Origin of the sequence: Coleofasciculus sp. B1-GNL1-01 (assembly GCF_040220235.1) — a bacterium.
Taxonomy (GTDB): Bacteria; Cyanobacteriota; Cyanobacteriia; order Cyanobacteriales; family Coleofasciculaceae; genus Coleofasciculus.
This window is the reverse complement of sequence record NZ_JAVJTO010000108.1, coordinates 1-57671: the sequence shown is the minus strand read 5'-3', so window position 1 is coordinate 57671 and position 57671 is coordinate 1. Positions and strand designations below refer to the sequence as shown.

45 protein-coding genes and 1 pseudogene (1 of these 46 running past the window's edge) are annotated in these 57671 nt (G+C 45.3%); 29 read left to right on the top strand and 17 right to left on the bottom strand.

Features of this window, described 5'->3' with window-relative positions; translation table 11 throughout:
- Positions 1–1235, top strand: the 3' portion of a protein-coding gene (locus tag RID53_RS26830; RefSeq protein ID WP_446391002.1) for a CHASE2 domain-containing protein. Its footprint begins 1471 nt before the window's first position; only the last 1235 of its 2706 coding nucleotides appear in the window; the start codon falls outside the window, past its left edge; the stop codon is at positions 1233–1235.
- A gap of 122 nt (positions 1236–1357) precedes the next feature.
- Here RID53_RS26830 and RID53_RS26825 read toward each other — a convergent pair whose 3' ends face one another.
- The 5 genes from RID53_RS26825 to RID53_RS26805 all read right to left on the bottom strand — a co-directional run bounded on the left by RID53_RS26825 (position 1358) and on the right by RID53_RS26805 (position 10952).
- The gene (locus tag RID53_RS26825; protein WP_446391001.1) at positions 1358–1936 is read right to left on the bottom strand and encodes a DUF928 domain-containing protein; all 579 of its coding nucleotides are present in this window, start codon (positions 1934–1936) and stop codon (positions 1358–1360) included.
- Between the two features lie 351 nt (positions 1937–2287).
- Positions 2288–4897: a CHAT domain-containing protein gene (locus RID53_RS26820; RefSeq protein WP_446391000.1), complete on the bottom strand. Its 2610-nt coding sequence runs from the start codon at positions 4895–4897 to the stop codon at positions 2288–2290.
- Positions 4898–5123: 226 nt separating this feature from the next.
- Positions 5124–5516: a DUF5615 family PIN-like protein gene (locus tag RID53_RS26815; protein WP_446390999.1), complete on the bottom strand. Its 393-nt coding sequence runs from the start codon at positions 5514–5516 to the stop codon at positions 5124–5126.
- Positions 5513–5890 (bottom strand): DUF433 domain-containing protein, encoded by a 378-nt coding sequence (locus RID53_RS26810; protein WP_446390998.1) that lies wholly within the window; start codon positions 5888–5890, stop codon positions 5513–5515. Before RID53_RS26810 ends, RID53_RS26815 begins: the two co-directional genes overlap by 4 nt.
- A gap of 85 nt (positions 5891–5975) precedes the next feature.
- The gene (locus tag RID53_RS26805) at positions 5976–10952 is read right to left on the bottom strand and encodes a beta strand repeat-containing protein (RefSeq protein ID WP_446390997.1); all 4977 of its coding nucleotides are present in this window, start codon (positions 10950–10952) and stop codon (positions 5976–5978) included.
- A gap of 223 nt (positions 10953–11175) precedes the next feature.
- Between RID53_RS26805 and RID53_RS26800 the strand changes: the two genes are divergently transcribed.
- Positions 11176–11820: a Uma2 family endonuclease gene (locus RID53_RS26800; RefSeq protein ID WP_446390996.1), complete on the top strand. Its 645-nt coding sequence runs from the start codon at positions 11176–11178 to the stop codon at positions 11818–11820.
- Between the two features lie 107 nt (positions 11821–11927).
- On the opposite strand, the gene RID53_RS26795 is transcribed toward RID53_RS26800, so the two are convergent.
- From RID53_RS26795 to RID53_RS26785, 3 genes are all read right to left on the bottom strand, one after another.
- On the bottom strand, positions 11928–12359 hold the full coding sequence (locus RID53_RS26795; protein WP_446390995.1) for a helix-turn-helix domain-containing protein: 432 nt from the start codon (positions 12357–12359) through the stop codon (positions 11928–11930).
- A gap of 538 nt (positions 12360–12897) precedes the next feature.
- Positions 12898–14361 carry an AAA-like domain-containing protein gene (locus tag RID53_RS26790; RefSeq protein ID WP_446390994.1) on the bottom strand — a complete coding sequence of 488 codons (1464 nt, stop codon included), beginning with the start codon at positions 14359–14361 and terminating at the stop codon, positions 12898–12900.
- A gap of 272 nt (positions 14362–14633) precedes the next feature.
- Positions 14634–16121 (bottom strand): peptidoglycan-binding domain-containing protein, encoded by a 1488-nt coding sequence (locus RID53_RS26785; RefSeq protein WP_446390993.1) that lies wholly within the window; start codon positions 16119–16121, stop codon positions 14634–14636.
- Between the two features lie 260 nt (positions 16122–16381).
- On the opposite strand from RID53_RS26785, the gene RID53_RS26780 reads away from it, so the two are divergent.
- Both RID53_RS26780 and RID53_RS26775 read left to right on the top strand, forming a co-directional pair.
- Positions 16382–16735 carry a DUF433 domain-containing protein gene (locus tag RID53_RS26780; RefSeq protein WP_446390992.1) on the top strand — a complete coding sequence of 118 codons (354 nt, stop codon included), beginning with the start codon at positions 16382–16384 and terminating at the stop codon, positions 16733–16735.
- Positions 16735–17097, top strand: a complete 363-nt coding sequence (locus tag RID53_RS26775) for a DUF5615 family PIN-like protein (protein ID WP_446390991.1) — start codon at positions 16735–16737, stop codon at positions 17095–17097. Before RID53_RS26780 ends, RID53_RS26775 begins: the two co-directional genes overlap by 1 nt.
- Before the next feature lie 301 nt (positions 17098–17398).
- Here RID53_RS26775 and RID53_RS26770 read toward each other — a convergent pair whose 3' ends face one another.
- Positions 17399–17977: a Uma2 family endonuclease gene (locus RID53_RS26770; protein ID WP_446390990.1), complete on the bottom strand. Its 579-nt coding sequence runs from the start codon at positions 17975–17977 to the stop codon at positions 17399–17401.
- A gap of 211 nt (positions 17978–18188) precedes the next feature.
- Here RID53_RS26770 and RID53_RS26765 point away from each other — a divergent pair, with 211 nt between their 5' ends.
- Both RID53_RS26765 and RID53_RS26760 read left to right on the top strand, forming a co-directional pair.
- Complete coding sequence (locus RID53_RS26765) at positions 18189–18650, top strand: XisH family protein (RefSeq protein ID WP_446390989.1); 462 nt, start codon at positions 18189–18191, stop codon at positions 18648–18650.
- On the top strand, positions 18638–18973 hold the full coding sequence (locus RID53_RS26760) for a XisI protein (RefSeq protein WP_446390988.1): 336 nt from the start codon (positions 18638–18640) through the stop codon (positions 18971–18973). The genes RID53_RS26765 and RID53_RS26760 overlap by 13 nt, the downstream gene beginning before the upstream one ends.
- Positions 18974–19103: 130 nt before the next feature.
- Here the strand turns inward: RID53_RS26760 and RID53_RS26755 are convergent, their stop codons facing one another.
- Together RID53_RS26755 and RID53_RS26750 are read right to left on the bottom strand one after the other, a co-directional pair.
- Positions 19104–19274 (bottom strand): element excision factor XisH family protein, encoded by a 171-nt coding sequence (locus RID53_RS26755; RefSeq protein WP_446391023.1) that lies wholly within the window; start codon positions 19272–19274, stop codon positions 19104–19106.
- 243 nt (positions 19275–19517) lie between these two features.
- The gene (locus RID53_RS26750) at positions 19518–20816 is read right to left on the bottom strand and encodes a glycosyltransferase (RefSeq protein WP_446390987.1); all 1299 of its coding nucleotides are present in this window, start codon (positions 20814–20816) and stop codon (positions 19518–19520) included.
- Between the two features lie 612 nt (positions 20817–21428).
- Here RID53_RS26750 and RID53_RS26745 point away from each other — a divergent pair.
- From RID53_RS26745 to RID53_RS26670, 16 genes are all read left to right on the top strand, one after another.
- Positions 21429–22496, top strand: a complete 1068-nt coding sequence (locus RID53_RS26745) for an interleukin-like EMT inducer domain-containing protein (protein ID WP_446390986.1) — start codon at positions 21429–21431, stop codon at positions 22494–22496.
- Between the two features lie 45 nt (positions 22497–22541).
- Positions 22542–23900, top strand: a complete 1359-nt coding sequence (locus RID53_RS26740) for a polyprenyl synthetase family protein (RefSeq protein WP_446390985.1) — start codon at positions 22542–22544, stop codon at positions 23898–23900.
- Between the two features lie 248 nt (positions 23901–24148).
- On the top strand, positions 24149–25129 hold the full coding sequence (locus tag RID53_RS26735; RefSeq protein ID WP_446390984.1) for a hypothetical protein: 981 nt from the start codon (positions 24149–24151) through the stop codon (positions 25127–25129).
- Between the two features lie 751 nt (positions 25130–25880).
- The gene (locus RID53_RS26730) at positions 25881–27545 is read left to right on the top strand and encodes a hypothetical protein (protein WP_446390983.1); all 1665 of its coding nucleotides are present in this window, start codon (positions 25881–25883) and stop codon (positions 27543–27545) included.
- On the top strand, positions 27542–28612 hold the full coding sequence (locus RID53_RS26725) for a hypothetical protein (RefSeq protein ID WP_446390982.1): 1071 nt from the start codon (positions 27542–27544) through the stop codon (positions 28610–28612). Before RID53_RS26730 ends, RID53_RS26725 begins: the two co-directional genes overlap by 4 nt.
- 68 nt (positions 28613–28680) lie before the next feature.
- Positions 28681–29604 (top strand): interleukin-like EMT inducer domain-containing protein, encoded by a 924-nt coding sequence (locus RID53_RS26720; RefSeq protein ID WP_446390981.1) that lies wholly within the window; start codon positions 28681–28683, stop codon positions 29602–29604.
- 375 nt (positions 29605–29979) lie between these two features.
- On the top strand, positions 29980–32559 hold the full coding sequence (locus RID53_RS26715; protein ID WP_446390980.1) for a DUF4912 domain-containing protein: 2580 nt from the start codon (positions 29980–29982) through the stop codon (positions 32557–32559).
- A gap of 362 nt (positions 32560–32921) precedes the next feature.
- Positions 32922–35006 (top strand): interleukin-like EMT inducer domain-containing protein, encoded by a 2085-nt coding sequence (locus tag RID53_RS26710; RefSeq protein WP_446390979.1) that lies wholly within the window; start codon positions 32922–32924, stop codon positions 35004–35006.
- 280 nt (positions 35007–35286) lie between these two features.
- Positions 35287–36615 carry a cytochrome P450 gene (locus tag RID53_RS26705; protein ID WP_446390978.1) on the top strand — a complete coding sequence of 443 codons (1329 nt, stop codon included), beginning with the start codon at positions 35287–35289 and terminating at the stop codon, positions 36613–36615.
- Between the two features lie 97 nt (positions 36616–36712).
- Complete coding sequence (locus tag RID53_RS26700) at positions 36713–37525, top strand: pentapeptide repeat-containing protein (RefSeq protein WP_446390977.1); 813 nt, start codon at positions 36713–36715, stop codon at positions 37523–37525.
- Entirely contained in the window at positions 37497–37754 is a 258-nt protein-coding gene (locus RID53_RS26695) for a hypothetical protein (RefSeq protein ID WP_446391025.1), read from the top strand. Before RID53_RS26700 ends, RID53_RS26695 begins: the two co-directional genes overlap by 29 nt.
- A 143-nt stretch (positions 37755–37897) precedes the next feature.
- On the top strand, positions 37898–38431 hold the full coding sequence (locus tag RID53_RS26690) for a hypothetical protein (RefSeq protein ID WP_446390976.1): 534 nt from the start codon (positions 37898–37900) through the stop codon (positions 38429–38431).
- Between the two features lie 70 nt (positions 38432–38501).
- The gene (locus RID53_RS26685) at positions 38502–39584 is read left to right on the top strand and encodes a DUF2235 domain-containing protein (RefSeq protein ID WP_446390975.1); all 1083 of its coding nucleotides are present in this window, start codon (positions 38502–38504) and stop codon (positions 39582–39584) included.
- Between the two features lie 252 nt (positions 39585–39836).
- On the top strand, positions 39837–41000 hold the full coding sequence (locus RID53_RS26680; protein ID WP_446390974.1) for an alpha/beta hydrolase: 1164 nt from the start codon (positions 39837–39839) through the stop codon (positions 40998–41000).
- Positions 41001–41183: 183 nt separating this feature from the next.
- Positions 41184–41708, top strand: coding sequence for an SCP2 sterol-binding domain-containing protein (locus RID53_RS26675; RefSeq protein ID WP_446390973.1), 525 nt, complete (start codon positions 41184–41186; stop codon positions 41706–41708).
- 207 nt (positions 41709–41915) lie between these two features.
- On the top strand, positions 41916–42209 hold the full coding sequence (locus RID53_RS26670) for a hypothetical protein (protein ID WP_446390972.1): 294 nt from the start codon (positions 41916–41918) through the stop codon (positions 42207–42209).
- Between the two features lie 141 nt (positions 42210–42350).
- Here the strand turns inward: RID53_RS26670 and glgB are convergent, their stop codons facing one another.
- From glgB to RID53_RS26655, 3 genes are all read right to left on the bottom strand, one after another.
- On the bottom strand, positions 42351–44642 hold the full coding sequence (glgB, locus tag RID53_RS26665) for a 1,4-alpha-glucan branching enzyme (RefSeq protein ID WP_446391022.1): 2292 nt from the start codon (positions 44640–44642) through the stop codon (positions 42351–42353).
- A 196-nt stretch (positions 44643–44838) separates the two neighbouring features.
- Positions 44839–45090, bottom strand: coding sequence for a hypothetical protein (locus RID53_RS26660; protein ID WP_446391021.1), 252 nt, complete (start codon positions 45088–45090; stop codon positions 44839–44841).
- Between the two features lie 307 nt (positions 45091–45397).
- Positions 45398–48349, bottom strand: coding sequence for an NACHT domain-containing protein (locus RID53_RS26655; protein ID WP_446390971.1), 2952 nt, complete (start codon positions 48347–48349; stop codon positions 45398–45400).
- Positions 48350–48514: 165 nt separating this feature from the next.
- Here RID53_RS26655 and RID53_RS26650 point away from each other — a divergent pair, with 165 nt between their 5' ends.
- The 3 genes from RID53_RS26650 (at position 48515) to RID53_RS26640 (ending at position 52038) form a co-directional block, all read left to right on the top strand.
- Complete coding sequence (locus RID53_RS26650; protein WP_446390970.1) at positions 48515–49369, top strand: hypothetical protein; 855 nt, start codon at positions 48515–48517, stop codon at positions 49367–49369.
- 349 nt (positions 49370–49718) lie between these two features.
- A complete protein-coding gene (locus tag RID53_RS26645; protein WP_446390969.1) occupies positions 49719–51593 on the top strand; it encodes a tetratricopeptide repeat protein in 1875 nt (624 codons plus the stop codon).
- Between the two features lie 46 nt (positions 51594–51639).
- Complete coding sequence (locus RID53_RS26640; RefSeq protein ID WP_446390968.1) at positions 51640–52038, top strand: pre-16S rRNA-processing nuclease YqgF; 399 nt, start codon at positions 51640–51642, stop codon at positions 52036–52038.
- Between the two features lie 119 nt (positions 52039–52157).
- Here the strand turns inward: RID53_RS26640 and RID53_RS26635 are convergent, their stop codons facing one another.
- A complete protein-coding gene (locus RID53_RS26635) occupies positions 52158–52421 on the bottom strand; it encodes a DUF3146 family protein (protein ID WP_446364933.1) in 264 nt (87 codons plus the stop codon).
- Between the two features lie 217 nt (positions 52422–52638).
- Here RID53_RS26635 and RID53_RS26630 point away from each other — a divergent pair, with 217 nt between their 5' ends.
- The 4 genes from RID53_RS26630 to RID53_RS26615 all read left to right on the top strand — a co-directional run bounded on the left by RID53_RS26630 (position 52639) and on the right by RID53_RS26615 (position 56181).
- Positions 52639–53034, top strand: coding sequence for a hypothetical protein (locus RID53_RS26630; RefSeq protein ID WP_446390967.1), 396 nt, complete (start codon positions 52639–52641; stop codon positions 53032–53034).
- On the top strand, positions 53021–54484 hold the full coding sequence (locus RID53_RS26625; RefSeq protein WP_446390966.1) for a CIA30 family protein: 1464 nt from the start codon (positions 53021–53023) through the stop codon (positions 54482–54484). The genes RID53_RS26630 and RID53_RS26625 overlap by 14 nt, the downstream gene beginning before the upstream one ends.
- 86 nt (positions 54485–54570) lie before the next feature.
- A complete protein-coding gene (locus RID53_RS26620; RefSeq protein ID WP_446390965.1) occupies positions 54571–55782 on the top strand; it encodes an aminotransferase class V-fold PLP-dependent enzyme in 1212 nt (403 codons plus the stop codon).
- A gap of 195 nt (positions 55783–55977) precedes the next feature.
- Entirely contained in the window at positions 55978–56181 is a 204-nt protein-coding gene (locus RID53_RS26615; RefSeq protein WP_446390964.1) for an EF-hand domain-containing protein, read from the top strand.
- 94 nt (positions 56182–56275) lie between these two features.
- On the opposite strand, the pseudogene RID53_RS26610 reads toward RID53_RS26615, so the two are convergent.
- Together RID53_RS26610 and RID53_RS26605 are read right to left on the bottom strand one after the other, a co-directional pair.
- Positions 56276–57046, bottom strand: a pseudogene (locus RID53_RS26610) (Uma2 family endonuclease).
- 57 nt (positions 57047–57103) lie between these two features.
- Positions 57104–57671 (bottom strand): Uma2 family endonuclease (locus tag RID53_RS26605; protein WP_446390963.1); only part of this gene is annotated, 568 nt, incomplete at its 5' end.

The following is a 57671-nucleotide window of genomic DNA, read 5'->3' as shown; positions in this document are numbered from 1 at the left end:
GGGATGTTTGGGACAAATTTTTCCGAGTTCGCCCCTTAGAACCCCCTGATCCGCGTGTTGTAATTGTCACCATTGATGAAAACGATATCACTCAAATTGGACAGTGGCCCCTCCCGGATGCAGTGTTAGTAGAGGCGATTACTCGATTAAAAGCGGATAATCCGCGTGTCATTGGTTTAGATGTGTATCGAGATTTGCCTGTTGAACCTGGACATCAAGAATTAGTTAAGCTATTTCAGTCTACTCCTAATCTGATTGGTGCCGAGAAAGTTGTTGGTAATTCCGTGAATCCCCCTCCCACGTTAAACCAGTCGGGGCAAATCGGTTTTGTGGATATGGTATTAGATGCAGATCGCAAAGTTCGCCGAGGGTTAATATCCGTTAAACGCGGCGATAAACTTCACCTGAGTTTCAGCTTAAAACTAGCATTGCACTATCTAGAAACCCAAGGAATTACACCTCAAACTCAAGCACAGCATCATTGGCAATTGGGTCAGGCAATTTTTTCACCGTTGGATAAAAATGATGGCGGCTATATTCGGGTGAATACTGGGGGTTATCAGATCCTATTAAACTATCGTGGCTCTTTAGAGGATTTTTATAGCATCTCGCTTACCGATTTACTAGAGAATCAGATTCCCGTAGAAATAAAGCGTGATAATGGGTTTACCGGACGGGTTATTTTAATTGGCGCGATCGCAACTAGCCTGAAGGACTTTTTCTATACCCCCTACAGTGGGAGTTTGTCTCGCACACCACAAGGGATGGCGGGTGTTGTGGTTCATGCTAATTTAACCAGCCAGATTTTAAGTGCAGCCCTCGATAATCGTCCCCTAATCCGGACATGGAGTGAATTTCAAGAGGGATTGTGGGTTTTGGTGTGGTCTTTAATCGGTACAGTATTAAGTTGGCGGTTACAGTCTCCTCAGCGGGTGGCGTTGGGAATTGCGATCGCAGGTTTAGTATTAGTCGCCATCGCCTATAACGCCTTCTTACAGGGGTGGTGGATACCTGTGATTCCCCCAATCCTAGGATTAATTCTATCCGCGATCGCACTGTCTTGGTTTACCAGCAAGCAAATCGAGAAACTCCAACTCCGTCGCATTCTAGAGTTACTCGCCCAAGACTACCCAACCTCTCCGGCGGCGGTACGGATTGCTCTAGAATATCTGAAAAAGTCAGAACGCGAAAGCAATCACGCCTTGATTGAAGAATGTCTCCCGAATAGGGAATAGGGGTAACAGGCATGTAGGGGCGGGTTTTACGGCTAACATTTTACTACAAACCGATAACTTAACTAAACCCGCCCCGTCTCAACGACAAATGACCAATGACAAAGGACAAATAACCAATAATCTTAATTGTCTGTAATTTCTTGAGATTCGACTCGCTCAATTACACCCGTTAAAGTTGGGTCATTGGGATCAAGCGACTGTTGACAAATTAAGCTGATAGACCATTGATATGGCGTATTTGTCTTTAGATCAGGTGCATCTTCTGGTAATGGAAAGCTAAACTCACTCCCAGTTTTTGGTAATGTGATGATTGTCTGGTAATCGTACTCTTCCTCAGCATCCTTTAAACTAAAAAACACTTTCCGCGCTCCCGTTTCTGGGATATAAAGTGAGAATGTAGGACGTTGGGCGATCGTTTCACTCTCAACTGGCATCAAAACCGAAAATCCTGGTGTACCTTCAGCCACCTCATCTTGGGTACAATGACCGCCATCACGAGTTCCTGCTCCTTTTGTATCACCCTCTGGACTGTCATCTCCAGGAGGTGTAAACGGTTCATTATTATTTGGATCTGTCACAGCTTGAGTTTGGGCGACCAGACTAGGAACAATCGCCAATTCTAAAGATAGTGTGATGGACAATAGAATTAAAGTGAAATGCCAACTAAGCCACTTTACACTGAAAAAATGAAAGGGTTTCATGGGTCTAAAATTGATACAGGGGTCTCAAATTAATACAGTTACTCTAGAGATAGACTCGTTTAAGTGACGGTCTATCCACCTGAAGATTTAATTGTTTGTTTCAGCAAGATCTTCCGAAATTGCTGTTACCCTATTTGTGGAGTTGTCTAAAACTTGTATTATAACATTTTGCGAAAATAGCATCCACCAAAAGGCAGAGGAACTGGCGGAGCTGGGGAACACCTCGACTTCGCTCGGTGTGTCAGATGGGGGAGATTGGGGAGATGGGGAAGAGGATTACCAATCAACAATGAACAAATGACGAATGACGAATGACAAATGACAAATGACAAATGACAAATGACAAATGACTTATAACCAATTGCCAACTAAAATAAAGGGTGCCCAGTAGTAGGGATGCTGGTATTGATTTTGCCGGAGTAGAAATAACTGAGCTTGTCGTAAGGCTTCAGCACGATTAGTATCAGGCTGAGTTAAATTATTATACAGTTGAATCATCGCCTGAGCCGTCGATTGATCTTTCACTGACCATAATGTGCCAATGGTACTGCGGGTTCCCGATCGCACCGCTAATCCCGCTAATCCTAACGCCGCTCGTTGATCGCCATTTGCGGTTTGGCAAGCACTGAGAACCAGGAGTTCAATCGGGGGAAAATTGTCTTGGTTTCTACCTTTGAGAAGTTGAGATAGGGTATTGGCATTAAACCGCTTATCCCAGGTGAGAATAAACGTGTCTTCCGGGTTAGAACTAAATTGACCATGGGTAGCCAGGTGAACCACACTCACCGGAAGTGTGTTAATTTTGTTCTCTAGGGCTGTGCTGGTAAAGGCTTGATTGAACAGAACATTGGATGGAATATTTGTACTAACTTGTTCAATTTCATCTTCCACAGCCGGTAACGCCGAAAACCCTAAACGGGGTTCACTTAATCCGCCAGTCAGGGAACGTAGTTGCAATTGGGTGAGCGATCGCGGCTCTAGTAATTGTAATCCTGGTGTTAAGGCAATGCTATACTTCTCGATTAAATACTGTTGACCATCATGAAGTGCCGCCATTGGTACATTCCGCAACACACCATCGAGAACAAAGACTAAGGTTTTGATATCTTGTTGAGCAAACTGAGTTTCTACAGGTCGAATTAACCAGTCATAAATGGTTTGAGAAATAGCCAGCCGTTTGCGATTCGAGTAGGCGATATTCATCGACTGTCGCAGTTGATTCACCGCCTCTTCAATCTCAGCTTGAGGTAACTCGGTGCTGTAAGTTTCTAAGGGTTGTCCAGGTAAGGAAAGAATCACCGCAATCCGGTCAGGTAAAATAATCGGATAAATCACCGCTGTTTGGGTATCGCTGTCCTCAATCACGGTATCAATTTGCTCGGCTTTAGCATTTAAGCAGGAGGTGCGAAAGTAGTTCTCCAATTCGGCTAACTGGAGGGATTCAATCACATTACGCGCCTGCTTGAGATTATCGGGTGAGGAACTTTGTAATAAAAGACGGACTAAATTCCGGTAGATGGGTTCAATTTGTTCTTGAAACGAAAACCGCACATCGGGGTTCATCGCGACTAAATCTCCCCGAATCGATTGCAGTAGATCAAAGGCGTCTTGATTGGCAGTAATCGCGGCGTTTAGATCTCCAGTTTGCTGATAAATTTGGGTCAGTTGCCATTGCCATTGATAGGAAATATCTCTGGCGTTAATCGTTTGGGAAAAGAATAGGGCTTGTTGGAGTAAACGTTGAGCGTCTAACCCTTGTTGGTTGGTTTGATAGAGTTTCCCCAGGGTTCCTAGAGCTAAGGATTCAGCGCGGATGTCATTTAATGCTTTAGCTTGAGCAATGGTTTTGGCGAGGAGTTGAGCGATGTCTTGTGATGTGATCAGTTCTGGAGAATATCTCTCTGGATTGTCTAGGAGTTCGATTAAACTCTCTGCCCAATTCACCTGAGCATAGATAGCATATCGACTGGGAGATAATTGGGAGAGATTGCGCTTAATTGTAGGAAATAAGTCTTGTGCTTGATTAAATTGCTGTTGATGAATCAGTATCTTAAATTGGTTCAGTTGGGCTTCGAGTTGGTTTAAGGGAGCGGTTGCCGTTTTTGCGGCGTTATGGTAATAATTGATCGCCGCATCCCGATCGCCTAAAGATCGTGCCGCATTACCCAGATTCAAGAAAGCCGCGCTGATATCGGTGGGGGAGTTGAGGGTTTGGGCGATCGCTAAACTCTGGTTAAGCACGTTTTGGGCATCATCTAATTCTCCAATCGCTTGCCAAACCATCCCCAGGCTGCGTAATCCGGTGGCTTTAATTAGCGAATCCGGCTGTCGCGTTAGCGCTTGCTGCACCCGTTCTAAGACTTGTTGCGATCGCCGAAACATCCCCAAGCTTTGCAAGGCTTGCGCCTGATTGATTTGACACCCTAAGACGCCAATAGCATCATCAGCTTGGGAGTAGGCTGTCTCGGCGGCTTTCCAGGTGTGCAACGCAACTTCCGATTGTCCGGTTGCCAATTGCAGACTGCCTTTGGTATTTAATACTTGTGCTAAGAGGGCGGGATCAGTGGGAGTAGGGAGGATAGTCAGACTTTCTTCAATCGATTCTTTTGCTTGTTCCCATTGTCCCAGATGTTGATAGGCAAGGGACAGATAATTTAAGCTGATTGCCTGGTTAATGCGATCGCCTGCTTGTTGGTAAACCTGTTCCGCTTCTTGCCAAACCCGTACTGCATCAGCAAAGCGTCCCCGATCATAGTCAATTTTACCTTGACTCAATCGGCTTACTGGATCAAGGGATTGAGCCAGATGAGACTCCTGTTGTATGATATCCGGCTGAGGGAGCTGAGGGAGAGTCGAGACATGTCCCAGGGCGACAGGAGAGGCGATTACCCCCACAACGGTTAACCAGGCTAATCCTAAAAATAGTAGTCGTTTCTTGGCACGTCTTCCCAACCCTTTCATGATCGGCATCCTGAATTTAATGTTTTTGCTAAGTAGGTTGGTAGAAATAAACTTAACTAGATTAAGTTATGTAAACAAACCTCAAACCCTTACTGTTCCCTGTTACACACCGAGCGAAGTCGAGGTGTTCCCTGTTCCCTAATCTCCACCGCTAACTTTAATTGTGTCCACCTACTTAATGATCTACAAAGCTGCTCAAGTATTTTCGCCACGCTGCACTAGAGCTTCATGGTATGAAAATTCGTCTTGCACCCAAATAGTTCTCAGCATAAAGGGAAATCTCAACCAGTCGATTGACGCAACGCTCTCGATATTCAGAGTCAATCACGCGCTCAACGTTGCCAATCGTAACCACAGGCAAAGAATCAAGTGTATTTTCTTCACGTATCACTTGTTCTAGTGAATCCTTGCCTTTCATGCTTCGATTCGCTGTTATTAAAATCATCTGATTGGCTTGTGCGACTCGCCAAACTGTTCTATCGCTGCTATCAATGTCTAGTGCTATCTCTTCAAACGTAACAAAGCGAATCGCCACCAAATCAAGCCAACCTTCATGTTCAATAACATTCAATAAAAGCTGTGCCTGTCCCCTAATATTGTGGTCAATCAGAAAGTTCATGACTTAGATTCAAGTCTGGCTTTCGCGGCTTGAAGCTTTGCCCAGGCTGTTTCTTGACCTGGTGGCGGCGGTAGTTTGGCAATTTGAGCAAAGCATTCACGATTTTGCTTTTCCCAGTACTGTCGAATTTCTTCGTCATTTTTCACAACCATTTGATATTCGGTTTCAACTTCAGCCCTATTGGTTTCGATGTAGGACATGGCTGCCTCAAATTGTTCATCCGTAATTTGGGGAAAATGCTGTCGGATGAGTGATCGCGCATATCCCCCATAAATATAGTCCATAAATTGGTACACTGTGATGCGAGTTCCTGCGATTACAAGTCCTCGTTCTGTACGGATAACTTTTTTGGGTTGATTGGATACTGAAGCCATATTTACAGCCCTTTATAATCTATTTTTATCGTACCTTATTATTACGATTGTTGTCTAAGCTAGCTACATCGTTCATTGTGTACTATTAATTGCCACAGCTACGAAAATCCATGCCAATATTCACTCGTTTTCCCCGATACGGTTCAGCCGTAAGAATAACTGTGCCATTCTTGTCAATAACCCAACCTTGGGCTTCAATTAAAGGTTGAGTATCAGTTTGGGATAGCTGAGAATTAGTAGGAGTTGAGGATGGCGAATTCTGACGGGATAACCCTCGGGTATCTTCCCAAATTGCCCGTCCAGACAGGTATTGACTGGGAGAATGGGGAATTCCACCGCGTCCCGTGACTACAAAGCGATCGCCTGTATCCGCCGGACAGCCGGAAATGATTTGCCCAGAGGGATCAGAGAAAGTTGAGGGCAGTTCAATTAACCCTCGTGAGGGGTCGATATTCGGCGTATTAATCACAATTCGACCATCAATTCCTAATTCTGAACTGGCAATAATATCACTGTTGGGGGTTAACATTTCGCTCACTTGCAACCCTAAAATACTTTGAGTAGTAATCGTAATATTGCCGCCATTTCCTTCAAAAGCATTGGCGATAATGTCACTATTTTCCGACAGCACTCCCACAATAAAATTAGCATCAACTATCAGATCTCCCCCATTGCCACCGCCACTGGATTCCGTTCCAGCACGGGTGGACAGTTGACTATTATTTCGCAAGATAAACGTCTCAGCTACCTTGAGGTTGATATTACCCCCTTCCCCTGATAAACTCGTTGCTGTAATTGACCCTTGATCTAAGAAAAGAGAGCGGACATCAACATTGATATCGCCAGCATTACCTGTCCCTGTAGCACTCACCGACACTGCCGCGCGATCGCGAATATTTAATTCACTCGTGGGACTATTAATATTGATATCTCCCCCATCACCAGATGCGGCTTCAGTTGAGGAGGCAAATAAACCTGTACCGATGAGAGTTCCTTCATTCGTGGGGTCAGACAGTTCAATCAATTCTGACACATTTACATTTAAATCCCCAGCTTGCCCAGAATCAAAGGTGGTGGTTAATACCTGCGCTCCCCCTCGTGCAACCAGCCGAGAAGTGGTTAGAGTAACATTGCCCGATTCCGCCTGATCAAAGGTTCCTGCACCTAACAAAGAATTGTCTAATTCGATCCGATTTGTGGCATCAATCTGAAGATTTCCCCCCCTACCTTGACTCAGCGTAGTAGTGGCAATCAATCCACCATCACGGGCAATAAAATGTGGGGTTTCAATGAAAACATTACCCGCTGCTCCTTCTCCATCTGTAACCGTGACAATTCCCTGACTAAAATTCTCCAGAGTAAGCGTATCTGCAAACGCCGGACGCACAAATTGCTCTTGCAACGCCTCAAATCCTGCACCCGTGACTTCAACGGATTCTGAAGCGCGAATCCGAATATCCCCACCATTCCCGGATCTTGATGTCGAGGCATTAATTCGACCATTATTCAGTTGTAAATTCTCTAGATTCAATCGAATAGTGCCGCCTTCTCCGAAACCCCGGGTTGCTGATGTGATCTCCCCACCTTGTCGGACAATCAAGTCTTGGCTAGTAATATCTATATCGCCAGCATTACCTGATTCATTCGGCGAAAATAAATCCGTGGCAATGGAACTGGCAAAACTGCCATCTGCCGACCTGCCAATCACTTCAATCAACTCAGCATTTTTAATCGTCAATTGTCCCCCATTGCCATCTGCTCCGGTATTTCCGAGGACGCCAGCACCATTGCGAATGCTCAAATGACGCACATCTAAGGTTAAGTCTCCAGCATTTCCATACCGCCCTGTAGACGTGCTAATCAAAACGCCGTCGGAAAGAGAGACGTTCTCCGCCGTCAGGGTTAAATCCCCAGCATCTTCACCTAAGGTTCCTGTACCGATACCACCCTCTCCTTGTAAAACGATGTCTGTCGCATTGACGGTTAAATCTCCCCCCTCACCCCGGTTGACAAAGGTAGTAATTCCGCCACCGTCGCGAATGGATAATCGTCCGGTATTAATTGTTAAATTGCCAGAGTTCCCACTACCTAAAGCTGATGTGGAGATTCCTGTATCTCCTTGCAAGGGGATTTGAGCCAATTCAACAGGATTTGGATTAAACGCACCCGGTTGATTTCCAATAATTTCGACAGACTCCGTGGCATTAATCGTGACATTTCCGGCATTACCACTGTTGCTTGGATCGGTATTAGAACCAACCCCAACGCCAAATGGGAATGTTGTCTCAGGGTCTTGGATAATCGTTAATCGACGAGTATTTAGGTTGATATCCCCCGCGTCAGCACTACTCATTTCAGCACTACCCGGAACAGGAGCAGCCGCCGTCCCAATATTACTATTCCGAATCACTATGTCATCAGCAGCATTAATCTGTACCATTCCTCCTTGAGCTTCATTGAAGGCAAAGGAAAAAATAGACGCATCTTCTTCAACAAGGATAGATTGAGCGGTAATCGTAATTCCTTTTGCCACGCCAGGAAGTCTGCCACTGTTGGTGATAGTATTTCCTCTATGCCAAAACAGTCCACCACTGTTAAGCGTGATTTGTCCGGCAAAATTGCCATCCGATGCGATGGTTTTATTAACACTCAGATCCCCGATCGCATTGAGTGAAAGATCTCCAGCTTGATTCTCGGAATTGGCAACAATATTTCCCATCGTATTTAGATCTCCGGCTGCATCAACAGAGATATCACCCGCTTGATTGATACCCTCGCTAACCAGAGCTGCTGTAGTAGTGATTGCCCCATTTTCACTTTTGAGGGTAATGTTCCCACCGATTTCTCCCCTTGAGGCGATATTCTGGTTAATACTCAGATTCTCGTGAGCCTCAACAGAGATATCTCCGCCTTGATTTAAACTATTGCTAACCAGAGCTGCTGTAGTGGTGATCCCTCCATTTTCACTTCTCAGGGTAATATTCCCGCCAATTTCTCCCATTGCGTTGATATTCCGGTTAATACTGACATCCCCGATCGCATGGAGTGAGATATCACCAGCTTGATTCTGGGAATTGGCAATAATAGTTTCCATCGTAGTTAGGGTTCCGGCGGCATCAACAGAAATTGTTCCCGCTTGAGTGATACCATCACTCACTAGAGACGCCGTAGTTGCGATCGCGCCATTTTGACTGTTGAGGGTAATGTTCCCGCCGATTTCTCCCCTGGAACTGATATTCCCGTTAATATCAAGATTTCCGCTAGCATCGAGTGAGATATCACCAGCCTGATTTAGACTATCGCTGATCAGCATGGCGGAGGTCGTGATCGCCCCCTTTTCACTGTTCAGGGTAATATTTCCGCCTATGCCTTCAGTTGAGGTTGAGGTGATATTCTCATCAACACTCAGATTCCCGCTAGCCTCCAGTAAAACATTCCCTGCTTGATTGATCCCATCGCTCGTCACAAAATCCGTGGTCGCGATCGCCCCATTTTCACTTTTAATGGTGATATTACCGCCATTGTTCGCTACGACATCCCCGCCAATGGTTCGTCCAGTATTGACAAGCCCTGTGGTGACATTACCCAGGGCAAAGAGACTAATATCACCACTTCTGCCACTATTGCCCAAAACATCGGCGCTGCTGATTGTACTATTAGCCGTGTTAATTTGACTGGTATCGGCAAAGGTTCCGGAGGTAATCTCGATCCTCCCCCCAAGGGATGTCAGAGTAGAATCCGGATTCATCAAAAACTGAGCGACTCCAGCATCCCGTTGAGACGCGATCGCATTTTCGTCATTAATTTTGGCAATAAAGTCTCCACCATCGAGAAGGATTAGCAAGTTATCGGCAATGGTAATCGAACGTCCTGCCTGTAACGTTAAACTATTGCTTGATGGGCTAAAAATACTCTGGTTAATGGCAATATCATTATTTGCCTGTAACGTGACGGAGTTAGTGGCGAGAGCCGAGCCAAGCACATTACCATTAATAATCGATACCTCTGTTGGATTCGTCTCAAAGGTTTGTCCCTCGGCTGGGTCACTTCCATCCGCTTGAATCCAAATATTTTTCGGGTCGAGTAACAGGGTACCCACGTCTCCCAAAGGTGCTGTCGTATCCACGATTCCGGTAAACTCTAAATATCCACCAGATACGTCTACAAAACCCCCATTAGATTGAGGATTATCACTCGCACCACGGGCGGTAATGGTTCCCTCAAATTGTGTGGTTCCATTCGCCCGAATAATTACGCTACCGCCATCCCCCTGATTTAGGGAATCAGCGTGAATTTGTACCCCTGAATCAATAGTCACTTGTTCCCCGGTACCAATTGCTACGCTACCGCCACCTGTGGACGCAGACACATCAATTTTGGCAGTTTCTAATAACTGAACCTCCTCCCCGAATACCTGAATCGTACCGCCAGGAGCGGTCAATGAACCTGTACTAATCACCCTATCCCCATCTAGCCTCAGGGTTTCTCCTGCACCGACGCTTAAATTTCCCTGATTCCGAATCTCGGCTTGCTGTTGGCGCAGGGCGTCTAAAAATAAAACACCCGGTTGAATTGCCAACAGTTGACTATCTTGGGGATTTTTCGCCCGAAACACACCATCGTTTCCCAATTTGATCCCATCTGCGGTACTCGCCACAAATGAACCCCCTACATCTAATTGGGCATCTGCACCAAAAAGAATGCCATTGGGATTGAGTAAAAAGAGGTTGGCATTGCCATCAACACCTAAAGTGCCGAAGATATTTGAGCGGTGATCACCTGTAACTCGCGTGAGGATATTCGCGATGCCCTCCGGATTGGCAAAGTAAACCTGTTGGTCGAAACTAACGTTAAACTCACTAAAACTATGGAACAAGTTACTCCCACGCTTTGCCCCACCTTCAATTAAGTCTCGCGCCTCTTGAGGAGTAACGATAGAGGCTTCTGTGCCTAAGGTATTATCGGGAATTAACTGAGCCTGAACCGCCGGATTGAAAAGGGTTAGCCAGACTAACGGGAAGGTCAGCGATCGCCCCTGTTTGAGAAACATGATTATAGTCATCAATCCTAGCCCCCTGCTTCTGGCAAATCCCAACTCTAATAATACTCCAAGAATGGAAAAGAACAAGGGCAATGGAGAAGGTAGAGGGATGGGGCACTCATCTTAGGGACTTGCTGAATTAAGCGGGAAGCTATACCATTACAAGGAAAAAGTCCATTTTTACCCAATTATTACTTTCATTTTTACACCCCTACAAAAGGGATAATTTTGTCAGGAATAGGTGATGACAACAGCTACGTTTGAACTAGCCGAACATCGGGTCATTCTGTCAAATATCAGTTGGCAAACGTTTGAGCGGTTACTTGCAGACTTAGGGGAAAAACGCTGCGCTCGTTTGGCTTATAATGACGGAGTATTAGAAATCATCACGTCCTTAGGATCTCATGAAAATAATAACCGCTTTATTGAAAGCTTAATTGGCGCGATCGCGGATGAATTAAATCTCAACCTCAAACGGTTTGGTTCTCTCACTCTGAAGCGAGAAAAACGACAAAAAGGGGGAGAACCTGACTCCTGTTACTACATCCAAAATGAACCCAAGGTTAGACATAAACAAGAGATTAATTTGGCGAATGACCCGCCACCCGATCTAGTCTTAGAGATTGATATTACCAGTGGTTCTATGGATAAACTACCAATTTATGCCGCAATTGGTGTACCAGAACTGTGGCGTTATGATGGACGTAAACTCGATGTATTTGTTTTATCTCCAGAATCAACGAGTTATCAATCTGTGGAGAAAAGTCCGACGTTTCCATGGCTATCTTTAGCAGCAATTCCTCGGTTTATTCGGCAAAGTTTAGCGGATGGAGAAACCGCAACATTACGGGCGTTTCGGACTTGGGTGAGAGAACAGCAGTCAGATTAGAAATAAAAGGCGATCACATTCATTAAGGGGATCTTGCTTAGAAGACTGTACCTCATCAACCTGAAATCTGCTGTATTTATTTTATCAATGTGTAAGTCCTACAACCGTTAGAAATACTCCGCAGAGAACTGAAGGAAACAGTTTTGTGCTTCTTTGATTAAATTATAGTAGCTTGAGTTGGATTTAAAATTGATATCATATTTCTCCCTTAAATAACGTTTAACCTTCTCTAAACCATGATTGTCGTCTTGATTTAACCAATTTATTACATCTTGCTTCTGCTGTTTTGTCAAATAACCACTAGAGCCTTTGTAAGATAATTTCAGACCATCTAGTCCAAATTCGTTAAACCGCTTATTCCATTTACTGATAAAGCCATTCGATACATTGAGACATTGAGTAATTGAGCTATACTTCCATCCTCGAAGAGTTAGTTTGACCGCCATAGCCCTTTTCAATTCTCTGGAATCCGAATTGTTTTTAATCCACTCATCTAACGCTTGAATTTTTCTTTCTATATGTTTATTGTCCATATCCATATAGGATTTGCTTCAATCACTACGGCTTTAACTTGACTAAATCAAGAATAACAGTTAAATTTGCATCTAAAAATACAGAAAAATTCCTAAAAATTGACTAATTCTTGATTGGCTTTAAGCTTTATGCATTATTTGTTGTTTTTGTCAATATCGAAAAAGTAATAACTTTCTCGAAAACTTCGTCATTTCTGGTTCTTCTCTCCAGACGCACCCTATCACAACACCTCTGGAACTCCTCTGCTGTTATAGACGCGCCATGGCGCGTCTCTACATAGGGGCTGCTGAATAAGTCTTGTGGTGGGGAGAGGCAATAGGGAATAGGCAATGGGCAATGGTTTTAACATCTCGACTTCGCTCGATGTTGACCCTCTGTCGAGGTGAAATTTGGTGCTGTTGTCGGCGAAAATTCCAGGATGCAAGACGGTTATAGTGTAAAAACCTGGCACTTGTTGGGTCGAAAAATGGCTGGAAACCCTTATCTGGTCTACCTTACACGCTTATGCAGCAAGCCCTACATAAATGATGTGTCCTAACCGTCTTAGCAGTTGCTATACTCACTGTCTGCGTCTTGACACTTAATGGTGCGATCGCGAAAATAGGATCGATAAAAATCACAACTTAGCCTCACCTGGTTGCCCTGAAGAGTGACCAGTCCCATACTGTGTAGCTTAAACCCTTGTACCTGTTCCACCTCAATCGGTTCAGTAGTGCTGAGAACCTGATTAAACGCCGCCGCCAGTTTAGGATTATGTTGCAGTGTCCATAAATGTCGATGCAGATGGTTGGCATAAATTCCCGTATCCGTTGCGGCTGTTTGCAGGATCTCCTCAAACGTTAAATCCTGTCTAGCTAAATGGTATAACGTCAGCCGTACTAGATAAGGATGACCCCCGACAAGCTGCATTAGCTGAGTGATTTGTTCCGCCCCTAATCTCAATCCATGACGCTGAGTCAAGTCTTGCACCTGTTCTCGACTCAGGGGTTCTAAATCAACGCCCAGCCCGACATTAAACGGAGACTGATTGATATCTAAAGGAACATAGACCTCAGTTGATTGGATGAGTATCAAGCGTAACCGTTGCCAAATTGGGTCAACTTTAGCTTGCTCATGCCAAGACCGCAATAGAGTGAGAAATTCTTGGACAATGTTCACCTGTTTGAAAATCAGGCTCAATTCTTCTAAAACCAAGACAATCGGAGCATCAATTTCGGCTAAAATATATTCTCGAATATAGAGAGCGCAACTCATCTTACTGCCTAAATCTTCATCCCAATAGTCATTGAGCATCGGCTTTAATTTTAATTGGCGCGTCAAGCTAGCACATAACCAGCGCAACATCTTATTTAAGTCGCTAATCACGGTTTCTTCGACTTGCTGAAAATCTAAAACGACCGTTTTATAACCCTTGGCGATACCCCGACTGAGTAAGCGATTAACCAACGAGGTTTTGCCAATTTGCCTCGGTCCTTTAATTCGGATCAACGTGCCAGGTTTAAGCAGTTCCTGATAACATTGGGCTTCGTAGGGAACTCGCTCGATATAAAAGGGAGAGTTTAAGGGAACACTACCATCAGGTAATTCCAGGTCAACGGATGGCAAGATGATCTGATCTGATGGGGTAATACGCGGGTTGGGTAAGTAATCCAGGTCATCTGAACGATCAGAAGAACCTGTTTCTATCGATGATAGAGTGTTATTAATAACAGTTTTAAATTTAGATTGATTTTGAGCCAGCAGTTGCCGTTCTAGGGCAGAGCGAACAGTAGCCTTTGTTACTTTTTCTCCTAGTCCTTGGGACAGCAGTTTCCATAACTGAGGTGCAACCGATTGCTTAATATAACTTTCCGAATACCCCAACTCTTGAGCCATTTGGTCATAGTTTTTCTTCGTCTCTTGCCATGATTCCCGCAGAATAAACCGTTGCAGATCATTCAGATGCTGCCCAGTCTTGGTATAGACTAAGGCGTCGGCTAATTCTACAATGTCTGCACTTGCGCTCATATCTGCGATCGCTAATGAGTATCATGCCCCAATTCTAATCCTTTATCGGACTCAGAGGAATGTTATAGCTGTTGCCTACTCGCTGCCCTTGAGAAGTTGAGGAAAATTTACTACACAGACAGATCCCCGACTTCTCCAAGAAGTCGGGGATCTTGCTTAGAAGACTGTAAAGGTTTGTATTATTCATAAATTTACAATTTTGTCAATACATAAAAAATCAGGAATTCAACCCTTGATATAGTGTAGGGTGGGCATTGCCCACCAACCTTAATTCACCCCAATTCCCCTAACGCCCCTCGACGAATAATTTCCGTCACTTCCGTCGCCATCCTAGCATCCAATTCCACCACCTCACGCTTCGCATCCCTGGGTTCTAACCGCTTTGCCCCCTTTAATGCCATGCTAAACATCACTAACTCTGGCACACCCATTGTACTGGGTTGAATAAACTGAACCAATGCCACATAAACCGCTTCCGCCCGATTCCGAATTTGAGTCACCCCATTTCCTAGTTTAGAAATAATCACCGGAGAACTAATTTTATCCTGTAAATCGAGTGCCTCTAATGCCACATCCGTTAAACGCGCTGCATCTGCACCCATCGCCCGAATCACTGATTCTAAACTATGCCATTGGGCACCGGGTAAGCGTGAGGATTGGGGGATGTGATAATGCCAACCCAACATCGAGATCATGCGGGTTAAATCATAAGCGGTAATCGTATTTTCGCCGCGATGTCGTTCTGATACACCTGTGAGAATCACGTTTCGGGGACGCCATAATCCTTGAGGGGATTGCGTTGATAATTCGGGTTCTGGGATAAAGGGTTCTTCGCCATATCTTCCTGTGAAAATCAAGTCTTGATTTCCAGTCATCCGTTTCAGCCAATTTTCTAACTCGGCGGGTGTGGAAAATTGTTTTAACATTGCCGCGAGGGAGTTGGATGAGGCAATGCGATAGTCGTAGGAGAGAATATCTTTAAGCACATTATGGACAGAGAGTTCTCGGTATTGTCCGCTTAAATCTCTGCCTCGAATCAGACAGGTATCAATATCGGTTTGAAAGGCATTGGTGTTGCTGCGAGAGACGACATTGAGAATGGGGATAATTTTACTACTACTCCAAAATTCGGTTTTACTCAGAGCATTTCTGCCTAGCCATTTGGTTTTGAAGTCTCCGTTGGCAAAACTACCGACACATAAACAAGCTTCAGTAATTTCTGGATGCAAAAAGCTTAAGCCTTGGTCATCAATCTCTGGCAGTTGTCCTACTGATGGGAAAGGTTGGAAATGGGCGGTGTCTTTGGTGACAGAAACCAAAGTTTTGCCATCAGCCTTCTGCATCAGACGGGCGGCATAATCTTTAATTTGGGTTTTGTAAGGAGAGGTATCAATACCTTTATAAAATAGGGCAGGTTTGTCAACGCTACCTTTAACGGATTCTTTTAAGAAGCTTTGATAAATTGTGTCTTTATTTTTGTCTTTAAGCGAGGGAAGGGGTTTGACTGTCTCAGGTAGTAGTTTTTGCGCCCAGCCTTTGCCAAACGTCTTAGTCTCCATGTTATTCAGGTAGACCGATTGACTGAACTCAGTCATGGCTTTTTCTGTCTGCTGACCATAGTCACCATCGATCCAAGAACCACCAGGGTAAAATCCTAAACGATTCAGTTGAGTTTGGATTTGCTTGACTAATTCTGGGTCTGTTTTCAGGGTATCTAAGTGAATTAGAATATCGTGATGGATAATATCGGTGAGCTTCATTAGGATATTGATTAAGAGTTTTAATTTAACGATGAGTTATTATAACCTAAATTGCTGACTTATTTAAGCAGTCGGAACTCTGAATCTATCCTGTAGGGTGCGTTAGGCACTTATTTGGGTTAATGTGAAAAAGAACGTGGAATTCTGGGTTAGGGTAGGGGAACGGTGCTGCCTTGTTTTCACCAGGATGTCTCGAAGCCAATAATAAGATCTATTTTGGTGTTAGAATAAACACTTATGCAGCATTAGAATAAATACTTATGCAATTAGAAGACTACTTTGATTTCTTAGCTCCTGATGATATTCGTCTCAAAGGAACACGCATTGGCATAGAACATATTCTCTACCAATATATCCATCGCGCTCAAACTCCCTCAGCCATAGCTGAACGTTATCGAACTGTAACACTAGAACAGGTTTATGCTACTATTTTATACTATTTACATAACCAAGAATCTGTGAGTACCTATTTAGCTGATTGGCTAGCCTGGAGTCATCAGATGCGAAAACAACAACAGAAAAATCCGCCACCATTTATTGAAAAGCTACGACAATTGAAAGCCCAAAAACAAGTAGATTCTCAACAAGATACTTCAAGTAAAGCCGTGATTTAATGACAATTAAATATCTCCTGGATGAACATATTCCCTTGGTGCTTCGCACACAAATGTTGCAGCGATACCCCCAATTGCAAGTTTGGGTAATTGGTGACCCCAATGCACCGCCTAAAGGCACTCCCGATGCAGATATTCTTGCTTGGTGTGAAGACAATAGATTTATTCTGGTTACGAATAACCGTAAAACAATGCCAGTTCATCTAGCCGAACATCTGGCAGGTAATCATCATGTACCAGGAATATTTATTATCAATGAGGATATGACCATGGGGCAAATTATGGAAGAGTTGATGATTGTAGCTGAGGCAGCTTGGGAAGATGAATACCAAGACCGCATTAGTTTTATGCCGTTACTATAAAAGCAGTATTGAGAAAGGTTCGATAGTATCGTGTCCCTACGCAATCAATGATTTCTGGGTTAGGGTAGGGGCACGGCACTGCCGTACCCTAACTAAAGCCGTAATTATAGGTTTTCTTATCTCCAGAACAAGGGACAATTGCCCAGTGTAAATAATCAGAAAGTATAGATTTTAGGTTGGGTTGAGCGAAGTCGAAACCCAACCGAATCTAGGGCTAAGGTTCCCCACTACAAACCCAACCTAATATAGGGTATTCTAAATAAGTCTTGTGGTGGGGAGAGGAAATCTACAAGATTTTGGCTTAGAAAACGGGTAACTCTAATATAAATCCAGGTAAGATATCCTCTCCGGATAAATTGGCGGGTAATTGAACAATCTCAACGGGCTGATTCTGACGATAAATTTCGACTTGTTGGACTTGGGGATTAATTAACCAGCCTAATTGTAAACCACTATTGAGATACTCCTGCATTTTTGCTTGTAAGTCGGATAGAGAATCGGTGCGAGAACGGAGTTCAATCACAAAATCTGGACAAATTGGCGGAAATTTTTCTTGTTCTTCGGGAGTTAGGGATTCCCAGCGTTGGTTGGCTACCCAAGCCACATCGGGAGAACGCTTTCCACCGTTGGGTAAGCGAAAGATGGTTGATGAACTAAAGACTTTTCCTAGTTGAGTTTGGCGATTCCACAGGTTTACGTCGGTAATTAAATCGGATTCTCGATTGCCACTCACTCCACCAACGGGAGGCATAATTAGTAATTCTCCTTTAGCGGTTTGTTCCAGTTTCCACGTTTCATTGGCTTGGCAGAGTTGGTAAAATTGCTCATCGCTTAAGCCAACGTGTTTTAAATTTAAAATGACGGGTGAGAGACTGTTCATGGAATATAAAGCTTTTCTTATAGCACAGCTTTGTATAGGACAACTCGCGATCGCGCTTTTTATTCTCGGTTTAAATCTTAGCATTTCTGTCTTGAGAAGGGGACGATATTATCCTGTCCCTACGCAATCAATTATTTCGGGGAAAGGGTAGGGACACGGCACTGCCGTGTCCTCAACAGGATGTTAGTTAAATCAGACATGGTGGGTATTTGTGGTAGAATTAAGAGTAAAAACGATTAAATTTGGCTGTGGGTGGGATGTGGCGAAAGATATTTTTCATAATGCTGTTAGGAACGGATTGCAAAAAGAGGGTTGGCTGATTACTGATGACCCTTTTCGGATTAAGATTGGTGATGTTGAAATGTATATTGACCTGGGGGCGGAGCAAGTTTTAGCGGCGGAAAGGGATGGCGAAAAAATAGCGGTGGAAATTAAGAGTTTTATTGGGGCGTCAAACATTTCGGAATTTCATACAGCTATTGGACAGTGTTTTAATTATCGTGTGGCATTAGAAGAACAAGAGCCAGAAAGAGTTCTATATTTGGCTGTTCCTTCAGGAATCTATCACGCTTTCTTTAAGTTGCAGTTTATTCAAACCGTGATTCAGCGGTTTCGGCTTAAACTCATTGTTTATGATCCGGTGCAGGAGGTTATTGTCGCATGGAAAAACTAAAAAAATATCAAAATTATGTCCAACAAGTCATAACTGACTATGCCAGTGTGGGTTCAACTCAGGACGAAATTGAACAACAACTAATTTTTGATCCAGTTGGCAACCATTATCAGTTGATGTATGTGGGTTGGAAAAACAGACGACGACAGCATGGCTGTGTGTTACATTTGGATATTAAAAATGACAAAATTTGGATACAGCATGATGGTACGGAAGTTGGTATTGCTAATGAATTAGTGAAGTTAGGAGTTCCCAAAGAAGATATCGTTTTGGCGTTTCATGAACCTTTAGTTAGGCAATATACGGGGTTTGCAGTGGGTTGAGCCGACAACTGGTTAAGGAACTGCCATCAATATAGCGCTACGCGCAAGTCAAAAGTCAAAAGTCAAAAGTCAAAAGTTTACTCCAACAGGGTTTCAGCTTTTACCAATGTCCTAACCTTAATGCGTAGTGCTATAACTGACGTTGGGGTTCTTTCAATTTCAGTGCTGTACGATAGTTAATAAATTGTCCAACTGCTAAATGAAAAACTGATTGAAGAGAAAGGGGTTCATCTGTAATTTCCCAACCGTCTTTTCCCAAGGCAAGTTCCCCAACTTCATGAAAGTTATCCTTTTTGGGTATAAAGTCTTGATAAAAAAACTAAGCTGTCATGCATTTAAATTGGGTATTAGTAGCGAGCAAGATGCAAAGCCTGCGGCATGGCTTCGCTTAACGCACTACAAGGCTTTCGCCATTATTGACATTAAGGTTTAAATGCCGAACAGCTTACTTCAATTATACTTACGGGTTTTCTGACCGCAAGGATGATGCCCCTACGGTGTCTTTTCCGTAATTCTCATCTATTAACTTAGGTGTGCTACATCACTACTTTGATTGCCCATTTTCCTGAGATCTGAGATAGGTTTCGATCGCGTCACTCGCCGCCTTGACTCCATCTTCTTGCTGCACCCGCTTTCCCACCTCCGCCGCTTTGCTTTCATAACTCGGCTCAAATAAGAGTTGTTTGAGTTCAGCCATTAATGTATTTGCACTGTACTCATGTCGGGCGAGAGTACGCGCTACCCCTAAACGCACTAACCGCATCGCATTATCGGGTTGATCATGGGCATAAGGTACCACCAACATGGGACGCCCCGATCGCAAAGCTTGTCCGGTGGTGCCGACTCCGCCATGATGCACAATTACCGCCGCACGGGGGAAAATTTCGGAGTGGGGGGCATAGTCAACTACAATCACCCCTTCGGGTAACTGGTTTAACGGTAGGTTGGGGACTCCTTTGCCCACCAATAACACCGCCCGGTATCCTAACTGTTGAGCTGCGATCGCACCTTCTAAATAGAAGTTTCCGGGTGTCCATACCATCAGCGAACCCAAGGTAAATATAATCGGAGGAGATCCAGAGTCAAGAAACCTTGCCAATTCTGGAGACAAGTTCTCCTGTTTGGCGCGATCGTAAAAAGGAAACCCCGTCACCTGAGTTTGGGGACACCAATCCGGTTGCGGCTTGGCTAGCTTTGCAGAAAATAACGCCAGTACCAAATCCGGCGAATGTTGACCTTCAAACACCGGATCACAACTGGGTGGTAACCCCAATTCCTCACGCAATTGACGTATCGGCGAACTCCATAACCGGGCTTGCCAACGAAATTGGCGTAAGCGGGCGTCATTGGCGACAACGGCTAAGGCTTGTTCATAAGAGGAGATGGTTGTCGTGGAAAGGGTTTGGGAATCGTAAGCCGACATAAATAGGATCGGAGAGAGAACCGTTGACACCCACGGAATGCCCGTTTTTTCCGCAACTAATGATCCGGCAAAACTTAAATGATGCGTTAACAGTAGATCCGCATCCTGTGTGGCTTCGAGTAACGCTTTGTATGTCGCCCTCAGATGGGGCATTAATAGATAACAGATCGTGTATTCACTTTCCCGACGGGATTCCGACAGCACGCCGATAAACTCCCCATCCTGCTGCATATCGATCGCACTATCGTAGCGAACCGGATGAAATCCAATCCCCTCGGCTTCAATCTTGTAGCGATACAGTTCACTTGTGGCAATAACAGCACGATGTCCCCGTGCTTGCAACTCCAATGCGATCGCCATATAGGGATGAATATCGCCAAAGGAGCCATAGGCGGTTAAAACAATACGTTTATTGGTCATTTGTCATTTGTCATTTGTCATTCGTCATACTCGCGCAAGCGAGAAGCAAGCTACGTCATTTGTTAGGGAACAGGGAACAGGGAATAGGGAATAGGGAATAGGGAATAGGGAACAGGATAATGGGCTATAGAAATTTTGTCTCCCATCTCCCTCATCTCCCAGACGCGCCATGGCGCGTCTCTACGTGGCTCCCCCTGCTCTCATCTCCCCATCTCCCAACATCCCTGCCTAATCCTGACAACTATTAGTGGTAGGATTATTTTTTAGCCTATTATTAGCTTGATGTAAATGAAGTTTGTTAATTTGCCTATCTAACCTCCAAAAATATATAGCTATCTAGTAAGTCCAAATGATTCGTGAACAAAAAATTAGGTAATTTTATCTCCCTGTCAGGGTTTAACCGGAAGAGATGTTCACATTTCATTTGTACAGTTTCAGGTTTAATCCCTCATCCTAGGATTCCCCAAGGAACGGTTAAGACTTAAGTTCACCGGACGGGAAGCCGAAGCAAGCACCCCCATGAAGAATCCCTCAACTCAAAACTCTACCTTACCTATTCACACCGAGCGGAGTCGAGGTGTTCCCTATTCCCTGACAAAGGACGAATGACAAATGACGAATGACTTAACAGTGCAAGTGTCCTCAGCCGGTTATGAACACGGGAACTCGGCGTCGATTAGGTTCAATACCCAAGACTTGGGTGAGAATTTCTACAATCGCGGACTCAATGTCGCCGTCTTCGATGAATTTACCGGACAACCCATTTTTGGCACGACGTTTGATACCTTTAACCCAGGCAACTCCGAGTCCTTTGCCCAATTTGTCTCTACCTTACCCCCAGGTCGAATTGTCGCCATTGCCATTAAAGATGATGCTAACTTTAATTTATCTGATCCAGGCAAAAGAGCCTGTAAATCCTTGGGAAGTCGCTTAATTGATCACCTGCAATTCCGCAGTTCTTGGGCGATAATTGGTCAAACGGGTGCTGCACCGGGAACGGCAACAGAAAAGTTGTCTCATGAGGCGGCGGTGACTTGTTCGCGGGAGATTACGGCGACAAAGGTTAAAGTTCCTAGTTTTGTTGTCGCTGTGACATCAGCAGGGAATAATTGGGGTAACATGGCTCAAGTTACCTGTAATGGGGAACTGGTTTCCTTTACGGGAGGATATCAACGGGGTCTAAATGTCGTTGTTTTTGATCAGTCCAATGGGCATCACCTTCACAGTCGATCCTTTGATTTCTATGCTGATCCCGCGAATGCAGATGCCTTTGCCGACTGGATAGAGACTATACCACAGGGTCGGGTGGTTGCGATCGCGGCGAAAGACGACGCCAGCTTTAATCTCTCGGATCGCGCCCAAGCCGCCTGTAAGTTGATTGGTAGCACCCAAATTGACCGTCTTCAATTTAGAGGATCGTGGGCGATTGTCGGCGTCAAAGGTGCTTCTGGGGGTGCAGTTATCGAAAATTTGAATAATTTTGGCTCCGTTTCTGTCAACGCCTGGTTTCCCTTGGTTGACTCTTCCCCAGTTACTCCATCCGTGGCTCAACCTGTGGCTGAATCGATAGAATCCTCCGAATCAGGCTCAGGGAACAAGAAACAAGTAATCATTATCGGACTTTTGCTGGCTATTATCGTTATTGTTGTCATCGGGGCTATTTTAATTAATAAGGACTAAATATAAAGGCTATTTCTGAACCGACACTCTAGAGGAAAATTGTTAATGTTAGGACTATTCTTATTTCTCGTATTTTTGACCTTCTTCAGTTTGTTATTGTATGACCCCAAAAAATTCCCAATCCTCAAGCTGAAATCTACACCCCGCCAAGTTTTACTGCCTCACCCCCCGACGCCTAAACCTTCGCCGCCAACGGTATCAGATATTGATTCAGGCAGTCGTAAGGCGATTGCCACTACCTTATCTGATCTTGCCCAATTAGAGGCAGCAAAGGATGATCAGGAACAATGTATCGTCGCCGATTCCTCTAAGTTTAATCAAAGCATTATCAACGAGGCATTACAGGGTTCGCGAGACGCCATTTTTGTCAAAATTGAGGAATTTATCCAAAGCCAGCGCCAAGTGTCCGGGGCTTATAGTCCTCTGTATGATCTATTAAGTGATTATCCCTTTCGCGTCGGGAAAATGCTGCGTCCAACGATGTGTATTAGTGTCGCCCGCGCGGTGGGAGGAATGGGACATTCGGCATTAACGGCTGCTGCTGCATTGGAACTGTATCACAATGCGTTTTTGATTCACGATGACATCGAAGATGAGTCGGAGTCTCGACGAGGAAAGGGGACATTACATCAAATGATTGGTATTCCCCGTGCGATTAATGTGGGGGATGCGACGAATGTTTTAGCGGTGGGATTGCTGCTGGAAAACTTATCGGTGCTGGGGGTATCCAAGGCGCTGAATATTTTACATGAAATTGAGTTCATGGCACGGCAATCTGTGGAAGGTCAAGCGATGGAATTGGATTGGGTGGCGACGAATCCTTCCCATCTGAGTGACCAAGATTACTTTACCATGTGCGTGAAGAAGACCTGTTGGTACTCCTTTATTACCCCTTGTCGGATTGGTCTCATTGTTGGACATCCTGCCTCCAGTGTCCAGGATTTAGTTGAACCTTTGGCTGGATTAACCCGATTTGGCATGATTTTGGGGATCGCGTTTCAAATTCAAGATGATTTATTAAATCTCCAGGGGGAAATGGAATCCTATGGCAAGGAAATTGGCGGTGATATCTACGAAGGAAAACGCACGTTAATGCTGAACCATGTTTTAGCCAACAGTAAACAGGAATCGGAGAAAATGCGGGAAATTCTAGCATTGCCGCGCACGCAAAAACATCCTGATCATGTTGCCTTCATTATGGAACAAATGCAGCGATGTGGCAGCATTGAACACGGCTGGAACGTGGCGCGATCGCTCGCTCAAAAAGCCGCCGATATCTTTGATAATTTGGAGTTTTTGTTCCCGGAGACCCCACTGCGACCCGGAGAACAATGGGTGTCTCCAGTTCATGACCGTCGATTTATGAAGGAGTTGATTAATTATGTCATTTATCGCAGTAAGTAGGTTTTGATTGTCATTTGTTATTCGTCATTTGTCATTCGTTATGGCTATTTGCCGTATGGATAAGTGATCAACAAACGATGATTGCAAAAATGTTAAGTTTTGAAAAAAACAGATGATTTTGAGCAGAACTGAATAAAGCTCGATTAAAATAATAGAATCCTCAGATTCAGGATAGTTGTTAAGTTCATTATAGTTCAAGCAAACTTGACACGTTCACAACTCAAAAAAACGAATAAGGACTGAATAAAATGGCTCACATTAAAGTCGAAACGGTCGATCTCAACCACTGGCAAGAAGAATCTTATGAAAAAGGTTCAGGCAAATGGGATATATCTCGAAATGGACAAGAAGTAATCCAGAAAAAGAATGGCAAACCTACGTTATTTTATAGTCCATTTAATGTATTTAATACCAAAGTCTCCGGTAAAATAAGCGTCGGCAACACTGGGGATGATGATTTTATTGGGTTTGCCCTAGGATTCCAACCGGGAGATACCACCAATAGTTCTGCTAAATATCTACTCGTTGATTGGAGGAAAGGTCAGCAGAAACGGTGGGGAGAACTTGCCAAAACCGGATTAGCGGTATCTTTAATTAATGGAGTTCCTAAAGATCAAGCGGAATTCTGGAGTCATACGGGTAAAGTCACTGAACTGGCGCGGGGAAAAACATTGGGCAATAAGGGATGGGAAAAACATGTTGAAAATACGTTTGACTTTGTTTATACCAAAACGAATTTGCAAGTCTCTGTGAATGGCAGCTTAGAAATTGATCTTGACGGCGATTTTAGTGAAGGGCGGATTGCGTTCTATAACTTCTCCCAAAATAATGTAACCTATAAAGCTTTTGAGAAAAAAGTCCTCCCCTCCGGTCAATTGCAAGTCCATGCAACTTTTGAACAAGGGGTAGAGTTCCAAAATCCTATGGATACGGCTGCTAAAATTAAAGTCACCCCCTCTGGTACTTGGTCGGTGAAAGACGGAGTAGAAATTACCGCCGCCGGAGAACCAGGGGCTGATCTGTTAAGTCATGTGACTTATCCGAACAATACCCCCTACGCCTTGGTTGCTGTAGATCAAGCGAGTGGTGAAGTTATTGAAGAGATCAATAGTGCTAAGACTCTCAGTTTAAAAGCGGGTCAAACTGTGATCTTTAAGATGAATGATGAGCCGGGATGGTATTGGGATAACAAAGGGTGTATCACTGTTGATTGGATGGTTCTGGATTAAATCATCATTGGTCATTTGTTCTTGACCTCTGATAAATGTGGAGACGTGCTAGTTCGGCACCATTGTAGAGACGCGCCATGGTGCGTCTCTACATAAATGATGTGTCCTAACAGCCATGGCGGTTGCTATACCTGTTCGCCGTTACCCTCTCAAAGGCGATAACTTACCAACTTTTATGTATTGACAAAATGCACAAAATAAGCATCTTAAAGGACTCTGGCAGAAATTAACCAATTTTGACCAACTTTTATGCATTTACATCCTGGTGTTCCATTGGTTATCGTTAATAGCATATTTAGATGTAACTAACTTAAACCAACATTTTGTAGGTTAGGTGTCTGAATCCTAGGCTAATTTTTATCGAAGCGTAACCAAGCTGACCCTTGATAGCTGAAGTTAGCCACAGCACCACCTAACCTACAACCTTTTTTATCCAGTGCTAGTCATTGACATAGAATGTCACTGAACGAAGGAGTTAGAGCCAGCAAAGCAATTAATTATGCCAGGAGAATACAACGACATAGATGAATTAAGCTGTCATGCATTAAGTTGGGTATTAGTAGCGAGCAAGATGCAAAGCCTGCGGCATGGCTTCGCTTAACGCACTACAAGGCTTTCGCCATTATTTACATTAAGGTTTAAATGCCGAACAGCTTACACCACCGTAATTTAACTTAATGAAAAATCGTCAAATAAAAGAGTGAATAAAGATTAAAATGGATTGAGTAAAACGCCGCCCGATAGGTGTTAAATGAGTCAGCGTTTAGAAAAAAAACTCGCCCTGCCCCAAGTAAGGTTAAAAATCCATTCCGGCACAGACTTAGTTTTCCAGCTCTTGATCCGGAATCAGCTTCATGAAGCCGTCCTGTTACGTCCGACTCTAGATGATTGGCTGCTCAATGACAGCGAAATTTTGCCCATTGTTAGTCGTTTAGATCCGACGTATGTTTATTTGTTTCCAGAGTATGAATCAACCTGTCAGTTAACGATTCCCATTCCCGACTATTTGCCGAGTGGGATCAGCATGAAAACCTGGTTAAGATTTCCGGGTTGGCTAGAAGACGCCATTCCCATTCAATTAGAACTCTTAGACACAACAGAAACCCGCGATCGCACTCCCGTCATCCATCCCTTAATGGTGACATTTCCACCACCGAGAGACAGCAAGGAAAACTATTTGGGAACGGCTGAACCCAGTACCGCCGGGATCTTTGGTCTGATGTCGGGATTAATCGATTTGGATAAAATTCCTGCCCGTTGGTTGGTGGCGGAACTGTTAACTCGGTTGTGTCAACATGGCACCAATTATGCCCAAACGCCCCAAGGGAATGAATTACTCAGCCAACTGAGTCGCACCCAGTTCTATCGCAATGGCGTTTATGCCTTTTCCTCAGCCCAAGTCCCCGCTTGGATATCGAGTAGTATCTCGATGGCGAATACTCTCCTCGCCGCGCAAATTGGACAACAGCATCTGCTTGCTATTTGGGAGGAATGGTTATTTGATTTAGCCCAAACTGATATTGAAATGGGGAATGGGGGAGATAGAAAAGATAGGGAAGATGGGGGAGATGGGGGAGTTCACTCAGAATTGAATCAGGGCGGGTTTGGCACAAACGTTACTACAAATAGCGACAAGAAAGTCGCTAAACCCGCCCCGACAAACCCGATTTCCTATCAGCCAAGCGAAGCGTCAATACTCAATACGCAAAACCCTGAACAATGGTTTGCGGGACTGATTTTGGGACTTGCCCAGGTGTCACCCAGACTGGCTAATTGTTTCCAGGCGATCGCGACTCAGGATTCAACTCTACCGATGATTGATCAAACCATTCCCGCCCAAGCCAGCTACAGTTTAACCACCGGATTACCGGGACTCGATGGACTTCCAGGACGTTGGTTGGTGGTAGAACTCCTGATCCTGTTGGCACAACAAGGAGATACCTACAGCCGCACAGAAGCGGGTTGCCAATTACTCAATCGACTCAGCCGTACTCGTTTCTTCAAGAATGGCGTCCTCGCCTTTGCCTCAGCCCAAGCCCCCCGGTGGCTGGTGATCAGTCAATCGGCGGCGGCGGCGTATCATTCCTCTCTGGGGGTGCAGATGGGACAAGGGGGATTACTTCATGTCGGCGAACGATGGCTGTGGACATTAGTTCCCAATGCCTTAAACGTTAAAGGGATGGACAACCCCGTTTCCGTATCCAATGCAGCGACAAAAACCTTCGTCTCCGAACTGGGAATGGATGCCCAGCGCTGGTTTGTGGGGATTCTGTTGGGACTGATTCAGGTGTCACCAAAGATGGCGAAGTGGGTGCAGGCGATCGCGGATCAAGCCCCACCGCCTCTCACGCCTACTCCAGCTTCCCCAGTCATGTTCAATGATGTTCTCAATGAAGGAGGTTCCCTGGGGCGATGAATGTCAACGAACAAGTTCTCCTTAACCGTGTCGAAGCTTTACGCATTCCCCTCGAAGATCCCGCCTTACCTCTGGATTGGAAGGATTGGTATCACTTTATTTGGCTGGATCTGAAAACAGGAATCCGCCTACTCGTCAACGCGACTCTCATCGGCAGACCGGAACAGGGGCAGATGCAAGTTAGCTTTATTGTCAACTTGCCCTCCACCCAAATTACCCCAGAACTGGAATCCTCTCCCGCAGTGGCAACTTTTGGTACAACTTTTAGCCTAGACTGGCAACCTGACATGGTATGTCGTCACCCCTTACGTCTGCAAGGGAAGGGGATAAATCTGGAAATTAATGGCATGAACTCATCGGTTCAAGTTCACGACGAGAGGGCGCAGCTTTCCCTCAACGTTCAAGGACAAGCTGAAGCCATGCCCCTATTAGTAACCGAGGATGCGCCATTCGGGAGTGGGTTTATTGGGTGGGGATTAATTCCAGGGTTAAAGGTTTCGGGAAACGTATCCGTTTGTGGGCGATCCTTTGCCATTGATCATGACTGGTTTTGCTATCACGATCGCAATTTTGGTCGGTTTCGCTGGGGCGAGGATATTGGTTGGGAATGGTTTGTCGCTTATGTTACGGACAAAAAGGGCAGATCGTTCACACTCGTGTTAGATAAACGTACAAATAAAAACCATTCCATTAGTGGTTTACCCTATATTTTTATCTATTCTGGCACTCGCTTGCGGAAGGTATTTTTGGGGTCTACGTTACAAATTGATTGGGATTGGTCTGCCACTGCCAGTTTACCGTTACGTCTGCCTGGAATTATGGCGTCACTGTTTGGCGATCGCACAGTGAGTATGCCTCAACAGTTACAAGTGCAAGCGGCAGATGATCAGGATCAATTGTCATTAACCATGGCATTTGATGCCACTAGCGAGTTAATTGTACCCGATAATCAGAGTCGCCAATATACCTTTATTGAAGAAGTGACGGGTACGGTTGACGTGACTCTGGTGCTGCAAGGGGAAACAATACAAGCAAAGGGGTTTGCCTATGGCGAATATGTTCATTAGTTCGTTGTAAGCGCTTTAGCGCTTTTAAATAAACATCATCCCGGTTGCATCAACTCTCATTAATTTAAATGACTTCTTCAACAGTAACGATAACAGTTCAATCAGCGGGTGGATTCATGGGAGACTCAGCCCTAATCACCCTGAACAACCAAGAAATTGGCTTTATTCACTATAATCGCGGACTGAATGTTGCTGTTATCGATGAAGTAACAGGACAACCGTTAGTTTGCACCACATTTGATACCTTTTTACCGGGAAACGCCGACCGATTTGCCGATCTGGTGGAACAATTACCCAGTGGTCAAATTGTCGCGATCGCGGTTAAAGATGATGGGAGTGCCAACCTGAATCAACGGGCTAAACGCGCCTGTCAATCCCTGGGCAGTCGGCAAGTTTACGGTTTGAGATTTCGCACCTCTTGGGCGCTAATTGGTCAAAAAGATGCCCAACCCGGAATCGCCCAAGAAGAATTATCGGATTATTCAAATGTCGTCTGTTCTCGTTTACTTCCTGTCTCTGCGGATGCTGTAAAGCGTCCCAGCTTAGGGGTAATATCGGCAGGCGGGAATCAGGGAAATTTTGCCCAAATCACCTGGAATAACCAAGAGATAGGGATAGAAGGAGGATATCAACGGGGATTAAATGTTGTTGTCTTTAACCGTCACGATACAACTCAACAAATCAGTCGTTCCTTTGATTTATTTGCTAACCCAGAGAATGCTGATGCCTTTGCCCAACTGATTGAAGATTGTTCCCCAGAACACGGTATTGCTATTGCCGTCAAAGATGATGCTTTTGTCAATCTTTCCGAACGGGCAAAACAAGCCTGTGAATCCATTGGCAGTCGCTTGATTCGCCATCTACAATTCCGCAGTTCTTGGGCGATTGTGGGATATAAAGATACATTAGCCGATTCCGCCATAGAACAACTGAGTCATGAGCAACCCGTCGGATTTCGAGTTTGGTTAGAGAATGTCTCGGAACTGAGTTAAGTCGGTGGAGTTTCATTAAAGTGAACGGTTGAGATTAGGTGACTCTTAACAGTAAGGGGTTGAGGGTGATTTATAAAACTGGCTCCGGAGCGTACTATTTTCTTTTGTCCGACTACTTAGTTAAATAAATCGAGCAGATGAGAGGGGTATGAGTCAAGTCAAAACTAAAACGTTATCTATTGGTTATGGTATCTTCGCCAATAATATGAATTTTCATGAACTATCTAGATCAAAAAAGCAAAATAAGATATTATATTTTTTTGCCATTGTCAGACATTCTATAAAGCTGACAAAAATCATTTGACATGGCTTGCGCCTCCCTTAAACGTTAACTCAAAAACTTATTAAAGAGAATCCAGGTTACTGATGATGCAGATGTTCAAACCTAAAGAGGCATTCCTTGCCTCAGGTATGCTATTTTTGACGCTAGGAACTGTTAGCCCTCAGTTCCGATTCACCTCCCTGCGGCTGAGTCCAGTATTGGCTCAGGTTTCACCGGAGGAATTCGAGGTACCGGAGTCCGTTCCCCGTGGGACAACAGTGCGGCTGGATGGTTCTAGCAGTATGGCAAAGGTAAATCAAGCCTTAAAAGAGCGCTTTGAGCGACAGTATCCCAATAGTGATGTTCAACTCAATGCCGCCGGGAGTACCGCCGCCTTAGAAGCCTTGGTTAATGAAGAGATTGATCTGGCGGCGATCGGACGCCCATTGACGGCGGTAGAAAAGGCACAAGGATTAGTGCAAATTCCCTTAAGTCGGCAAAAGATTGCGATTCTAGTGGGACCCAATAGTCCTTACAAGGATATAGATATTACCTTCGAGCAATTTTCCCGGATATTCCGAGGCGAAATTACCGATTGGTCAGAACTTGGGGGTGAACCTGGACCAATTCAATTAATTGATCGCCCGGACTATAGTGATACCCGGCAGGCTTTTCAACGCTACGATGTGTTTAAAGCGGCATCCTTTAGAACCGGAGCCAATACCACCCAGGTAGATCGAGATAGTACTGATGCCGTAATTGAAGAACTGGGAAAAAACGCTGGCGGGATTGGGTATGCGATCGCGGATCAAGTGTTTGATCGTCAGGATGTGACAATCATCCCCATGCATAAAGTCTTTCCCGATGATGAACGCTATCCTTTTTCCCAATCCCTGTCTTATGTCTATAAGGAACCTGCAACGCCTGCGGTAGAAGCCTTTATCGGCTATGCTTTAGATCCCTCTAATGAGCAGGCAGTTGACGAGGCTGTTGCCGAAACCACCACAGAACCAGAAGAGGCGATCGAAGAACCCGCCGCCGCACCCCAGCTAGCCCAGGCACCGGATTCTCCGGATTCGCCCGAACCCGCCGCCCCTGTCGAGGTAGATGAGGCTGATGTCGATGCCCAAGCCACGCCACCCGGACTGATTCCCTGGTGGGTGCCGTTACTCATAGCCCTTTCGTTTCTAGCTGGTGGTTTCCTCGTCTGGCTGCTTAAAAATCGCGATGATGATGATCGTTCAGCCCGTCGTCCTTTTGCTGGGGGAGCTGGGGGAATAGCAACGAATGGCAAACCCACAAACACAGCAGGTGTGGCTGTTCCGCCTCCAACCCCAGTCGCTGCCCCAGCACCAGCCCCAGCACCAGCACCAGCCCCAGCACCAGCCCCAGCCCACAGCAGTTTACATTTAGTCCCTTATGATGGCAAAAACGCTTATGCCTATTGGGACGTAGCCCCCGCCCATATCCAGAATCTCCAGCATCAAGGTGGCAAAGATCTGGTAGTACGGCTTTATGATGTCACCGACAGCCTGATTTCGCCCCATCAGCCCCCCTATCTCCTCCAGCAGTTTAGCTGTGAGCCTCAACCTCCTTATATCCTGTTGACGCTACCCGCAGAGAATCGGGATTATTTAGCGGAGTTAGGGTATCTCACCCCAGGCGGAGAATGGCTGCTCTTGGCTACCTCAAATAAGGTGCGGGTTTCTCCGACAATTCCCATCAGTCCCGCCGTCACCGCCACTCCAAACCCACAAGCTTGGCTGGCGCCATCGCCCTACCCAGCCACGACAACCGCAGCGATGACTGCACCCCCTTCCCCATCTGGGTATGGAGGAGGATATTACCCGCCAGCCCCCGCTCACAGTCGCCTCTTTTTAGTTCCTTATGACGGCAAAAATGCCTATACCTATTGGGACATTGCCCCCGCTCAAGCCCAATCCCTCCAGCGTTTAGGGGGAGAAAAGCTGATGTTGCGTCTGTATGATGTCACCGATAGTCCTAATCCAGAGCGGGATCAGCCGCCGATGCTACAACAGTTCGGATGTCAGGGGGAGCAAAACTATTTACTGTTATCCTTACCCGCAGAGAACCGGGATTATTTAGTGGAACTGGGTTACTTGACCCGTGAAGGCTACTGGTTACCGTTGACGCGATCGGAAACTGTGCGGGTGACGCCGATTTTCGGGACGGGCAATGTCCTCCCAGGAGGCATAGGTCAAGGTGAAGGAACCTGGCTGTCTCATTCCCCGAATCTCTCTCACAGTCGCCTCTTCTTAGTCCCTTACAGTGGCAAAAATGCCTATGCTTACTGGGAATTAGCGCCCAATCAGATTCAAGCCTTAAAGCGCCAAGGGGGAGAAAAGCTACTGTTGCGTCTATATGATGTCTCCGACAGCTTAGATCCAGACCGCTATCGTTCCCACTGTGTCCAGGAATATGATTGTCAGGGTGCAGAGAATTATGTGCTGCTCACGTTTCCGTCAGCGGATCAGGATTACCTAGCTGAGTTGGGATATCTCACGGCGAGTGGGGACTGGCTCCCTATCGCTGACTCGGAAACGGTACGAGTAACGACTAATATTCCCACCGACAGCGATACGCTGTTCTTGGTGTCAAGGGATCGTAACAATTCGTACACCTATTTAGAAGTTCCCCCCACCGTGTTGGAGGCACTGAAGCATAAGGCGTAGTTGTAGCTGGAAGCAGGGGAAGCAGGGGAAGCAGGGGAAGCAGGGAAAGATGGGAAAGATGGGAAAGATGGGGGAGATGGGGAAGATGGGGGAGATGGGGCAAATTGTGTAGGGGCGGGTTTCACGACTATCTTTTCGGTTACACCCAGATGTAAATAGGGCTTGCTGACCTAAACGCCGAATTTTACATCAACAGAGGGTTGAAACCATTGCCCATTGCCTATTCCCTATTGCCTCTCCCCACCACAAGACTTATTCAGCAGACCCTAAATAAACCCGCCCCGACTTGACAAATGACGAATGACAAATGACAAATGACGAATGACCAACTTTTCAGATGCGGGTGAAGGAAGAAGTAAAGCATGAACCATAATGAAGCCCATCTCCATATCACTGTCCAGTCGGCGGCTTATAACCAGGGAAATTCGGCTCGGATTACTGTCAATGACGAAGAATTCGGGTTTGATCCGTACAATCGCGGACTGAATGTGGCGGTTATCCATGAAGTAACGGGTCAAAAGCTGGGTAGCGCCACCTTTGATACCTTTGGTGATCCCAGTTGTACGATCGCCTTCACCGAATGGATGGAGAGTCTGCCTGTTGGTCGAATTGTGGCGATCGCGCTGAAGGATGAGGGAACTGTCTATCTGGATGAGCGGGCGAAAAATGCTTGTGCGGCGTTGGGGGCGTATTGGGTTTATTATCTCCAGTTTCGCAGTTCTTGGGCGATGATTGGTCAAAAGGGAGCGACACCGGGAACAGCAACTGAAGCGTTATCGGATGAGCATGGTGTCACCTGTTCTCGTTCCTTTACGCTCCCCTCCATTTTCGCGAACACGGCGGCAATTTCGGCGACATCGGCGGGCGGAGAGTACGGCTTTTTAACGCATATTAGCCGGAATGGATATGTAATCCCAATTAAGGGGGGATATCAGCGCGGGTTAAATGTGGTAGTCTTTGAACCTGCTACTGGGAAGCCCGTGTTGAGTGGTTCCTTTGACTTCTTGGCCGATGCGTCTGTTGCCGATGCCTTTGCCCGGAAAATTGAAGCGATACCCGATGGGAAAATTGTGGCGATCGCACTTAAAGATGATGCCAGTATCAATCTATCCCAAGCTGCCAAAGATGCCTGTCGCGCGATCGGTAGCCGTCTGATTGATGAATTGCAATTTCGCGGGGCTTGGTCAATTGTCGGCTATAAAGGCGCGTCTCCGGATTCAGTTATTGAAAATCTGAATAATTCTGGGTTCACGTCGGTTAAAGCCTGGATGCCTTTAGTTATACCCTGCCCAACTTGGCAGCCTCAACAGAAGCTACAACCTCCAGATTTACCCGAAAAAGGGATCTTTGGCAGTGCAATTGCTATGAGTGGCGAGACAGCGATTATTGGGGCGCGTTTGGCTCAAGTGAATGGTTCTCCGGCTGTGGGTAGTGCCTATATTTTCCAACATACGAACGGTGTGTGGACAGAAAAACAGAAACTCCACCCCTCGAACTTTGGGCATCAAGATGTCTTTGGCAATGCAGTGGCGATTCAGGGAAATCTGGCGATTGTGGGTGCTTATCTTACCGATTCTCCCGATCGCCCAAATACCGGGAGCGCTTATATTTTCCAACCGGAAAATGGCGTGTGGGTAGAAAAACAGAAACTCCAACCCGCTGATTTACAGGCAAATGACTGCTTCGGGAGTGCGGTAGCCATGGGTGACAATTTCGCGATCGTTGGTGCTTATACCGTAGACGCCGAAAGTCGTCCTGAAGCTGGAAGTGCCTATATTTTCCAGCTTGAGAATGGGATGTGGGTAGAAAAACAGAAACTGCAACCGGATGACTTACAACGCGGGGATGGATTTGGCGGTGCAGTGGCGATTAGTGGGGAAACCGCGATCGTCGGGGCGCGTCTTGCCAAGGCAGATGGCGGTCAATTTGCTGGGAGTGCCTATATTTTCCAGTTAGAAAATGGGGTATGGGTAGAAAAACAGAAACTGCAACCTGCTGACTTACAATATGGGGATAATTTTGGGAATGCGATCGCGCTCAGTGGCGAATTCGCGATTATCGGTGCTTATGGTGTCGATGCCCAACGGTATCCCGATACTGGCGCTGCCTACATTTTCCAACATGAAAACGGGGTGTGGCAACAAACACAGAAGCTGCAACCCACTGACTTACAACGTCGCCATGGCTTCGGCTGTTCTGTCGCCATTCAGGGACAAGTGGCTGTCGTCGGGACTTCTGATGCTGGAAGCGCCTACATTTTCCAACTCAATCAGGGAACATGGCAGCAAAAACAAACCTTATACTCCCCGGAGGTGCAACCCAAAGACGGGTTTGGGTATACCGTTGCCCTAAGTGATGGAGTTGTCATCACCGGGGCGCATAATGCAGATGCTCAAGGGCGCCCTTATGCGGGTAGTGCTTACATCGCATTTGCCAACGAAACGTGAAACTCTACCTCCTCCCCTGGCTCAGGGGAGTTGGGGAAGAATAAGCGGTTCAGTCTTTAAACCTTAATATCAAGAATGGCTCTCATCCTTGTCGTGCGTTTAGCGAAGCCATGCCGAAGGCTTTAGCGAAGCCATGCCGCAGGCTTTGCATCTTGCTCGCTACTAATCTGAAGTTCCCCCGGGCGGTACAATATACCGCTCAATAGGACAACTGGATAACCTCTTCAATTAAAATAAAGCAATGAGATAGCCTACCCTAACTACACGACCTCCGACACTCATGAGTGCAACTATTAGCCCAAAAACCTTGCCCTTACCTCCCGGTAGTTTTGGTCTACCTTGGATTGGCGAAACTCTTGGTTTTTTATTTGATCCTGATTTTGCCGTTAAACGGCAACGCAAGTATGGCTCAATTTTCAAGACTAACATCTTAGGGCGACCAACAGTTGTTATGGTGGGGGCAGATGCCAATCGCTTTATCCTCTCTTCCGATATGGATTGCTTCTCCTGGCGCGAGGGGTGGCCCGATACGTTCAAGGAACTGTTGGGAGAGTCTCTATTTGTCCAAGAAGGGGAGGAACATAGGCGTAATCGTAAGTTATTAATGCCAGCGTTTCACGGCAAAGCGTTGGCAAATTATCTAGAGACAATGGATAGCCTCATCCAGGAGTATCTCAAAAAATGGGAACATCTGGGTACGTTCACCTGGTTTCCCGAACTCAAACAGATGACATTTGAGATTGCGAGTATCCTTCTTGTGGGCAGTAAACCCGGAGAAAATATGGCACAACTATCGCAGTGGTTTACGCAACTGACATCAGGTTTATTTGCCGTACCTTTACGCTGGCGCTTTTCGACTTATGGTAAGGCATTGGCAGCACGGGATAAGTTATTAGACTACATCGAACAAACGGTGCGAAAGCGACAGCTATCCCCTGCCCAGGATGCCTTGGGGTTGCTGGTACAGAGTCGGGATGAGGAGGGAAATGCCCTCTCCATGAACGAACTCAAAGCCCAAACGCTACTGCTGTTATTTGCGGGACACGAGACAACGACATCCATGCTGACATCTTTGGCTATGGCATTGGCGCAGCATGAAGATGTGTTAGCCAAAGCGAGGACAGAACAGCAGCAATTCACAACAGAGGGTGCTGTCACCTTCGAGCAATTGAAGCAAATGCCGTACCTAGAACAGGTATTGCGGGAAGTCGAACGCCTGTATCCTCCTGTGGCTGGTGGATTTCGAGGAGTGGTGAAGTCGTTTGAGTATCAAGGCTACCACATTCCCGCAGGTTGGCAAGCCCTCTATCGGATTCAAGGCACCCATCAAGATAGTGAAGTCTATACCAATCCAGAGCAATTCGATCCCGATCGCTTTTCACCCGAACGGGCAGAACACAAGCAACAGGAGTTTAGTTTAGTTGGTTTTGGTGGTGGACCGCGCATTTGTTTGGGACTGGCATTTGCTCAGATGGAAATGAAGATTTTTGCTGCTCATTTACTGCGTCATTATCGTTGGGAATTGCTGCCTAAGCAAAACCTGACAATGGATGCCATACCCACTTTACATCCTCGTTCTGGGTTACAGGTAAGGTTTGGTAAGCTTTAAGCTGCAAAGAAAAATTTTTGTAATAGGCAAAGCGATCGCTAAATTCTTTACTGGTAGAGAGGGCAGACTGAATAAACAAGTGTAACAATTTCCGGCAATGCTCAAACTCAAATCACTAGGCTTATCCATGATTGCCGCCTCAGTTGTCTTAGGCAGTCAAGCCCTTGCGTCGGTTCCTGCGTCTCTCTCTGATCGTAGACTTCAGCCGGATGGCGATCGCCTATCCCACAACGAGAGCGCGACCCTTGCTCACCCACACCGTGAAACCCTCATCAGGGGTATGGGGGCGATTGTGATGGTTGCCGGTGGAGTCTTCCTGTTGCTCAATTTTCGCAGGGCCAACAGAAATACAAAAACAGCCGACCTCAGTGGTGCCGACCTCATCAATGCCAATCTCAGTGGTGCCGACCTCAGTGGTGCCGACCTCATCAATGCCAATCTCAGTGGTACCGACCTCAGTAGTGCCAACCTCAGCGGTGCTGACCTTATCAATGCCAATCTCAGTGGTACCAACCTCAGCGGTGCCAACCTCAGATATGCCAACCTCAGGGGTGTCAACCTCAGATATGCCAACCTCAGTAGTGCCAACCTCAAATATGCTAATCTCAGCGATGCCGACCTCAACTGTACCTTACTCAGCGATGCCAACCTCAGCGATGCTAACCTCAGTGGTGCCTTGCTATTTTTTGTAAATTCACGCGAAGTTCAGAATCTTGAACCGCTTCAACTACAGGCGCAACATAAGCCTTTTTTATGTAATGTTGCACTGCCTTCCTACTCCCATCAACCAAAAGTGAATCCCAATCGCGACTGCGATCGCATTCCCCAACTTTTGAGCGATCGCTACAATATTTCACTCGAAGAGGCTCAAGGGATAGTCAATGAAGCTCGACAACACCGATGGGACTAGCAAAAACTGGCACAATCAGGACTGTTTCATTCTAGGAGAACGATTGAAATTGTCTGGGACAGATGAAGATGAACTCTATCTAGCTATGGACTGGCTATTGTCTAGGCAAGAGGAAATAGAAAAAAGTTTAGCGTCTATCCATCTGGTAGAAGCAGCATTAGTCCTCTATGATGTCAGCTCAACGTATTTTGAAGCGTACAGACGCGCCATGGCGCTACTACATAACTGATTCAACTTGTTTTATTAAGAAAAACAAACGAAGGTTGGCTTAGGGGGAACTCATCAGACATTATAGAAACTTGAGTGTTAGTGATTCATTAAGCTGAACGGTCTTTTTGAGCAATTATTTGCAGAATTTATAGAGGGTGAACTATGACCAGTCAATCTCAATCCGGGCAATCCGTTTTGACTCGTTCTCGTGATGTAACGATTATTAATATTGATGCGCGAGTTAACGATGATGACAATCCCGTCATTAAATATTTAACACCGGGTACCTACGAGGTTCAGTTTATTGGTCAATCTCAAGGTGGTATGTATGATGCCTGGAGTCGTTGGAGTTTTGTCTATGAATGTGAAGAAAATGGCGAAAATTGTACTACTGGATGGCTCAATGAATACTACATAACCTCCAGTGAATTTATCGTTAGTGTACCCACGACAGGTATATATGCAACACCAGAACTCGCTCGCTCGAAAGCAAAAAACACCTCATTTACCCTAAAATTTGGCAGTGAGGTCAGCTTTTTCATCAGTGATGACCTACTGGCGGATAATCAGGGGGGAGTCTCTTTACTGGTCAAACGACAAAATATTCGTCAACCCCCTTCATTACTGGGAAATTTAGTGTTAGTCGGGTTACTGATTGCTTCAGTTGCGCTAACCTGGTTCATCTTAGATCCTTAAATTAGTCACTCTAGCCAAGGGAGAATCTACCGTTTATGCCAATTCAGTTTTTTTGGAGTAGAGATAATTAATGAAGCGTCTGGTTGTTTGTTGTGATGGAACCTGGCAAAAACTAACGAGTCCTTATCCCACGAATGTGGTTAAGATTGCCCAAGCGGTTAAAGCAACCTGTAGTCAAAATATTCCCCAGCTTGTTTTTTATGATGAGGGCATTGGTACAGAAAACCCTTTTGCCAAGCTTTTGGGTGGAGCGTTTGGCAAAGGAATTGATCGAAATATACAAGACGGCTATCGCTTTCTTTGCTTAAACTATGAACCCGGTGATGAAATTTATTTGTTTGGGTTCAGTCGCGGTGCTTATACCGTTCGCAGTTTAGCGGGAATGATCTTTAACTCAGGGCTATTACCGCGAGAAAAGATCCGCAAAGCGCCTGAGGCTTACGAGAACTATCGCTCCCGTAAGGGTGAGGATAAACCCGATGCCTACAAGATGGAAAAGTTTCGCCAAGACAATAAATCTGAGCAAGTTCCAATTACACTGCTTGCTTGCTGGGATACCGTTGGTTCTCTAGGACTCCCTGATTTATCGCCGCTTTTTGCCTTTGACCAACAAATTAACCAGAAATACGCCTTCCACGATACCTCATTAAGTCCGATTATTAAGAATGCGCTACATGCTGTTGCTATTGATGAGCAGCGTCAGGTTTTCAACGTTACCCCCATGGAGATAAGCCGCAGGAGCGAATATAAGGGTCAACCTGTGGATCAATTCTTACGTCAAGTTTGGTTTCCCGGCGTTCACGGATCAGTAGGTGGTGGCTCTCAAGAACAAGCTGGTTTATCCGATGGAGCGTTGCTGTGGATGATTGAATCCATTGAGCAATTGCGTCAGCAACAACGTCTGGGATTGGAACTTGATCCAACCGTCATCGAATATGGTATTCACCCTGATCCAACTATCATGTTCAGTAATGAACCGCAGAGTTTGATCGGTCGATTAACATTCAAAACTGGACAGATAACCCGCACAGTAAGTGATGACTTTAATGAGCTGCATGAGAGTGTTAAACAACGGTGGCAAAAAGTTTTTGACTACCGACCTACCAATCTGGGAAAATTCAAGGCTTTATTAGATAAACACGGAGAGCAATAGATACTTCCCTAACTTTATTATGGGTAACATAAATCCACAGACAAAGAATTATGATACCCGGAGCCAAGAATTTCCCGATCAATTCATAAATCAGTCGGGGTGGGTTTAGTCACATTTTGATGAAAGCAGAAATGATAGCAGTTAAACCCGCCCTGATACAATCAAATTCAGGTTTTCTTGAGGCAAACCAAAGGTAAAACCTAGATTTTTATGTCAGCGAAGCCCACTATCAACCTTCTAAACTGAAACACCATGATTACTCCAACGGCTGATCAAATCGCTCAAACCAAAAAAGCGATTGAAAATTATTACATTTCCTGGTTCTATCATCCAGACAAACGGGAAGGAGTGGCTCCTTTTTATCAGATGCATGAACCGGGAGAATCAATTCACGGAACAGTGATGATTTTTCATGGCTTTTCTGCTAAACCGATGCAAATGTTTCTGGTGGGTGACTATCTCTTTCGCAACGGGTTTAATATCTATCAAATTCCTTTAGCGGGTCATGGGTTTCTGCCACCTGATAATTATTGGCCCCAAGTTGACCTCAAGCCAGAATTTCGTGATCCTCTGCGGGAAGAAGCCAGAAAAGATGCCGTTTTAGATCTTTTCTTGTCCAATCGTGATAATAAATCACCCAAGCAATTTCAACGATTGACCACGTTTCAGAAGATGGCGCTGATTGGTCGAATCATCAAAATGGCACCCCAGCTATTGGATATGGCATTGGCAATTGAGCGACCCAATGACTCTGATTTTGATCGCTATTTCACATCGTCCCATCTGAATTATTTGACCAATGCCCAGGAACGTCTGACAGAACTGGATGCGATGCCAGGACCAATATATACGGTAGGACTTTCTGTCGGTGGTGCCGTTGCCTTAGGTTTGGCGGCATCTCGACCTGATCGGATTAAAAAGGTGGTAGCTTATGCTCCCCTTTTGGAAGTATCTAATGAAGTTAATGAGCGTTACATTAACCTCACGGGTCCCTTAGACTTGAGGGAATTTTCTTGGGAACAAAACATTAGTTTTCCGGTTGGCTGTTTAACCGCTGCTAACCGTTTTGGTGCTTTTGTTCGGAGTGATAAAAACCGAGAAGCGTTAGAGAATATTCCTACATTTTTGGTATTAACGGAGAACGAAGACGCGGCTGATCTGAAAACTAACCAGAGATTCTTTGACCAAATCGGGGCGAAAGGCAAGGGACACTGCTACTATCTCTATCCAGCCAGTGACCTTGTACCTCATCCTATGGTAGACCCGATGGAAGTGAGTCAGGGAATGACGAATCGTTTCTGGAAGAGTTTGTATCAGGAAACCTTCCGCTTCTTGACGACAGGAGAGGTTGATACGGATAACATGAGCAACCTTGAGGAAGCACCGGATTTACCGCCGATGCCGACTTATTCGTAACGGGAAGCTGGGGAAGCTGGGGAAGCTGGGGAAGCTGGGGAAGCCGGGGAAGCTGGGAGAGATGAGTAAGTTAACTCAAAACTCTACCTTACCTATTACCTATTACCTATTGCCCATTGCCTATTGCCTATTCCCTGTTCCCTGTTCCCTAACATAAGACGAATGACATAAGACATAAGACAAATGACAAATAATGAACAGTTAGCACAATGGTTATATCGCCTTGTAGAAATCCTGCGTAGCCAAGGAAATTCGACATGGCGCAGGTTGGTTCAGACTGTTTCTGGCAAAACGGCTGTCATTGAACTAGATGGAACTCAGTTACAACTGTGGGCGCTGGGAGAGGAACAGTTGCAGGTTCAAATCGAATCCCTAACCGAACCCCAAGCCGTTCACTTTTGCAGCGATGCTGAAACCCTGAGAGATATCATAACGGGGGCTATGACATTGGATGCGGCGGTAATGAGTGGCAAAATTTATGTTAGGGGTGATTTACCCGACTTACTGGGTATCAATCAAGTCGTCATGGGCATTTTAGCCGACAGTGCGATTAATTTACAGTTACAACGCCTCTGGAACGAATTTGATCACCTCTGGTTCCATCCCCCCTCTCCTCCCCCTTGTCAATCCCTTGACCAACAAAAACCATCCTGTGGTTATCTGATTAACCAGATACCCGCCGATGTACTCAGTATTGAAGTGGATTGACATCACCCGAAAGGGCGATATACACTGAGTTTTCGCCGTCTGCTTGGTAAATTTTACGGAGTTTTACCAAGATTCTTAATGAAGATTTAAGATTTTTGACAATTTCGGTTATTGGCGGCGATCGCGCCTATTCTGATATACAGAGCGCTGATTAACGGCGACGCTAACGTTCTGTTCACTCACTTGCCATACCGAGCTAATTATTTTATGACTACTCTACCTACATTGATTCGTTCCCTTGCTTTAACCGCCCTACTCAGCTTTATTGCTCCCGTTGTCCTCTTCTTGGGATTTTTCGCCTTTCTATGCACTATGAGCTGGGTTCCTGGCTTGGAAACCCTGGGTCAAACAGGCGCAAACGATTTGTTACAGTTTTTGGCGATTTTTGGGAACGGCTGTTCCGTGGAAGGGCTGATCGTGATTGGCTTAACCTGTAGCTTTGTGGCAGCCTTATTTGATACCTACGCCTTCTATAGCTATCAGCATCTTAACGACCACTAATATCGACCATTGTAACCAATGATTTCCTATATTCGGTTAGATTACCTTGGGCAACCTGGTTATGGTGCAGCCAATCTCCCGTCATCAACCTGACGGGAGACTTTTAGCTAACCAGGAGCCTGAACCCAATTTTTCAATCAATCAAGACTGATCTGATCCCAGGGCGGCGGCTGTCTTCTCGCGATTGAGCTTGAGAATTAACACACCCAGGGGAGGTAAGCACAAATCCAACGAATAGGGTTGATTGTGGAACCACCATTCATCCGTCCACTTACCGCCTAAATTCCCCATATTGCTCCCACCATACTCGCGAGCATCACTGTTAAACAGTTCCGTGTAGAAGCCCATTTCTGGAACCCCGATCCGATAGTGGCTATGGGGCTGAGGTGTGAAATTGCAAACCGTGACCACAAACTCTTCAGAATCCTTAGCACGGCGGATAAATGCCACCACGCTATGGCGATTGTCACTACAATCAATCCATTCAAACCCGGCTTCGGCATAATCTTGGGTATAGAGGGGAGATTCTCGTCGATAAACCTGATTCAGATCACTCAGAAACAGCTTCAACTGCTGATGGGGTTCGTATTGTAGTAAATGCCATTCTAAATCGCCCCAGACATTCCACTCACTCCACTGACCGAACTCCATGCTCATAAACAGGGTTTTCTTGCCGGGATGAGTGAACATATAGGTAAATAAGCAACGGACATTGGCAAACTTTTGCCACTCATCCCCAGGCATTTTGCCCAGCATGTTGCTCTTCCCATGCACAATCTCATCGTGAGACAGCGCCAGCATGTAGTTTTCGGCATGGTGATACCACATACTGAAGGTGATATTATTTTGGTGGAACTGGCGGAACCAAGGGTCCATGTGGAAATAATCCAGCATGTCGTGCATCCACCCCATGTTCCACTTCAAATTAAAGCCCAATCCGCCAACGTAGGTGGGCCACGACACCATGGGCCAATCCGTTGATTCTTCGGCAATGGAGAGGATACCCGGAAAATAGCTAAAGATTACATGATTCGCCTGTCGCAGGAAATCGGCGGCTTCAATGTTCTCCCTTCCCCCATACTGGTTCGTCACCCATTCTCCCGGTTTACGACAGTAGTCCAGGTAAAGCATCGAGGCGACAGCATCCACACGAATTCCATCGATGTGGTATTTGTCAAACCAGAACAGGGCGTTGGATACCAGGAAGTTACGGACTTCGTTACGGTTGTAGTTGAAAACTAAGGTTCCCCACTCTTTATGTTCACCTTTGCGGGGGTCAGCATGTTCATACAGGTGAGTCCCATCAAAGAAGGCTAAACCGTGACCATCTTTGGGGAAATGACCCGGTACCCAGTCCACAATCACGCCAATCCCGTTCTGGTGACACTGATCCACAAAATACATGAAATCGTCGGGTGTGCCATAGCGAGAGGTGCAGGCAAAGTATCCGGTAACCTGATACCCCCACGAACCATCAAACGGATGCTCGGCGACGGGGAGTAACTCAATATGGGTAAAACCCAAATCTTTAACATACGGAATTAAGCGATCTGCTAATTCCCGATAGGTGAGAAATCGCGCTCCCGGTTTGAGATCAGACACCATAACCACGGGTTCAGGCTTGCCATCCGCGCCAATAGCGGGTTCGGCTGAAGAACCATGCAGCCATGAGCCTAAATGCATTTCATAGATAGAAATTGGCTGAGTCAGCGTATCGGTATGGCGGCGCTGCTCCATCCAGTCTTGATCATTCCAGGTGTAGGCATCAAGATCGGCAACAATCGAGGCGGTTTTGGGGCGGATTTCTTGGCGGAAACCATAGGGGTCAGATTTTTCGTAAATATGCCCGTCGTAGTTTTTGATTTCATACTTGTAATGGTCGCCAACTGCCACTTCTGGGATAAACAGTTCCCAAATTCCCGTGTCACCTTTCCGCATTTGGTGCTTGCGCCCATCCCAGTGGTTAAAATCACCTAAAACCGAAGCGTTGCGAGCATTTGGAGCCCAAACTGCAAAGTAGACACCCTGAACTCCATCTATTTCCGTGGGATGGGCTCCTAGTTTTTCGTAGATGCGATGATGATTCCCTTCGGCAAATAGATGCCGATCCAAGTCGGTTAAGCGGGGCGAACGGAAGGCATAAGGATCATAGATCACCCGCTCATGTTCGCCTTCCTTGAGGCGTAATTGGTAGTTTGCCAGTTCTTCGATATCGATCTGACATTCAAAAAAGTGGGGATGATGCACTGATTGCATCGGATAGTCTTGGCGTTGTTCTGGTAGCACAACCCACACGGCGTCAGCATTGGGGAAATACACCCGTACTGCCCAGGTGGTCTTTCCATCCTGTTCTAATCGGTGTGGACCGAGGACTTCAAAGGGGTCGTGATGTTGATTCCAGACAATTCGGTCAATCTGTTCAGGGGCAATCATGGGAAACATCGAGGTATCTACTTCAGTGAATGGAAAATGGGTGTTAAATAATTTTAATATTTATATACTTTTTTGATTTTTTCTACACATTTGGCGAAAATTGGGGTATATGAACGGATTATAGCCTGTCGATTGGGTCATGTATCCAGCGCTACCCTTGAGGACAGAGTGGGACTTCCAGGGTTTTCGGCTTCAGCTAAAATGGGGTGACTGTCCGCACGAAATCCAGCAGTTGCAGCAGAAAAACAGTTTGCTGGATCTCAGGATCGAGTTCCGGGGGAGTTTCGCGCTGGGCTAATTCGGCTTTAAGTTGGGCGTATTCGGCGGCGGTAAGCGGTTCCCCATCGATAGGCGATCGCGCTTCGGTGATTATCTCGGTTCTCAACACCTCTTCGGGTAAGTCATCTGGGGGAGGTAACGCCAAAGTCGGTTGAGCCACCCAACCCATTAGTCCCAGACAGATACTAAAAAATATACCCTTTTCCACGCTTTTAAGCTAAAAATAGTTTTCAGTGTACAGACCTAACATACTATATCTGTTTTGAGTTCGCGATCGCTTCCCTAACGCTTCACCCATCCGTTATGAATAAAGCAACCCACTCGCGTTAAACCGCCTTGGGTTCAAACCCAAGGAACCAAAAGCTCAAGTAAGCTTTAGCTTACTACATTCAACACTTTGAACCCATTTTCACGGGTTTTAGCTTTTAGCCCGAACTTTAGCGTAAGTTAGCTCCCTCACCAGATACCGTGAAAATTTAGAAAATTTCTTCTTCTTCTTCGGTATCCGCGACAAGATTAATTTCTTGTCGTATCCACCGCCAAATAAAGTCTTGTTGTTCAGGTGAGAAGCCACATCGATCCATCTCAGCTTGCACTTTATCGTCGGCTACTGGCTCAAAACGTGCGATCAATATCCAGCGGATGCCACCGAAAAAATACCAATCATTTTCTTGAATAATGTTACGGGTGGAAGAAAAATGATTGTGGCATGATTTTTGATCTAATTCTAACGTTGTAGATAATAATGCAAATACTCCAAATATAGTATCTGAACCTTGATTTAAAGAATTCTGTAAATTATCCCCATAAAAAAAACTAAACCTAGATAAGATTGCTGTGTCATATTGAATAATCCTGATCCAAGGTAGTGAAGAGTCAAGCAAAAGTTTGCCTATTTTTTTTAAGTCATTTAGCTGGCTCTCAACGCCTGTCATTTCGTTGTATAAGTCGCGGTATTTATTCATGAAACCAATTAAACATGCAGCAACCGAAGCCCAGGCAGATGGAAATATAGCAAATATTACCTCACGAAAAATACTATCTACACCATGCCAATTAATCAAGTTTTCCAGAGAAGCTTTTTCATGGAGCCAAGCTTTATGGCAAAGTATAAAGTATTTGGGATACAGTGGCTCCATGCAGTCAGAACAAGCATCGAAAATTTGTCTAGAGAGATTTCGCCAAACATGGGAGATGATTTCAAAAATAACAAGGGTTTCAGGTTCACTACTATTTTTGCATCGTTCGACCAGTAATTTCTCTAAAGTATCCGCAATAGTTACCCGATTCTCATGTACAGCATTGAGCATTAATAAAGTTGTTCCGGATTTTATAAAATTCAGGGAAGTCCACGCTGGATAAGACTCTATATAGATCAGTTTCGACTCAGAATATAGTAAGTATTCAATACAAGCTGTGGCAATCTTCCGAGTCACCTTGGGACTGGGAACCATAAACTCTAAACATCGTGCCGCAAAAGACAGTAAATTTTCTACTTCCTCCCCTTCAGCCTCACGAACAGCATAAAGGACAGTAGTGAGTAATTTATCCCCAGCCCCTTCTGAATTCTTACCTTTGATCTGAAAAGCCAATTGTGCGACAACATCCCATTCCTTCTTGGCAATCTTGGGCAAAAGAAACTCCGCTAACTCCTTAGCTGTCTCCTGAGTTCTAAACAAATAGAGTGCGGTAAAATATTCTAGAAAAGTACGATGGGTAAATTGATAGAGTTCCTCACCATCTGCCGTTGTTCCTATCCCCGTAAATACCCACGCCCGTCCCCGACAGAATTGGATAAACTCACGCGCAGCCCTTTCTGCTTGATCGCGGTCATCAAAACGATGTTCTAACAAATATTCAGAGAGTTTAACAATAAGCTGGTGTTCGGTTACGCCTCCCTGTAAACCTTGATCATCATAAAGCCAATGGGCAAGGTATGCAATCGCTGGTCGAATATTATCCTCAAAGCGAAACTCAACCGGAATATCTCGATTTTTATCCCATTTCTCAAACAACATTTCGGCGCATTTTTCATACACCTCCGGGCGATTCCGGGGAATGTAACCTTCGCGCCGATAGAGGTTACACATCAACGCTAACATTAGCGGGTTAGAACGCAAATCGGAGACAAATTTGCTCTCCTTGAGAAAGGCTTCTGCCTTTTCTTCCGGTTCTTCGTTGACATTAAACCATGTCTTGACATATTCTCTGACTTGATTTTCATCAAAAGGAGCCAGCCGAAAAACCTCAAATTTTTCTGGATCAAGAGGTGCTTGGTCATACCCCACTTCTCTGGATGTCACCAGCACAGGGACTGAGGGATAAAGATTACAGAATAATTCAATATCACTGCTAATTTCCCGGCGATAGCGAGTATCCAGCAGTTCGTCTAATCCATCAAAAATAACCACAACTCGACCCGTCAAGAGTAAATAGTCAAAGGCTCCAGATGGTGGCGGTGTTTGATAATCAGAATTCGCTTTTGTTTCGATATATTGTACAATGGAACAGTTGATTTGTTTTTTCTTTGCGCCATAATCCCGCAGGATGACCAGAATTGGTGTCACTTGTCTACCCGCAAAGGGGCGTTCTGAATAGCAGGTTGCCAAAACATGAGCGAATTTCTGGGTAAAGGTGGATTTACCGCCACCCGGATTTCCCAGTATAACAGCGCGATAAATGCTATCGAGAAACGTTGTAATTTTTAGGGATTCTGGTTGATTGGTTTGTTTGGTGGGAGTTGGGATAAAGTTGGGGCAAACATAGAGACGATTGATCGGGAGTTTCTGCGCCTTGTCGAAATCGGGAGGAATGATATATTTGTGGCGTTCACCAACTTGCTGGCGATAGTTTTCCTCAAAGGTTAGAATTGCTTTAATATCGGGTTTTTGTGGTGCTGTTAATAGGTTAAGCGTCTTTTGAATTGTCGCAATTTCATCCCGCACGATTTGATGACGGAATGCTGATTTTGCCTCATGCGCGGAAAGTCTACCCCTGTCAATCGCGATTTGTAGCGCTTCTTCACATCCCTCAATCAGATCATCTAAAATTAGATTTGCTGCGTCTTGCAGTTCAGATTCTGGGATGTTGGTATAGTAAGAGAATGCGGCTAACCATTCCTGACGGATTAGTTCAAAATTATTTTGTGGATGATCTGAAAGTTGGGCGGCGTAAATTTGACGGACGATGGTTTCGGCGGGTGGAGATTCCAAAAATAAGCAAATTTGGTCAATTTCGGCGGGTTCATAACATTGGATTTGTTCTGATACTGTCTCGGCGGCTTTTTGGAGAATGGGTTGTAAGGCTGTTTCATTGAGTTTCCGGCGTTCTAGGATTTCTTTGCCAATGAGATGCTTTCCTACCTGACGACTGACTGGTGTGAGAAGTGGGGAGAGTCCTTTGGCAATTAGGGTTAAGTTTGGCTCCATGGTTGTATGCTAGGGGAGTTATGATAGGAATAGTTCTATAGTAGTAGATGCGTGAGTTTGATCGGCGCTAAAGCGCAACTACAAGCGCAACTACAAGCGCAACTACAAGCGCAACTACAAGCGCAACTACAAGCGCAACTACAAACCTTTTTATGACAGGGAATTATGAAGGTTAGTTTTGGATTTGGGTACATCGCCAGCCTGATTCTATTGGCTAGTTATCCGGTGCTGACAATATTGACAGAAGCGACTCCGGCTGTAGCGGATGATACGGGAGTGATTCGGAAAGTTGTACTCCTGGATTTATGGGAAAGGGGGAATGGGTTTCGGTTGTCTCCAGAAGTTACCCAAATTACAGTTGTTGAAAATTATGCGATCGCGCACTGGTTTTGGGACAATGTGGCTGGGGAGACGGTTGTGATTAATCAGAATAATCAATGGCAGGCGATCGCGTCAACTCAAACTCCATTTACTCCTAGCACCCTGGCTAACTATGGGATTCCTCGTGAGACGGCGCGACAGTTAATTAATCGCGATCGCGCTAATCCGAATACACCCTCAGAACAACCTCCGGTAGCGAATCTATTCACCCCTGTCTTACCGCAACTCCAGCAACAAACCGACACGTTGATTTTATTACCCAGCCAAATGCCGAAGTTTAGACAGCGGATTTATGTGAATAGTTTTAGGTCACCGAATACTTATAGTGTTGCCTTAAGTTTAAAGCAAAACTGCAATGGAATGCCCGATTGTACTGTAGGTGCATTTAGCGCCACGCCAGTGAATTCCAACTATTCTCCCGGTGATGGATTCATCAAAAAAATTCCGCTCACCAACGATATCTGGGGATACTTTACACCAAGTCGATGCCAGAGTATTTGTACACCAGCGGTGATTGAATGGGTGTGGCGAGATACCCATTACCGAATTGCCTTAAAAGGGATGGGTACAGATGTTAATCGAGCCGAAGCGATGATGGTCAACATTGCTAATTCTGCGATTGAAGCCGGACCCCGTTAACATCCTTATAAGTGGGTGGACATAAAGTTAACGGTTGAGATTAGGGAACTCTTAACAGGGAACAGTAAGGGTTTGAGGACGATTCAAAAAACTTAATACAGTGCCGTTTTATTTTGTCAGACTACTTATCAGTTAAAGACTTACATTTTGGTACGACATGAAAAGGTTTTAACCCGTTTTAACGGGTTTTAGCTTTTAGCCCGAACTTGAGTTCAGGGATTGAATTCAGGGCTGACTCTTGGCTGCAAATGCCCACCCGTTAACAATAGGCGAAAAAGCAGATACCATAAATCAAGTGCTTGGGCATTCTGCCCTCTGCATACAAGCCCTCTGCCTTATGCTTGCTTTTATGACAAACTCTGTACCATTACGCGATCGCTGTTTTCAACTGATTGATGAAATTGTCGCCGCGACGCTGAAAGGAAAAATCCGATCCAAGCGACAGGTTTACCAAACGCTGGCGTCAGGTGTCAGCAGTGGAACCGGGGAAATCTTTGAACGCTGTCTGGATGAACGCCACAACACCACTCAGGAACAAATCGATAATCCAGAGAGTGAACTCAAACAAGCTAAAGCGATACGGGCGCAACGGGCGCTGAATATGATTAGCAGTGAATGGGAACGAGTACAGCAGGAGAATCAAGTATCTAAGGCGATCGCAACCGCTATCCAGGGAATTACCCAAGCTGATCAGAGTGAACGGTTGAGCGCTTGGCTACGGGCGATCGATCCGAATCGAGAACCTGTCCTGAATCTATCTCAATTGGCTCAATTAGCCAAAACACTTCAGCAGGAAGCCTCCGCTAGTTCCGACAGCGATCGCGCCAGGGAACTTGAACAGCTAGCCCAAGGAATTACTGGGGGGTTAGCCGCTTGGGGCAATTTAGAAAACGATTTAGTAAGCTGGATTTATGAGCAAAGTCAGGGTTCCTTGGGATTTGAAGAACTGGCTGAACAACGAGGACCTTGGGGACTTTGGGCAAAAAAAGTGAATCGTCCTCTACCTAAGTCATTGTTCCAAGCGCTGGCGTATAATCAACCCCTCGATGAATGGATTCGCCAACAACCAACCTTAGAACTAGATACTTGGGTGGAATTAACCGTGGTTCTGCAATGGTTACAACGTCGGTTAGTTCAGTGGTTTGATCAACGAGTCTATAACTCCAAAATGGGGGCGAGACTTTCGATTTCCACCTTTATCGTATTTGCAGTAATCTGGTCACAAATTGCCCTGGCATTAAATCAAGCAACGGTTCCCCAACGAGAACGTTTAGTGGATAGTTGTTTTCAGGCGACGTTGCAAATTCTCCGCACGTTTGCCCAACGGGAGTATTTTCCCCTGTATGGCGGTGTTTTTGCCTCCTTAAGTGGAAATTATCTGCGGAATGCGATGGATTACCTGGATGAACCCTTACGGCGCGTCGAGGGAACCGAAGAGAAAGCGCGAATTCTCACCTTATTAGGCTATTCCCAACGGGCGCAAGGTCGATATAATCGAGCCATACAATTCCATGAGCAAGCTTTAGAGATTGCCCGTTCAGCGAGCGATCGCGTCTGTGAAATTGCTAACTATAATCATTTAAGCCGTATTTGTGTGGCACAGAAAAATTATGCCGAGGCAATTAATTACAGCCAACGGGCATTAATTTTAGCACGGCAAGCCGGGGATAAATTAGGCGAAGCCAACGCCTTAGCGAATTTAGGCTATAGTGAGGTCTTTCAAGCCCAACAGCAAGCCCTTGATCCTGATATCTACGAAAGCGCGATCATGTACCTGCAACAAGGGCGGCAATTATTAGAAAAATTAGGCGATCGCCAAAGTCAAGCCCTGTGTTTATGTAGTTTAGGCATTGCTTATGTGGTCATGCAAAAACCGCAAGAAGCGATTACCTATTTAGAACAAGGGTGGCAAGCCGCACAATTTTCTGGGGATTTATATTTGCAGGGACTCAATTTAGCCTATCTAGCCCAAGCCTATTATCAGTTACAAAACTGGAGTAAAACGATTTACACAGGTAGCTTGGGCGGATATTTGTTAGAGCAGATTGGTACAGAAGACTGGCGCAAAGCTGTAGGATTATTGACGATTTTGCAGGGGCAATTGGGAGGAGAAGCATTTCAAGATTTATTGCAGCAGCAGCGGTCAAAAATCATTCCCTTAATTGGGGTAGATGGATATGATTATCTGCCAGAATTATTGGAAAAATATCGAAATTTGATGTGATTTATCATTTGTCATTACCGTTAACTTTAATTGTACCCACCTACTTATGATATTAGGGTTTGACCCAGGACGAGATAAATGTGGTTTAGCCGTAAAAGGGAAAGACCAAAAGATTTCCTATCATCAAGTGATACCATCAGATCAGGCGATCGCAACCATTAAACAACTATCTCAGCAGTTTCCCATCGAGACAATTGTCATGGGGAACCAAACCACCTCTAAGCAATGGCAAGGGAAAATTCGTGAAGTCATTTCCGCTCCTATTCCCATTGTCTTAGTCGATGAACGCTATAGTACATTAGAAGCCCGCGATCGCTACTGGCAAATGTATCCCCCCAAAGGACTCCAACGCCTAATTCCCCAAGGGATGCGCCAACCGCCTCGACCGATTGATGATATTGTCGCTATCTTGTTGATTGAGCGCTACTTACAAACTCAGACCTAAAAATTAGTCAGGGCAGGTTTTGAACAAACGTTATCATCAATAGCGATACCAAAGTCCCTAAACCCGCCCCTACAAACCATGTTTCCTCGAAAGCTGTGAAGGGTTAACCCTCAACACTCTTATAATTCCGCCCGAATAGTAAACGCATAATCTCCTCCTGGTTCCAACTGGTAATCGCAACGTTCTAAAAATCGACCCAGTGGTTCTTGAATTAAAGCACGTCCCAAAGCAGGTCTGACGACTAACTGACCTTGACGGAAACGCCATTGAAACTGCCACTCATAAGCAGCCGCTTGAACTTCTCCCTCGATTTTGCCCCGTTGCCAAGAGTGCTGGGTAATCCGAACGTAGGCAGTGGTTTCCGGTAAATTCTTAGAACTCACAGCTAAACCTATTCAGCTTAAACATTATTCTGGATGCAGCTTAGGGCGCACAAGTCCCGATTCGAGCATTTTATACTAAACTACCGGAAAATCCGTGATTGTCAACTCTAGAACTGAAACCGTGACCGATGAGTATTTCGAGAAGCTCAAGACCAAGTATCCATCAAGGCACAGTAAACGACATGGCTGTCTGGGAGAGAAGTGAGTACAATAAACGATGAATCCTCAAATTATTGATAACCATGGGTCAATCTTAGCAAGAAAAGTTATGCCAAAAACTCACCCCCCCGTCAAACTGCGCTTGTGGACTATTGAAGAGTACCATCGAATGGCTGAAGTGGGCATTTTGCAGCCCGATGAATCGGTTGAATTAATTGCAGGACAGATTATTAAAAAAATTAGTCCCCAAGGAAGTCCTCATGCGGCGTCAATTAGACGCACGGATCGGGTATTTAGTCACCGTTTGACAGAGCAAGTGCTGATCCAGAAACAACTTCCGATTCAATTAAATCACAAGACGATTTGCGATCGCTACAGCGGATTCATCCCCCTTGCCAAATTCGGTACACTGAAAAAAATAAATAGTATAGGAGGGGATAATGACCCAGAATAATCGCTCCCAATGGGATGCTGGTCGATTTGTCAAAACATTAGCTTACTTTGAGGTAATCCCTTTTATTAGCTGTTTAAAACGCTTATTTTCAGGTAATACACAACATCATAAACCAAGCCAAAGTGGAGGAAAACGATTGGGTAAGATACTGGTAGCAGGTGCAACGGGTGGCGTCGGGAAGCGAGTCGTGCGGCGTCTAATGGAACGGAATTATCCGGTACGCGCTTTAGTCAGAGATAGTCAGCGAGGGCGGGAAATGCTGGGAGATAAGGTGGAACTATTTGAAGCCGATATCACGATCCCAGAAACCTTAACTCCTGCCATGATGGAGGGTATCTCCGCCGTTATTTGCTGCACGGGTGTTCGGGTGCAACCTGTGGAAGGAGATACGCCAAACCGGGAAAAATATTATCAAGGCATTAAATTTTATATGCCAGAAGTGGTTGATAGTCCCGAAATTGTAGACTATCAAGGGATTAAAAATTTAGTTCAAGTTGCGGCACATCATCTCGAACCCGGAAAACAACTCATTTTTGATTTCAAAAATCCCTCAGATGACGTAAAAGAAACCTGGGGGGCTGTGGATGATGTCGTGATGGGTGGTGTGAGTGAAAGCTCAATTCGTCTAATTGATAATGCGGCATTATTCAGTGGCACAGTATCGACAAAAAATTCGGGTGGTTTTGTTTCTGTTCGTACCCGTAATTTCGAGCCACCTTTAAATTTAGCCGGATATGAGGGGATGGAACTTCGCGTTAAAGGCGATGGACAACGGTATAAGTTTATTCTGAGAACAGAATCAAGGTGGGATGGCATTTCCTATTGCTACTCATTTGATACTGAAAAAGATACCTGGATTGATGTTCAGGTTCCCTTTGAGGCACTAATCCCTGTCTTTCGTGCCAAAACTCTCCAGGATGCGGAACCCTTTGATCCGAGTCATATTTACGCCGTGCAATTGATGCTGAGTAAGTTTGAGTATGATGGCGCATTGAATCCCCACTTTGAACCCGGAACATTCTCCTTACAAGTAGAAACAATCAAAGCTTACAATGGTTCGACTTTACCCCAATTTATTATGATTAGTTCTGCTGGCGTTACCCGTCCAGGGCGTCCCGGAATTAACTTAGAAGAAGAACCACCAGCCGTGCGAATGAATGACCAATTAGGCGGAATTCTCACCTGGAAGCTGCGGGGAGAGGACGCCGTGCGGGAAAGTGGTATTCCTTATACAATTATCCGTCCTTGCGCTTTAACTGAAGAACCCGGTGGTAAAGGTTTAGCCTTTGAGCAAGGCGATAATATTCGAGGCAAAGTCAGTCGCGAAGATATTGCTGAACTGTGCCTTCAGGCGATAGAACAATCCCAAGCTTGTAATATCACCTTTGAAGTGAAAGAAACAGAAACAGATTCTCTCAATTGGGAGCAGTTATTTGCTAGCCTAAACTAACACGTCTTCAAAAATAGTTTGTAGTTGCGCTTCAGCGCCATCAGCGTTGAGCCGTGACTACAAACGCTTTCTCAAAAATCTTGATTATGTTAAAGGTTTATCCCCGCCTCAATCTGGATATTCGCTTCAGCGATATCATCCTAAATTTATTATCCTTTTTAACCATTCCTGATCGAGAAAAACAAACCCATGAAATTCAGTCATTTTGGCAAAGTAAAAAAGAGGTAATCGTTACTCTCTCAGTGAGAACCTCCCTGGATTTGCTGTTGCAATCATTAAATCTTCCGGCAGGTTCAGAAGTCTTAATGAGTGCCGTTAATATCCGGGATATGGTTGAAATTGTGAAACGACATGGACTTATCCCCGTTCCCGTTGATATTTCCTTAGATACACTGGCACCTTCTCTAGAATTACTAGAGGATCAGATTTCTGAACGGAGTCGATTGTTCATTATTGCCCATTTATTTGGAGCGATTACGAATTTAGCCCCCTATGCTAAACTCTGTAGAAAACATAATATTCTTCTGATAGAAGATTGCGCTCAAGCATTTGCCGGGTCTAAGTATTATGGCTATCCAGATGCCGATATCAGTTTTTTCAGTTTTGGTTCGATTAAGTCTTGTACAGCTCTTGGGGGAGCCGTGGCTCTGGTTGGGGATAAACAACTAGCTAGGCAAATAAAATCTATCGAGCAACAGTATCCGGTAAGGAGTGAGACTTGGTTTTTCAAACGACTGCTCAAGTATTTAGGCTTGAAATTTTTCTCAATTCCTTTAATTTATGGCACTCTCATCGCTTGTCTCAAATTACTGAATCAAGACGTTGATCGAGTTATTAATTCATTAACACGAGGATTTTCGCAGGGAGATATTTTGACAAACATCAGATATCGACCTCCACGTCAAATGCTCTCTCTGTTAAACCGACGATTAAGAATCTGTAATCACCATCACTTTGAACAAAGGCGGTTCAATGGACAGCGATTTCTCTCTCTACTTCCATCTGAAATTATTTGTCCCGGTCGTCAAGCAGAGTACCATTCATTCTGGGTTTTTCCGATCCTTGTCCCGAATCCAGAATTGCTCATGACACAACTGAGAGTGAATGGATTTGATACAACTCGCGGGACAACAAGTTTAACCTGTATCGATCGTTCTTATGATAAAAACCAACTCCCTGCTGTATATCCCCTACAGGGAAAACGCTTGATTGATCAAGTTCTTTATCTGCCAGTAGCTGCATCTTTTTCAGACAAAGAACTTCAGGATCTGGCAGAATTAGTTAATCAATTCATTTGAAATGAAAGCAGCCGAAACAGGTTCTTCCGATTAGCATCATTTGTTTTCGTCCCTAAATTCAGACAACGCCGCAAACTTTTCTGAATGAACTTGACAGATGGCACATTTTATTGTTTTTTTTAGAAAATAAACGGGAATGAAGTTTAGGAACGTGCTTTAAAATTGGCGAAAATGAATCAACAAAACGCAAAGACAATGAACGACGCTGAAATCGAACGACTTTGGCAAGCCTTCAGAGTTTTCGATGAAGATGGTAGTGGTGAAATTTCCGCTGACGAGTTAGGTGCCGTTATGCGATCGCTGGGTCAAAATCCCACAGACGCTCAATTGCATGACATGATGCAAGATGTAGACGTAGGGGACTTGCGGCTTAATAATATACCAATCAAGCTTGGCTGAGTTGATGAACACAGCTTTCCTCACTGGTACTTTATTTTTACGCAGCTCCCTTACCACAGATGGAGACGTACTGAACTGAAAACCGCGATCGCACTTACTCCACATCATCAGGTTCAACCCCCAACTCCCGCAATCGTGTTGCTAATCGTTCTGCCCTTTCCCGTTCCGCAACTGCCCTTTCCTGCGCCTGGATAGCCTCTTCTTCCGGCGTTAAAATCAACTCTCCCTCAACCGTCATCCACCGTAACCACAAACGGTTAATTCCTCGAAAACTTCCCTGCCATAGTCCTAAACTTAACGCTAACTCCGGCATCAATAAGCGATTATCAACCAAACTTACTGGTTCGTAATGACCCCCGACTAACTGAAACGCCTGAAGTTCATTGGTATAGCGACTAAAAATAATTGAGTACGGAATCCGCAAAATCTGTTCATAAACCTGCCACTTTGTCGGCGGATTTCCTGGTGTTTGCAATGTTCGACCCAAATCTTCTTCTTGTGTACCGGGAGACAATAATTCCACCACTACATAAGGATTGATTACTTCTTGCCACACCACATAACTTAAGCGTAAATCCCGCCCTTCATACAACCGAGGTGTTCCCACCACCCCAAACCAATCTGGGCGTTTGTACCACTGACTATGGTTTACATCATAGTAAAGATTCAAATCGCAAGCCGAAAACACCAACTCCGGATTCCAGTTAGGGGGTTGAAAGGTGAGAAATAACAACAAGGGTTGTAAAAAATGAAACTCGTCTGGCTATCCAGGTTCCTACGGGTTGTCACTCGGTAAATCATACATCGTGTGTAAGGTTTGCCGAGGTGTAAGGGGCGGGTCAGTTTGAGTTGGAAGATTAACCATAAGTAGTCAGACTTTCATTAAAGTTAGCGGTTGAGATCATCTTTCGTCATTTCGCACTTATTCCACATCATCGGGTTCAATCCCTAACTCCCGCAATCGTGCTGCTAATCGTTCTGCCCTTTCCCGTTCTGCTATTGCCTGTTCTTGTGCCTCTACAGCCCGTTCTTGCGCCTGGATAGCCTCTTCTTCCGGCGTTAAGATCAACTCTCCCTCAAGTGTCATCCACCGCAACCACAAACGGTTAATTCCCCGAAAACTTCCCTGCCATAACCCTAAACTTAACCCTAACTCCGGCATCACTACACGATTATCAACCCGACTTACTGGTTCATAATGACCCCCGACTAACTGAAACGCCTGAAGTTCATTGGTATAGCGACTAAAAATAATCGAGTACGGAATCCGCAAAATCTGTTCATAAACCTGCCACTTTGTCGGTGGATTTCCAGGGGTTTGTACTGTTCGCCCCAAATCTTCCTCTTGTGTACCGGGAGACAATAATTCCACCACTACATAAGGACTGATGACTTCTTGCCAAGCTACATAACTTAAGCGTAAATCCCGCCCTTCATACAACCGAGGTATTCCCACCACCCCAAACCAATCTGGGCGTTTGTACCACTGA

What these genes read in the sequence shown, in the direction of transcription:
- RID53_RS26825 (WP_446391001.1), bottom strand. Translation starts at nt 1,936, where the DNA reads ATGAAACCCTTTCATTTTTTCAGTGTAAAGTGGCTTAGTTGGCATTTC.
- RID53_RS26820 (WP_446391000.1), bottom strand. Translation starts at nt 4,897, where the DNA reads ATGAAAGGGTTGGGAAGACGTGCCAAGAAACGACTACTATTTTTAGGA.
- RID53_RS26815 (WP_446390999.1), bottom strand. Translation starts at nt 5,516, where the DNA reads ATGAACTTTCTGATTGACCACAATATTAGGGGACAGGCACAGCTTTTA.
- RID53_RS26810 (WP_446390998.1), bottom strand. Translation starts at nt 5,890, where the DNA reads ATGGCTTCAGTATCCAATCAACCCAAAAAAGTTATCCGTACAGAACGA.
- RID53_RS26805 (WP_446390997.1), bottom strand. Translation starts at nt 10,952, where the DNA reads ATGACTATAATCATGTTTCTCAAACAGGGGCGATCGCTGACCTTCCCG.
- RID53_RS26800 (WP_446390996.1), top strand. Translation starts at nt 11,176, where the DNA reads ATGACAACAGCTACGTTTGAACTAGCCGAACATCGGGTCATTCTGTCA.
- RID53_RS26795 (WP_446390995.1), bottom strand. Translation starts at nt 12,359, where the DNA reads ATGGATATGGACAATAAACATATAGAAAGAAAAATTCAAGCGTTAGAT.
- RID53_RS26790 (WP_446390994.1), bottom strand. Translation starts at nt 14,361, where the DNA reads ATGAGCGCAAGTGCAGACATTGTAGAATTAGCCGACGCCTTAGTCTAT.
- RID53_RS26785 (WP_446390993.1), bottom strand. Translation starts at nt 16,121, where the DNA reads ATGAAGCTCACCGATATTATCCATCACGATATTCTAATTCACTTAGAT.
- RID53_RS26780 (WP_446390992.1), top strand. Translation starts at nt 16,382, where the DNA reads ATGCAATTAGAAGACTACTTTGATTTCTTAGCTCCTGATGATATTCGT.
- RID53_RS26775 (WP_446390991.1), top strand. Translation starts at nt 16,735, where the DNA reads ATGACAATTAAATATCTCCTGGATGAACATATTCCCTTGGTGCTTCGC.
- RID53_RS26770 (WP_446390990.1), bottom strand. Translation starts at nt 17,977, where the DNA reads ATGAACAGTCTCTCACCCGTCATTTTAAATTTAAAACACGTTGGCTTA.
- RID53_RS26760 (WP_446390988.1), top strand. Translation starts at nt 18,638, where the DNA reads ATGGAAAAACTAAAAAAATATCAAAATTATGTCCAACAAGTCATAACT.
- RID53_RS26750 (WP_446390987.1), bottom strand. Translation starts at nt 20,816, where the DNA reads ATGACCAATAAACGTATTGTTTTAACCGCCTATGGCTCCTTTGGCGAT.
- RID53_RS26745 (WP_446390986.1), top strand. Translation starts at nt 21,429, where the DNA reads ATGACGAATGACTTAACAGTGCAAGTGTCCTCAGCCGGTTATGAACAC.
- RID53_RS26740 (WP_446390985.1), top strand. Translation starts at nt 22,542, where the DNA reads ATGTTAGGACTATTCTTATTTCTCGTATTTTTGACCTTCTTCAGTTTG.
- RID53_RS26735 (WP_446390984.1), top strand. Translation starts at nt 24,149, where the DNA reads ATGGCTCACATTAAAGTCGAAACGGTCGATCTCAACCACTGGCAAGAA.
- RID53_RS26730 (WP_446390983.1), top strand. Translation starts at nt 25,881, where the DNA reads ATGAGTCAGCGTTTAGAAAAAAAACTCGCCCTGCCCCAAGTAAGGTTA.
- RID53_RS26725 (WP_446390982.1), top strand. Translation starts at nt 27,542, where the DNA reads ATGAATGTCAACGAACAAGTTCTCCTTAACCGTGTCGAAGCTTTACGC.
- RID53_RS26720 (WP_446390981.1), top strand. Translation starts at nt 28,681, where the DNA reads ATGACTTCTTCAACAGTAACGATAACAGTTCAATCAGCGGGTGGATTC.
- RID53_RS26715 (WP_446390980.1), top strand. Translation starts at nt 29,980, where the DNA reads ATGTTCAAACCTAAAGAGGCATTCCTTGCCTCAGGTATGCTATTTTTG.
- RID53_RS26710 (WP_446390979.1), top strand. Translation starts at nt 32,922, where the DNA reads ATGAACCATAATGAAGCCCATCTCCATATCACTGTCCAGTCGGCGGCT.
- RID53_RS26705 (WP_446390978.1), top strand. Translation starts at nt 35,287, where the DNA reads ATGAGTGCAACTATTAGCCCAAAAACCTTGCCCTTACCTCCCGGTAGT.
- RID53_RS26700 (WP_446390977.1), top strand. Translation starts at nt 36,713, where the DNA reads ATGCTCAAACTCAAATCACTAGGCTTATCCATGATTGCCGCCTCAGTT.
- RID53_RS26695 (WP_446391025.1), top strand. Translation starts at nt 37,497, where the DNA reads ATGAAGCTCGACAACACCGATGGGACTAGCAAAAACTGGCACAATCAG.
- RID53_RS26690 (WP_446390976.1), top strand. Translation starts at nt 37,898, where the DNA reads ATGACCAGTCAATCTCAATCCGGGCAATCCGTTTTGACTCGTTCTCGT.
- RID53_RS26685 (WP_446390975.1), top strand. Translation starts at nt 38,502, where the DNA reads ATGAAGCGTCTGGTTGTTTGTTGTGATGGAACCTGGCAAAAACTAACG.
- RID53_RS26680 (WP_446390974.1), top strand. Translation starts at nt 39,837, where the DNA reads ATGATTACTCCAACGGCTGATCAAATCGCTCAAACCAAAAAAGCGATT.
- RID53_RS26675 (WP_446390973.1), top strand. Translation starts at nt 41,184, where the DNA reads ATGACAAATAATGAACAGTTAGCACAATGGTTATATCGCCTTGTAGAA.
- RID53_RS26670 (WP_446390972.1), top strand. Translation starts at nt 41,916, where the DNA reads ATGACTACTCTACCTACATTGATTCGTTCCCTTGCTTTAACCGCCCTA.
- glgB (WP_446391022.1), bottom strand. Translation starts at nt 44,642, where the DNA reads ATGATTGCCCCTGAACAGATTGACCGAATTGTCTGGAATCAACATCAC.
- RID53_RS26660 (WP_446391021.1), bottom strand. Translation starts at nt 45,090, where the DNA reads ATGGGTTGGGTGGCTCAACCGACTTTGGCGTTACCTCCCCCAGATGAC.
- RID53_RS26655 (WP_446390971.1), bottom strand. Translation starts at nt 48,349, where the DNA reads ATGGAGCCAAACTTAACCCTAATTGCCAAAGGACTCTCCCCACTTCTC.
- RID53_RS26650 (WP_446390970.1), top strand. Translation starts at nt 48,515, where the DNA reads ATGAAGGTTAGTTTTGGATTTGGGTACATCGCCAGCCTGATTCTATTG.
- RID53_RS26645 (WP_446390969.1), top strand. Translation starts at nt 49,719, where the DNA reads ATGACAAACTCTGTACCATTACGCGATCGCTGTTTTCAACTGATTGAT.
- RID53_RS26640 (WP_446390968.1), top strand. Translation starts at nt 51,640, where the DNA reads ATGATATTAGGGTTTGACCCAGGACGAGATAAATGTGGTTTAGCCGTA.
- RID53_RS26630 (WP_446390967.1), top strand. Translation starts at nt 52,639, where the DNA reads ATGAATCCTCAAATTATTGATAACCATGGGTCAATCTTAGCAAGAAAA.
- RID53_RS26625 (WP_446390966.1), top strand. Translation starts at nt 53,021, where the DNA reads ATGACCCAGAATAATCGCTCCCAATGGGATGCTGGTCGATTTGTCAAA.
- RID53_RS26620 (WP_446390965.1), top strand. Translation starts at nt 54,571, where the DNA reads ATGTTAAAGGTTTATCCCCGCCTCAATCTGGATATTCGCTTCAGCGAT.
- RID53_RS26615 (WP_446390964.1), top strand. Translation starts at nt 55,978, where the DNA reads ATGAACGACGCTGAAATCGAACGACTTTGGCAAGCCTTCAGAGTTTTC.